This is a genomic window from Photobacterium sp. 1_MG-2023 (assembly GCF_030547945.1).
GTDB lineage: Bacteria > Pseudomonadota > Gammaproteobacteria > Enterobacterales > Vibrionaceae > Photobacterium.
The window spans coordinates 115344-173014 of sequence record NZ_JAUORR010000003.1; the positions used below are offsets into that span (position 1 = coordinate 115344).

At 50.5% G+C, this 57671-nt stretch carries 48 protein-coding genes (2 of these 48 cut by a window edge); 12 read left to right on the forward strand and 36 right to left on the reverse strand.

What is annotated here, in order from left to right:
* Together Q4579_RS04090 and Q4579_RS04095 are read left to right on the forward strand one after the other, a co-directional pair.
* Positions 1 to 86, forward strand: partial view of a vancomycin high temperature exclusion protein gene (locus Q4579_RS04090; RefSeq protein WP_303561829.1) — the end only. It extends 601 nt beyond the left edge of the window; 86 of the gene's 687 nt are visible here — the last part of the coding sequence; its start codon lies beyond the left edge, outside the window; it ends in the stop codon at positions 84 to 86.
* A gap of 269 nt (positions 87 to 355) precedes the next feature.
* Entirely contained in the window at positions 356 to 1726 is a 1371-nt protein-coding gene (locus Q4579_RS04095; RefSeq protein ID WP_303561831.1) for a DASS family sodium-coupled anion symporter, read from the forward strand.
* Positions 1727 to 1860: 134 nt separating this feature from the next.
* Here the strand turns inward: Q4579_RS04095 and Q4579_RS04100 are convergent, their stop codons facing one another.
* The gene (locus tag Q4579_RS04100) at positions 1861 to 2124 is read right to left on the reverse strand and encodes a hypothetical protein (RefSeq protein ID WP_303561833.1); all 264 of its coding nucleotides are present in this window, start codon (positions 2122 to 2124) and stop codon (positions 1861 to 1863) included.
* 41 nt (positions 2125 to 2165) lie between these two features.
* On the opposite strand from Q4579_RS04100, the gene Q4579_RS04105 reads away from it, so the two are divergent.
* Positions 2166 to 3248: a ketoacyl-ACP synthase III gene (locus Q4579_RS04105; protein WP_303562179.1), complete on the forward strand. Its 1083-nt coding sequence runs from the start codon at positions 2166 to 2168 to the stop codon at positions 3246 to 3248.
* 70 nt (positions 3249 to 3318) lie between these two features.
* On the opposite strand, the gene Q4579_RS04110 is transcribed toward Q4579_RS04105, so the two are convergent.
* The 5 genes from Q4579_RS04110 to Q4579_RS04130 all read right to left on the reverse strand — a co-directional run bounded on the left by Q4579_RS04110 (position 3319) and on the right by Q4579_RS04130 (position 9152).
* Positions 3319 to 4584, reverse strand: a complete 1266-nt coding sequence (locus Q4579_RS04110) for a DEAD/DEAH box helicase (RefSeq protein ID WP_303561835.1) — start codon at positions 4582 to 4584, stop codon at positions 3319 to 3321.
* Positions 4585 to 4663: 79 nt separating this feature from the next.
* On the reverse strand, positions 4664 to 5578 hold the full coding sequence (nagK, locus tag Q4579_RS04115; RefSeq protein WP_303561836.1) for an N-acetylglucosamine kinase: 915 nt from the start codon (positions 5576 to 5578) through the stop codon (positions 4664 to 4666).
* A 139-nt stretch (positions 5579 to 5717) separates the two neighbouring features.
* Positions 5718 to 6443 (reverse strand): tRNA-uridine aminocarboxypropyltransferase, encoded by a 726-nt coding sequence (locus tag Q4579_RS04120; RefSeq protein ID WP_303561838.1) that lies wholly within the window; start codon positions 6441 to 6443, stop codon positions 5718 to 5720.
* Positions 6444 to 6528: 85 nt separating this feature from the next.
* Positions 6529 to 8568, reverse strand: coding sequence for a methyl-accepting chemotaxis protein (locus Q4579_RS04125; RefSeq protein ID WP_303561839.1), 2040 nt, complete (start codon positions 8566 to 8568; stop codon positions 6529 to 6531).
* 230 nt (positions 8569 to 8798) lie between these two features.
* Positions 8799 to 9152: a DUF3802 family protein gene (locus Q4579_RS04130; RefSeq protein ID WP_211648476.1), complete on the reverse strand. Its 354-nt coding sequence runs from the start codon at positions 9150 to 9152 to the stop codon at positions 8799 to 8801.
* Between the two features lie 274 nt (positions 9153 to 9426).
* Between Q4579_RS04130 and Q4579_RS04135 the strand changes: the two genes are divergently transcribed.
* Both Q4579_RS04135 and Q4579_RS04140 read left to right on the forward strand, forming a co-directional pair.
* A complete protein-coding gene (locus Q4579_RS04135; RefSeq protein ID WP_303561844.1) occupies positions 9427 to 9786 on the forward strand; it encodes a glutathione S-transferase N-terminal domain-containing protein in 360 nt (119 codons plus the stop codon).
* 153 nt (positions 9787 to 9939) lie between these two features.
* Positions 9940 to 11097, forward strand: a complete 1158-nt coding sequence (locus Q4579_RS04140; RefSeq protein ID WP_303561845.1) for a ParB/Srx family N-terminal domain-containing protein — start codon at positions 9940 to 9942, stop codon at positions 11095 to 11097.
* A 72-nt stretch (positions 11098 to 11169) separates the two neighbouring features.
* Here the strand turns inward: Q4579_RS04140 and Q4579_RS04145 are convergent, their stop codons facing one another.
* From Q4579_RS04145 to Q4579_RS04175, 7 genes are all read right to left on the reverse strand, one after another.
* Positions 11170 to 11946, reverse strand: a complete 777-nt coding sequence (locus tag Q4579_RS04145; protein ID WP_303561847.1) for a GNAT family N-acetyltransferase — start codon at positions 11944 to 11946, stop codon at positions 11170 to 11172.
* Between the two features lie 9 nt (positions 11947 to 11955).
* Positions 11956 to 12612 carry an HAD family hydrolase gene (locus Q4579_RS04150; protein ID WP_303561848.1) on the reverse strand — a complete coding sequence of 219 codons (657 nt, stop codon included), beginning with the start codon at positions 12610 to 12612 and terminating at the stop codon, positions 11956 to 11958.
* 84 nt (positions 12613 to 12696) lie between these two features.
* Entirely contained in the window at positions 12697 to 13062 is a 366-nt protein-coding gene (locus Q4579_RS04155; protein ID WP_303561849.1) for an STAS/SEC14 domain-containing protein, read from the reverse strand.
* A gap of 114 nt (positions 13063 to 13176) precedes the next feature.
* The gene (locus Q4579_RS04160; RefSeq protein ID WP_303561850.1) at positions 13177 to 13761 is read right to left on the reverse strand and encodes a GNAT family N-acetyltransferase; all 585 of its coding nucleotides are present in this window, start codon (positions 13759 to 13761) and stop codon (positions 13177 to 13179) included.
* Positions 13762 to 13967: 206 nt separating this feature from the next.
* Complete coding sequence (locus tag Q4579_RS04165) at positions 13968 to 14561, reverse strand: outer membrane beta-barrel protein (RefSeq protein ID WP_303561851.1); 594 nt, start codon at positions 14559 to 14561, stop codon at positions 13968 to 13970.
* A 242-nt stretch (positions 14562 to 14803) separates the two neighbouring features.
* Positions 14804 to 15250, reverse strand: a complete 447-nt coding sequence (locus Q4579_RS04170; protein ID WP_303561853.1) for a YaiI/YqxD family protein — start codon at positions 15248 to 15250, stop codon at positions 14804 to 14806.
* A gap of 83 nt (positions 15251 to 15333) precedes the next feature.
* A complete protein-coding gene (locus Q4579_RS04175; RefSeq protein WP_303561854.1) occupies positions 15334 to 16929 on the reverse strand; it encodes an ABC-F family ATPase in 1596 nt (531 codons plus the stop codon).
* Between the two features lie 28 nt (positions 16930 to 16957).
* Between Q4579_RS04175 and Q4579_RS04180 the strand changes: the two genes are divergently transcribed.
* Together Q4579_RS04180 and Q4579_RS04185 are read left to right on the forward strand one after the other, a co-directional pair.
* Complete coding sequence (locus Q4579_RS04180; protein ID WP_303561855.1) at positions 16958 to 17212, forward strand: hypothetical protein; 255 nt, start codon at positions 16958 to 16960, stop codon at positions 17210 to 17212.
* 335 nt (positions 17213 to 17547) lie between these two features.
* A complete protein-coding gene (locus Q4579_RS04185; RefSeq protein WP_303561856.1) occupies positions 17548 to 18987 on the forward strand; it encodes a glyceraldehyde-3-phosphate dehydrogenase in 1440 nt (479 codons plus the stop codon).
* An 87-nt stretch (positions 18988 to 19074) separates the two neighbouring features.
* Here the strand turns inward: Q4579_RS04185 and Q4579_RS04190 are convergent, their stop codons facing one another.
* The 9 genes from Q4579_RS04190 to Q4579_RS04230 all read right to left on the reverse strand — a co-directional run bounded on the left by Q4579_RS04190 (position 19075) and on the right by Q4579_RS04230 (position 32141).
* Positions 19075 to 19848 (reverse strand): hypothetical protein, encoded by a 774-nt coding sequence (locus tag Q4579_RS04190; RefSeq protein ID WP_303561859.1) that lies wholly within the window; start codon positions 19846 to 19848, stop codon positions 19075 to 19077.
* A gap of 230 nt (positions 19849 to 20078) precedes the next feature.
* Positions 20079 to 22307 carry a TonB-dependent receptor gene (locus Q4579_RS04195; protein ID WP_303561861.1) on the reverse strand — a complete coding sequence of 743 codons (2229 nt, stop codon included), beginning with the start codon at positions 22305 to 22307 and terminating at the stop codon, positions 20079 to 20081.
* Between the two features lie 168 nt (positions 22308 to 22475).
* Complete coding sequence (locus Q4579_RS04200; protein WP_303561863.1) at positions 22476 to 23792, reverse strand: lysine N(6)-hydroxylase/L-ornithine N(5)-oxygenase family protein; 1317 nt, start codon at positions 23790 to 23792, stop codon at positions 22476 to 22478.
* Between the two features lie 10 nt (positions 23793 to 23802).
* Positions 23803 to 25557: an IucA/IucC family siderophore biosynthesis protein gene (locus Q4579_RS04205; RefSeq protein ID WP_303561865.1), complete on the reverse strand. Its 1755-nt coding sequence runs from the start codon at positions 25555 to 25557 to the stop codon at positions 23803 to 23805.
* Positions 25557 to 26480, reverse strand: a complete 924-nt coding sequence (locus Q4579_RS04210; RefSeq protein ID WP_303561867.1) for a GNAT family N-acetyltransferase — start codon at positions 26478 to 26480, stop codon at positions 25557 to 25559. The genes Q4579_RS04205 and Q4579_RS04210 overlap by 1 nt, the downstream gene beginning before the upstream one ends.
* Positions 26467 to 28251: an IucA/IucC family siderophore biosynthesis protein gene (locus tag Q4579_RS04215; RefSeq protein WP_303561869.1), complete on the reverse strand. Its 1785-nt coding sequence runs from the start codon at positions 28249 to 28251 to the stop codon at positions 26467 to 26469. Before Q4579_RS04215 ends, Q4579_RS04210 begins: the two co-directional genes overlap by 14 nt.
* Before the next feature lie 204 nt (positions 28252 to 28455).
* Positions 28456 to 30432, reverse strand: coding sequence for a Fe(3+)-hydroxamate ABC transporter permease FhuB (gene fhuB, locus Q4579_RS04220; RefSeq protein WP_303562181.1), 1977 nt, complete (start codon positions 30430 to 30432; stop codon positions 28456 to 28458).
* A 26-nt stretch (positions 30433 to 30458) separates the two neighbouring features.
* Positions 30459 to 31298 carry an iron-siderophore ABC transporter substrate-binding protein gene (locus tag Q4579_RS04225; protein ID WP_303562182.1) on the reverse strand — a complete coding sequence of 280 codons (840 nt, stop codon included), beginning with the start codon at positions 31296 to 31298 and terminating at the stop codon, positions 30459 to 30461.
* A gap of 75 nt (positions 31299 to 31373) precedes the next feature.
* Complete coding sequence (locus Q4579_RS04230) at positions 31374 to 32141, reverse strand: ABC transporter ATP-binding protein (protein ID WP_303561872.1); 768 nt, start codon at positions 32139 to 32141, stop codon at positions 31374 to 31376.
* Between the two features lie 193 nt (positions 32142 to 32334).
* Between Q4579_RS04230 and Q4579_RS04235 the strand changes: the two genes are divergently transcribed.
* Entirely contained in the window at positions 32335 to 33555 is a 1221-nt protein-coding gene (locus Q4579_RS04235; RefSeq protein WP_303561875.1) for an MFS transporter, read from the forward strand.
* A gap of 89 nt (positions 33556 to 33644) precedes the next feature.
* Here Q4579_RS04235 and Q4579_RS04240 read toward each other — a convergent pair whose 3' ends face one another.
* The 3 genes from Q4579_RS04240 to ppsA all read right to left on the reverse strand — a co-directional run bounded on the left by Q4579_RS04240 (position 33645) and on the right by ppsA (position 38291).
* Entirely contained in the window at positions 33645 to 34388 is a 744-nt protein-coding gene (locus Q4579_RS04240) for a hypothetical protein (protein ID WP_303561878.1), read from the reverse strand.
* Between the two features lie 460 nt (positions 34389 to 34848).
* Positions 34849 to 35571, reverse strand: a complete 723-nt coding sequence (locus tag Q4579_RS04245) for a hypothetical protein (protein WP_303561880.1) — start codon at positions 35569 to 35571, stop codon at positions 34849 to 34851.
* Positions 35572 to 35927: 356 nt separating this feature from the next.
* Positions 35928 to 38291, reverse strand: coding sequence for a phosphoenolpyruvate synthase (ppsA, locus tag Q4579_RS04250; protein ID WP_303561882.1), 2364 nt, complete (start codon positions 38289 to 38291; stop codon positions 35928 to 35930).
* A gap of 220 nt (positions 38292 to 38511) precedes the next feature.
* On the opposite strand from ppsA, the gene Q4579_RS04255 reads away from it, so the two are divergent.
* Positions 38512 to 39345, forward strand: a complete 834-nt coding sequence (locus Q4579_RS04255; protein ID WP_303561883.1) for a pyruvate, water dikinase regulatory protein — start codon at positions 38512 to 38514, stop codon at positions 39343 to 39345.
* A 279-nt stretch (positions 39346 to 39624) separates the two neighbouring features.
* Entirely contained in the window at positions 39625 to 40383 is a 759-nt protein-coding gene (locus Q4579_RS04260; protein WP_303561885.1) for a hypothetical protein, read from the forward strand.
* 300 nt (positions 40384 to 40683) lie between these two features.
* Here Q4579_RS04260 and fruA read toward each other — a convergent pair whose 3' ends face one another.
* The 3 genes from fruA to fruB are packed head-to-tail and all read right to left on the reverse strand — an operon-like array spanning position 40684 to position 44569.
* On the reverse strand, positions 40684 to 42429 hold the full coding sequence (gene fruA / locus Q4579_RS04265) for a PTS fructose transporter subunit IIBC (RefSeq protein ID WP_303561887.1): 1746 nt from the start codon (positions 42427 to 42429) through the stop codon (positions 40684 to 40686).
* Between the two features lie 10 nt (positions 42430 to 42439).
* The gene (gene pfkB, locus Q4579_RS04270) at positions 42440 to 43435 is read right to left on the reverse strand and encodes a 1-phosphofructokinase (RefSeq protein WP_303561889.1); all 996 of its coding nucleotides are present in this window, start codon (positions 43433 to 43435) and stop codon (positions 42440 to 42442) included.
* On the reverse strand, positions 43436 to 44569 hold the full coding sequence (gene fruB / locus Q4579_RS04275) for a fused PTS fructose transporter subunit IIA/HPr protein (protein ID WP_303561891.1): 1134 nt from the start codon (positions 44567 to 44569) through the stop codon (positions 43436 to 43438). It lies immediately after the preceding gene.
* 300 nt (positions 44570 to 44869) lie between these two features.
* Here fruB and cra point away from each other — a divergent pair, with 300 nt between their 5' ends.
* Complete coding sequence (gene cra, locus Q4579_RS04280; RefSeq protein WP_303561893.1) at positions 44870 to 45856, forward strand: catabolite repressor/activator; 987 nt, start codon at positions 44870 to 44872, stop codon at positions 45854 to 45856.
* 4 nt (positions 45857 to 45860) lie between these two features.
* On the opposite strand, the gene Q4579_RS04285 is transcribed toward cra, so the two are convergent.
* The 8 genes from Q4579_RS04285 to rsuA all read right to left on the reverse strand — a co-directional run bounded on the left by Q4579_RS04285 (position 45861) and on the right by rsuA (position 57013).
* The gene (locus tag Q4579_RS04285; RefSeq protein ID WP_303561894.1) at positions 45861 to 46988 is read right to left on the reverse strand and encodes a lipocalin-like domain-containing protein; all 1128 of its coding nucleotides are present in this window, start codon (positions 46986 to 46988) and stop codon (positions 45861 to 45863) included.
* On the reverse strand, positions 46988 to 49450 hold the full coding sequence (locus Q4579_RS04290; protein ID WP_303561895.1) for an ABC transporter permease: 2463 nt from the start codon (positions 49448 to 49450) through the stop codon (positions 46988 to 46990). Before Q4579_RS04290 ends, Q4579_RS04285 begins: the two co-directional genes overlap by 1 nt.
* On the reverse strand, positions 49431 to 50102 hold the full coding sequence (locus tag Q4579_RS04295) for an ABC transporter ATP-binding protein (protein ID WP_303561897.1): 672 nt from the start codon (positions 50100 to 50102) through the stop codon (positions 49431 to 49433). The genes Q4579_RS04290 and Q4579_RS04295 overlap by 20 nt, the downstream gene beginning before the upstream one ends.
* A 212-nt stretch (positions 50103 to 50314) precedes the next feature.
* A complete protein-coding gene (locus tag Q4579_RS04300) occupies positions 50315 to 52060 on the reverse strand; it encodes a GMC oxidoreductase (RefSeq protein ID WP_303561899.1) in 1746 nt (581 codons plus the stop codon).
* Between the two features lie 289 nt (positions 52061 to 52349).
* Positions 52350 to 53753, reverse strand: coding sequence for an MATE family efflux transporter (locus Q4579_RS04305; protein WP_303561900.1), 1404 nt, complete (start codon positions 53751 to 53753; stop codon positions 52350 to 52352).
* A 398-nt stretch (positions 53754 to 54151) separates the two neighbouring features.
* Complete coding sequence (locus Q4579_RS04310) at positions 54152 to 54805, reverse strand: DUF2913 family protein (protein WP_303561902.1); 654 nt, start codon at positions 54803 to 54805, stop codon at positions 54152 to 54154.
* A gap of 33 nt (positions 54806 to 54838) precedes the next feature.
* Positions 54839 to 56029 (reverse strand): Bcr/CflA family multidrug efflux MFS transporter, encoded by a 1191-nt coding sequence (locus Q4579_RS04315; protein WP_303561904.1) that lies wholly within the window; start codon positions 56027 to 56029, stop codon positions 54839 to 54841.
* 294 nt (positions 56030 to 56323) lie between these two features.
* Positions 56324 to 57013: a 16S rRNA pseudouridine(516) synthase RsuA gene (rsuA, locus tag Q4579_RS04320; RefSeq protein ID WP_303561906.1), complete on the reverse strand. Its 690-nt coding sequence runs from the start codon at positions 57011 to 57013 to the stop codon at positions 56324 to 56326.
* A 330-nt stretch (positions 57014 to 57343) separates the two neighbouring features.
* Here rsuA and Q4579_RS04325 point away from each other — a divergent pair, with 330 nt between their 5' ends.
* Positions 57344 to 57671 carry the 5' portion of an N-acetyltransferase gene (locus Q4579_RS04325; RefSeq protein WP_303561908.1) on the forward strand. It continues 167 nt past the right edge of the window, so the window shows 328 of its 495 coding nt (coding positions 1-328); its start codon is at positions 57344 to 57346; its stop codon lies beyond the right edge, outside the window.

Consider the following 57671-nt stretch of genomic DNA (forward strand, 5'->3'; position numbering starts at 1 on the left):
AACCGCGATTCCCCGGCCCCAAAGAGCCAATATTCTCACCCCCGCCTCAGCCAGAATCAGTGCCAGCCAGCCCGTTGAATTCCTGATGTTTACATTCTCAACGGGCATGCCTGAGCTCAACCGACTCAGCACAGGATGACCCGTTTCAACGTTGATCCGGTTCAGCAATGGGTGGATTCCCACACATTCAAAAAACACCACCTCACAAAAGCAATCACTTCTTGCCGTGCAGGCCACAAACGCGTTAACAACCGTTAAAAAAAATGCAACATTTCAACCTGACAACACTGTGAAGGGTTTCCGAACACAGTGCCTACACACCCAAAATTACAACAGTCAATCTGAAGGAACCTCTATGACAGCCTTAGCACTCACACTGAAACAGTGGCTGTTTGACCGGAACAGCCTGATACTGCTTGCAGATATCGCACTCTTCTTCGTTCTGCTCAACACGCTGCCCGTTGAGAAGGAAGTTGCCACCGGTCTCAGTATTCTTGCTTTCGTTGCCGTTCTCTGGCTGACCGAAGCCGTTCACGTCAGCATCACGGCCCTGCTGGTCCCGCTCTTAGCCGTTGGGTTTGGTGTATTCAAAACCAATGTTGCGCTGGGCAATTTCGCAAACCCGATTATTTTCCTGTTTTTAGGCGGTTTTGCCCTGGCTGCTGCACTCCGCACCCAAGCGCTGGATAAAGCCATCGCTGACAAAGTCTTAGTGATGGCGAAAGGGAAAATGTCCGTCGCCGTCTTTATGCTGTTCGGCGTCACGGCTGGGCTGTCAATGTGGATCAGTAATACCGCGACTGCTGCCATGATGCTGCCGCTGGTGCTGGGTGTTCTGGCCAAAGTCGATGCCAAAGATCAGCGTAACACCTACGTCTTTGTTCTGCTGGGCGTTGCCTACAGCGCTAGCATTGGTGGGATCGCGACGCTGGTCGGCAGCCCGCCAAACGCCATCGCTGCTGCAGAGGCTGGCATCAGTTTTACCGGCTGGATGAAGTTTGGTCTGCCCATTACGATTGTCATGTTGCCACTGGCTGCAGCCGTGCTGTACTTCCTGCTGAAGCCGAACCTGAACCATACCTTCGAGCTGGATCATCAGCCGGTTGAGTGGACGAACGGCAGAAAAATCACGCTGGTCATCTTTGCCATTACCGTGTGTCTGTGGATTTTCAGCAAGCCGATCAACGCGATGCTGGGCGGTCTGAGTAGCTTTGACACACTGGTGGCCTTGTTTGCCATTGCGATGCTGGGTGCATCCCGCGTGGTTGAATGGAAACAAATCGAGAAAACAACCGACTGGGGCGTTCTGCTGCTGTTTGGTGGTGGTATCTGTCTGAGCAACGTTCTGAAAGACACAGGCACCAGCGTTTTCCTGGCGAACAGTTTGAGTGGCTTCCTGGATCAGGCCGGACTGCTGTTCACCATTCTGGTGATTGCTGCCTTCGTTGTCTTCCTGACTGAGTTTGCAAGTAACACAGCCAGTGCAGCACTGCTGGTGCCGGTCTTCGCATCCGTTGCAGAAGCACTGGGCGTCTCCCCTGTGATTCTGTCGGTTCTGATCGGTGTGGCGGCATCCTGTGCCTTCATGTTACCGGTTGCGACACCACCGAATGCCATCATGTTTGGTTCAGGGCATATCAAGCAGAGAGAAATGATGCGCGCCGGCATCTACCTGAATCTGGTTGCGATTGTGCTGCTGACCATCATTGCATATCTGTTCTGGTAACGATTCCGGTTCCGGTTCCGGTAACGGTAACGGTTCAGAAACAATCAAGGACATTATTCCCTGATAATAATAACAATATACCGAAGACCCTGTGGCTCGGCGGCCAATCGATTCTGCATCATGGCTTCAGTGTCTCAGGTATAGCAACACCCATCTCTTTTATTTCCGGCGGTCACCTCGACCGCCTTTTTTATGCCGTTCTCGTCCACGCCAAATCTCCTGCACCCTGCCTGCTGACGCCCATTTTCAAACGCATGTCTGAATTCTTCAATCACACTGACAATCTCCGCCGCCTCGTCGTTGCATGGCCTTGAGCGCTTGGAGTAAGATGACGGACTGAATAGAAACTTTTTCAACGATTTTCCTGCATTTTTCTGCAGAGAAGACAACGGATTCACGAAAGGCGAATCCTTCAGCCTGCCACAAACTATAATAGAGAATCGCTATGTACCACGCTGAAATTACTGGCTGGGGTAAATGCCTTCCGCCTGCAATTCTGACCAATGATGAACTCAGTCAGTTTGTCGAAACTACCGATGAATGGATCCAAACCCGCACCGGCATTCAGGAGCGCCGGATCAGCCATGTCAACACATCCCAGATGGCTGAAGTCGCCGGTGCCCACGCGCTGACCGCCGCCGGACTCACCGGTCAAGATATGGATCTGGTGATTATCGCTTCCTGCTCACCCGACACCCTGCTGCCGAATATTGCATCGAAAGTTGCACTTGAACTGGGTGCAACCGGCGCGGCAGCCTTCGATATCAACGCTGCCTGTACTGGTTTCTTGTATAGTCTTGAAACAGCCACCCGTCTGATTCAGGTCGGTAACTACCGCCATGCGCTGGTCATTGGCGCCGAGCGCCTGTCCTGGCTGATTGACTGGAGCAAACGGGATACGGCTGTGTTGTTTGGGGACGGCGCAGGTGCAGTCGTCATCAGCCGGACCGAAGAGAATACCGGCCTTCAGGAATCTCAGCTAGGTTGTGATGCCGAAGGCCGGGATGTGCTGGCGATTCCTGATTTTGGGACGTCGATGGATCGGTTTGATCCCGACCCAGGCCATTTCACCTTCAATTTCGTTGGCCGTGAAATCTTCCGCCGCGCCGTTCGCGGCATGGGCTCAGCCGCCAGCACGGTTCTGGACCGTGCCGGACTGAGCAAAGATGAGATTGATGTCGTGATTCCCCATCAAGCCAACAAGCGTATTATTGAAGCACTCTGCGATCACACCGGCATTCCGCTGGAGAAGGCCTTTATCAATATCCAGCACTACGGTAACACGTCGGCTGCAACCGTGCCGATTGCGCTGTGCGAAGCGGTCGAACAGGGTTTCATCAAACCGGGCAATACCATTCTCTCGGCGGCATTCGGTGCCGGTTTGACCTGGGGAGCCAGCATTATCAAATGGGGACAGCGAGTCACGCCAATGGGGACTTCTGATGCCTGCTTACCGCCATGCGATCAATCCGCGCGCGAGATCATGCAGAATGCGATTGATCACTGTACCGGCGTGAAATAGTTTTTCGCCGCCATGGATCCAAAAAGCCACTGATGACAGTGGCTTTTTTTTCATTCTTCTCAAACCCGATTTACCGGCGCTGCGTGCGTTTGCCGCGACCCTGATGGATCTTCATTTGCTTTTTCATCCGCCGCTTATCCGCAGAGCGCCCTTTCGGGGCATGTTCAGGCAGTGCGATGGTCGGATCCGGTTCATAACCCGCCAGCCATTCCTGAGGCAATCGTGTATCAAGCAAGGTCTCAATCGCTTTTAATGCCCATTCTTCATCCAGACTCATCAGCGAGACTGCCAGCCCTTCACTGCCGGCACGACCTGTCCGGCCAATCCGGTGGACATAATCTTCTGCCTGATAAGGCAGGTCAAAATTAACCACCTGAGACAGTTGCTCAATATCGAGTCCCCTGGCGGCGACATCTGTCGCAATCAAGGCCCGGACTTTGCCGGCTTTAAAGTCATCCAGCGCCCGCTGACGCGCGCCCTGACTTTTATCGCCATGAATCGACACAGCCTGAATGCCATCGAGCTTGAGCTCTTTCACCAGGGCATCAGAGCCCTGCTTAGTTTTGGTAAACACCAGCACTTGCTGCCAGTTCCGGGAGCCGATCAGATAAGCCAGCAGTTCAGCTTTCCGGTGCTTGTCCACCGGATGAACGATTTGTTTCACCGTCTCTGCTGTGGTATTGGCTGGCGTCACCTCAATGACTTCAGGTTCATGCATCATTTTATAGGCCAGCACTTTCACGGCCTGTGAAAACGTTGCCGAGAACAGCAAGGTCTGACGAGGTGCCTTCAAGCGTCTGAGAATCCGCTGAATTTCAACCTGAAACCCCATATCCAGCATGCGGTCGGCTTCATCAAACACCAGATACTCTACTTGGCTGAGATCGACATTCCCCATGTGGGCATGATCCAGTAAGCGGCCTGGTGTCGCGACGACAATCTCAGGGAATGCACGAAGCGCTTTGGTTTGCAGATTGATGCTGGTGCCGCCATAAACGGCAACGGAAGTCACCGGCAGTGACGCACAATAAATTGTCAGATTGTCCTGCACCTGCTGCGCCAGTTCTCGGGTCGGTGTCAGTATCAGTGCCCGGATGGGCGCGCCTTGACGACTCTCCTGCGACCGCTCCGGCACAGGTTTGGTCAGCAGGTGCTGAATCAATGGCAAACCGAATGCAGCGGTTTTTCCTGTTCCCGTTTGCGCAGCGGCCAGAACATCCTGCCCCTTCAAAGCAACGGGAATCGCCAGTTGCTGGACAGGCGTTGGTTCTGAAAAACCCAGTCTGTCGACAACAGAAAGAATGTCTGCCTGTAGCCCTAACCCGGAAAATGCCATGTTGTTGTTACCTGAATACGAAAAGGCAGGGATTTTAGCCCCTGCTGCTTCATGTTGCCAATGAAATGGCGACGGATACTTAAACTTTTTCGATATTCAGAAACGCCGCGCCGCGAACGCCTCCCGCATCGCCGTGTTTGGCTTTGATGATCTTCGGCGCACGGGCTACAGAGAGTAAGTGCTTTGGCAAGCGTTTCGGCAGTTCTTCATACAAGAGCTCGAAGTTCGAGAGTCCGCCGCCCAGCACAATGACATGCGGATCCAGCCCGGTCAGCAGGTTTCCAAGGCAAATAGCGAGCAGTTCAACAAAGCGATCCACATGCGCCACGGCTTTGGCTTCGCCCTGCTGATAGCGCTGGATAATATCAATCGCTGGCACTTTCTCGCCGTAGTAATGCGCATAAAGCTGCTCGAAGCCACGACCAGACAGATAATTATCGATACAGCCCCGATTGTCACAGCCACACTGGAACAACGGCGCTTTTTCACCTAGGTGGAACCAGGCATCAATCGGCAAGCGAGTATGGCCCAGCTCCCCTGCCACATGGTTTTTGCCAGAAAAAACTTTGCCTCCGAAAACCAGACCACCACCGAAACCTGTCCCCAGAATCAATCCAAGTACGGAAGGCTCATCACGCAGGGCTTCATCCCAGGCTTCAGACAGTGCAAAACAGTTGGCATCGTTATCAATGCTCACGGCGCGTCCAAGGCGGTTTTCCAGATCCCGGCGTAAAAAACGGCCTTTCGCAGCCGGGATGTTTGAAGTCAGCACACTGCCATCTTCCGCATCTTCCATGCCGGGAATCCCGATACCGATTTTGCCTTCGCAGCCGAAAGTCTGATCCGCTTTCTGAATCAGCCCCACCAGAGTTTCGATTAACGCGTCATAATCATCACCCGGTGTCGGGACACGTTCGGTCGCCACACGTTCCAGTTGTTCGTCAAAAGCACCAAATTCAATTTTGGTTCCACCGACATCGAAGCCGTAATACATCGTTCTCTCCATTATTTTACGCTGCGAAAATTATCCATCGTTCAGGATATACAGACTGTGACCTGAGCCTTATTTAGCAAGTCATCAGTCAGCGTCAGTGCACATTTAAAACAAGTAATTCATGAAATTTCTGGATTGCTCAAACCGCTTCAGCGCTGACCGTCTGACGCAGCCGACTGACGGCAGAATCTTCCGGTAGGGAGCGATTCAATTTGCCCGCCAGATAGCTTTCCCGGAACACATCAAACCACAGGTCCAATGCCTCGGCATTTTGCGATTCGCCATAAGCGTCCACGATCCGTGCGGCAACTTCCGCCGTCCCGAGCTGATTCTCTTTTGCGGCCTCCCGCACCCGATAACGGGAACGTGAATCCGGCGTAATCGACAGCATCGGAAATCCATCCAGATACGGACTTTTACGAAACATTTTCTTCGCTTCGGACCAGCTGCCATCCAGTAGAATAAACAGCGGACGCTTACCGGGTCCCACGGAAATCTGTGCGGCAACACGCTCAGGCGTCCCGTATTCAGCCGGGAAAATCACGTAAGGCTGCCATTGCGGATCCGCAAGGATGTCAAGCATGGCCGGATCAGGCTCCGTTCTGGACCAGATAAAGGCAAAGGTATCCCGGAACAGATCGGCAATAAGCCGACCGGTATTACTGGGCTTGAGCACTTCATCATCATACATCACCAGCATAAACGCGGCGTCTGACTCGACTTCAGACTTCAAAGCACAAATACACAGGTGTGCCCGAAGCATACAAAACCGACACCGCTCAACTTTTCCGCCACGGGCAAGAAAAGGACGGGTTGATCGGGCCAATCGGGCATCATACAGGTGATGAACGGCGTGAATACGCATAGAAACATTCCGGAATTAAAAAACGCCAGCATTCTACTGGCGTTAGTTATCCGGTGACAAGACGGTCAGCGGTTTTCGGCGTGTTTTACGCGCGTATTTTATAGCGCGTCAGCAACTGTTCCTGCTCGCGGGCAATGTCAGCGACTTTCGCGGCTTCTTCCACTAAGGTTGCAAGCTGCTGATTGTTGAGGTTAGCCTGACCGGCCACTTCTTCCACATTTCGGCCAACTTCAACGGAAGCATTCTCCTGTTGCTGGGTGGCTGCAGCAATGGTGATCACTTTCTCTGAGATCCGGGCAATGGCTCCCTGAATCCTGTGAATTGCGGATTCAACGTCACTACTGAGTGAAATCGAGGCCGTCATCTCACTCCGGCTTTCCTGCATGGCAGTATTTGCGTCCAATGCAGCCCGGTGCAATTCCTCTATCGTCTGACGAATCGACTCTGTTTGCTGATTTGTCTGGCGGGCTAATTGGCGGACTTCATCGGCAACCACCGCGAAACCGCGCCCTTGCTCACCTGCGCGGGCAGCTTCAATCGCGGCGTTGAGCGCCAGCAGGTTGGTATTGTTGGCGATCGAGCTGATGAGCTCCACAACCTCTGTAATTCTGATCACATGGGTATCCAGCGCTTTCATACAGGCTTCATTGCGGGCAAATTGTGCATCCAGCGATTGCAGGCGTTCAGTACTGCGACTGATAATACGCACCCCCTCCTGCGCCAGTTGATTGGCGGCTTCTGCCTCGGATTCAGAGTCTGTGGTACTGAGTGCGATCTCTTTAATGGACGCTTCCAGCTCAGTAATTGCAGCAGCGATCGCACTGAGCTGATCACTTTGCTGGTTCATTGCGTGCCGTGACTGTGTTGACGCGGACTGGCTTCGCTCGGCGGCCAGAGTCAGGTGCTGGCTGTTGCGGTTCAGTTGGGCCATGGCCTGACTGTTCGCTTGGTTGGACAGATTCAGCAGCACGGCGAGTTCTGCAAATTCACGCGGTGCTTTTTCGTCCGCCATCACCGTCAGATCGCCCTGACTGTTTGCTTTCACCACATCGTCTAATCGCTGCAAAGATTGCCGGACCGTTTTGCTGACCCAGATTCCACTTACAATCGCGAGCAAGAGCCCTGCGGCACTCAGCCCCACAAAAATCAGCCTGGCACTCTCGCTGGCCGTCACCACCCCTTGCTCACTCTGATGCATCATCTGACTTGCATCGGCTTCTAAAGCAGTCAGTTGCTGCATGATCTGACTGACTTGCGCCTTCGCCTGAGCAGCCTGCTGTGCCTGCGCCTGAATCAATCGCAATGTCTCGAGCTTGAGTGCCACCATCCCTTGCTCACCAAACAGCGCCTGCACCATCTCAAATGGCACGGTCAGACTGGTGAACTCGGCCAGTTCCGGATTGATGCGATTGAGCTCTTTCCAGCCGTACTGCATCCCGGAAAGGTTGGTTCGTTTCAGATCTTTCGCGATCGCTTCAGCTTTCGCCAAATCACTCTCAAACAACAGGGCCATCATGTTGGTCCCCATTTCCTGAGAATGATTAATCAAATTCGTCACATGCCCCATCGCCCCCGTATCCCCGGCATAGAGCCCAATGCTGATTCGGCTCATCTCTGAACGGACGGAAGTGATGGCGTAGTTCATCGTCGCTTTCTCAGACGCTAATTTGGCCTGATGGGTCAGAATCTGCTGTTGGGTTTGAAAAATGGATTGGACGAGCTGATTGAATACAGCAAGATCGGTTCTGAAGTTTGCCACTTTATCCGAGAGCCAGCCAAGCTGGTTCTGGGTCGCTAACGTTTCCAGGCTGCTGACCGCATCTTCCACCCGCTGTTCATTGGCCTTCAGAGACGCCAGAGAAGACTTCAGATGATCAATCGACCGACTGTTCATCAGTTCAGACAGGCTTTGCGCTGAAGCCAGCGAACCTTTCACCATCTCTGCATTGAGAGATGCGACCGGCAATGCCTGCTGGCTGAGTAAGCTGAACTGAGCGGCAACCCGATTCAGGCCCTGATTTCCAAACAATGACAGCAATCCCCCGATCACCACCAGAAGCAAAAATACAGACTGTATCAGGTATACAACAGACAGCCGTGTCTGATGTGTATGCTTTTTTGTCATGATAAACCTTTGTCACAATCAGAATTGCTGGCTGCGCTCTTCCGTGAGTCAGAATCATGAGCCATCAATTGTGATCTTTATCTAAATGATTTCCGCCGTAAAATACGGAAACAATGTGACAAAAACATGTCAATTGACAAAAAAGCGTAACAAAAACGAATGGTTACCAGAGCCGTTTTGACACAAAAAGAGCAGCATCTGCTGCTCTTTTTGTCGAAAGGTATCCAGAATCAGGCAAATGAGGTTTGCTCACTGATGACGCTATCAAATAAGTTCTTCACCAGACTGATATAGTCTTCCAGAAAAGAAATTTGCTCGACACCCGGGTGCTTTAACCAGAGTCCGCCCAGGATTTCGGATAAGTCTTCCAGTACAGCATCTGCTTCCTGCATGAGCTTAAATCTGAAATCTGGTTTCAGGTCAGGGTTCTGATTGAAAACCGCCATCAGGTTAGTCGCAATCAGATCCGTGACCACATTTTCGACGGTTTCTTCACTCGCGTCTGTTCCTGATTCCTCAAACACATGTAAGTTTTCGGAAAAATACTCTATCAGCGCGTGATAACCTTCAGATTCAACAACCATATGATTTGCTTAATTCATCCTACACTACCCCGGATCATAGTGTGTCAGCGACGATTTTCAAGCATGCTGATGGCATCTGTGCACAAGTTAACTATTTTATTTATCAATAAGAAATGGCTAATTTAGCAGTGAACATTAGAGTCGAATGTTGGGTGGCTCCGATATCAGCCGAACAATGCAATCCACTGCTGATAAAAGTAATCCAGATGACGACCTGACCCTAAATGGTATACAATTTCGCGTCTCAACACGGAACAATAGAGAATCATAGGTCATGAAAATAATTCGCTGGATCCTGGGCAAGATTATCCTGCTGCTCAATGCTGTCTTCTCCCCAAAAGCAATGAAACGCTCCACGCAAGATCAACAGAGTGTCGATCAGGCAGTGCAAGCTATGCAGCTTTATCAATTTGATGCCTGCCCTTTTTGTGTCAAAGTCCGTCGCAGTGCAAAACGACTGGCGCTGCCTCTGACAACCAAGGATGCAAAACATCCTGAATTTGAACAGGAACTGATTCAGGGTGGCGGTCGCCGCAAAGTCCCTTGCCTTCGGATTGAAAAAGACGACGGTCAGGTTGAATGGATGTATGAATCAAAAGATATCATCCTGTATTTAGAAACACGTTTCGCCTGAATGACGCTCCCGGCTGTCTCAGCCGGGATCATCGCCAATCTTTTGACAAGCATCTGATACTCGCCCGGCTTCTTTTCAGTATTATTTCTTATACAATCAACGGTTAGCGTTTTGCTAAACTCAACTTGCCACGACGATTTATGAGGATCCCCCATGCGATTACATCGTATCGCCTGTTTTTTAGCTCTCGTTGTGAGTGCTGCTTTATCGGGCACAGTTTCAGCTCAGGCAGATGAAAAGGAAAAATCGGCGGCGGCCGTTCCGGCGGAAAGCGATCACGACTCTGCAACGACGCAATCTGACATTCAGGTTGGCGATGTATTGACTGTCAAACTGGACGAGATTTTACCGACACAGCCTGTATTAGCGTACGACAGAATTTTCGCCAGCCTGGGGCGATATGAAGCCCGACCGGCTCAACTGTTCGATGATCTGTGCCTGACCAACGGCGGCGGTGGCATTCAAACCTGGCATGAAGATTCCAAACCGACCGATCTGGAAAGCTATACCTGTAAACAAAAACCAGGCAGCCAGCAAGATGCGCTGCCAACCGTGCTCGTGGCACCGGACGGAAAAACACTGTATCTGCTCTCTGGTCATCACATTCTTTCAACCTTCTGGGATATGCCAAACGGGGGGACCAGTGTCCCTGTGCTGGTGAAAGTCACCCACAGCCTTGCTGAGGGCGATATTGATGAAAAATGGGATGCCATGAAAAAAGCCGGTCAAATCTGGCTCTATAATACGCGCGGAGAGAAAATCAAACCTTCAGACCTGCCGCAGTATCTGGGTATGAAGCAACTCAAACATGATAAATACCTCTCGCTGGTCTTTTTCCTGCGGAACGTTGCTTACAGTGATCCGGATACAGATTTTCCCATGGCCAATCCACTGATCCGGCCGATGTCTGTGCCCTACCTGCAGTACCACTGGGCCCAGTTTCTACGCAAAAAAATGAAAGTTTCACAATATGATCTGGATGACCCGGAGCAATATACGGCTGCGTTAAAAGAAGCCGCTTCGATGATCGTCAACGCGCCTGATGATGAAGAAATCCCCGGCAGTGGCAAAACCGCGAAAGCACTGGGTAAATTTGAGGAAATGAATACCAAAGTGCTCGATTCACTGTTGTCTCGACAAACCTCCAGCTGGCATTACGCGATGGCTTACCGGATTCGTGAACAAGAAGAATCAACCCCGAAACGGGTGCTGGAAGCCAGAAAAGCCAAAGAAGCGGAAGAAAAAGCGAAGCAAGAGAAAGCGGCTTCCGGTGAATCTCAAGAAGGGACGAAAGCGGGCGAAAGCCAATAACCAACGCCCCTCTTTCCTTTTCGTATCAGTCAATCAGGCGAAGCTCAGCTTCGCCTTTTTCATGGCCTGACTTCAGCTCATTTTCGGAGCACGATAAATATAAGGTACGGTTTCAGCAACCCACTGAAAACCGTGCCGTGCAACGATCGGCCGGCTCATTTCTGAGGCATCGATGGTTAAATAACGTTTTCCACGTCGGCAAGCATCGTCAATCCGTTGCTGCAATAACGCCGTGTAATACCCTTTTCCCCGACATTGTGCGATCGTGCTTCCCCCCCACACACCCGCAAAGGGACTTTGGCCGTTGAAAATGATCCAGGCTGAACTCACTGGTTCCTCCTGTTCATAAATCACATAAACAGAGACGGTATCCGGCTGCGTTTGTTTCAGATAGAGCAAATTGTCCAGATGGTCACTTTGATCTGTTTGCCACACCGCTTCCTGAACCTTCATGGCATCCTGAATGCCCTTGAAATCGTGAACCTCAGTGATGAGTCCTGGAGAAGACCGCACGGGTGTGACTTCAGCCAGATCTAAAACCATAAAGGACTCGGGCGCGCCTTGCTGAAAACCATGCGACGTTAAATATTGCCCGATACTGGCAGGTTGATCGGTGCTGTAAGTTTTCCACTCGAAAAATGGCGCACTCTCCGAAAAGTACGCAATCTGACGGTGAATCACTGAACTGAGATTGTTTTCATCCAGCTCAAAAAATGAAATAAAACCACCCTGCCCCTGGGCTGAACGGAAACGCACCAGACCATCGGACAGGCTTTTTTCAAAACCCGGTATTTCTATCGTCATCCGCTCATAATGATTATAGGCAGCCATGACTTCCTGTTGATTCATCTTGTTTCCTTACCCATTGTATTCACGACTCCCGGAGATAAAGCGCAGCAATTGATCAACGTCCAGGAAATCACGGACTTGCTGATGGTGGCTGACTTTATCACCGACAATCACCAGATTCACCCCCAGATCCTGACAGGCTTGGCGATCCCACGCTGCATCACCAAAGTAGGTCAGTGGTAAATCGTTCACATCCCCGGCCATTTCTCGTGCCTTCATCATGATCTGAGTCCGGACATAATGATCGTTTGAAGAAGCCATCGATAACTGGTCGGTCTGAAAACCCGCGGCCTGCAATTTCAGCAGAGCCGTTTCCCCCCAACCACCTGTTGCAACAGAAACCACAAATCGTTCATCCGCCAGCAAGCGATATAAGAAAGCTTTTGCGCCCCTGACTTCCTGAACCGGATGCTGCTTGAGATACAGCCGGATATTTTGAATAAATACAGATTTGACCCGCGCTTCCAGGCAGTCCAGCTGTTCATCTGGTGCCTGGTGCTGGATAAAAGTCCGTAAAATTCCCCGATCCGTTGCATGAGGGTATTCATCCAGCCCCCGATTTAAGTCCAGCCCGGTCACGCGCTTCACCGCATCCATAAAACAGTGCGCATCAAACCCGCTGGAACGAATGAGTGTATCGTCTACATCGAACATCACATGGTACATGCCTGCAACTATCCTTCGTGATTATGTTTAGGTTACTGAATGTTTTTCGCCCGGCCATTTCAGCCAGAAAAATGACACTGCCATTCAACCTTCCAGCCAGGCTTCAGCAGCTTCCCTGTCTTCCCGATTGAATGCTTTGATGGTGAGGCCTGGAATCAACGCGCCTTCAAGTTCGCTGATTTTCTTCACCCATTGTTGATCCGACAACACGGCAGCACGCTGGAATTTTCGGATAAACCCGATCATTCCGGGAATTTGGGACAACTCGACACCGATGGCAGCAAAGGAGGGTAAGTGATAATCCACCACATCGAACAACATTTTCCCTGCTTCAATCCGGACCGATTTTGTGCGAAGTTCATCCAGCGCAAGCCGCATTTCTGCGGCGTCCAGCTTGCCACTGATGGTGATATGCAGGCGGTCGTCTCCGACATTTTCAACACGAAACATCAGCACACCCTTTATTGATTACAATGTGATTAAGTATTGCCTATGCCAGCCAGTCCGGCTAGGGCGAGACTGAATGACCCGCCTGAATCTTAAAATCTTTCTTCAGATACATCGTTATCTTTCACTCATTGCCAATACGATTGAAGATGACTCCTGGTGTTCCTGCCACTGTTTCGCAAGTAAACCATAAAGGGCAGAATCAGACAGATAACCATCAACAATCCATCGCTCGGGGAGATAGCCTTCTTCCACAAAACCAAGCTTTTGCAGCACTTTGGCAGAACCTAGGTTCATCGGATCAATTTCTGCTTCAAGCCGGTTCAAATTCATCTCTTCAAATGCAAAACGAATCAGTGCAGATGCGGCTTCAAATACGACGCCCTTGCCCCAATATGCCTTCGCAATACCAAAGCCGATTTCAGCTCTTCGGGAAGTCGGATGAATATTAAAGAGCATACATTTTCCAATAAATGTCTGGCTTTCGCGATCACAGATACCCAAGACCAGTTTCTCTGGCTCATCAAGCGAAGCCTTTGAGGATTGGATGTCCTCATACGCCTGTGACAGGGTGTGCCATGGCGAACCGTCCCAGTATTGCATCACCTCCGGGTCTGAAAAAATATCAAATAATGCTTCAGCATCGCTGAATGTCAGCGGCCGTAACACCAGTCTGTCCGTGTCTAACTGAATCATTTCCATATCCCTGATTATTTGAGTCATCATAAGGCCAACACCCACAAATGAAACGTGTTGTATATCATAATTTTATTCAAATCAACAAGAAAGAGTCAGCGGAAAGGGTAAAAAATGAGAATTCAGAAAGGGAATTGAAAAAATACACAATCAATAGATAAAAAAAGAGAGCTTTTTATCAAGCTCTCTTGAATACACTATCTGGAACAAGGTTAGAAAGTGAAGCCCAGATTCACCCCGAATCCACTGCCATCAAATTCCACATCGAAATCTTTCACTTCATAATCAATATGTGTATATCGTGCGCCAATCACAAAAGCATTATTGTTTTCCAGTGGAACACGATATTCGTAGTGAACCAGAAAGCCAAAGCTGTCTTTAAAGTCAACGGTGCCATCACAACCACCATAATAACCGCTAACATCACATTCAAATTCCACACCTGTATGGTAAGTTGCACCGGCACCAATCTGATGTCGCTGGTAACCACGAAGTAACAACAGGTCAACCGGAATACGGCTGAAGGTCATTTCACCGTTCGATGCACTGGCCGATGAGAATTTATATCCGATCGTTCCCCGAAGTTTTAGTGAATCTTGCAAAAAGTAATCAATGCCACCGAATAATGACAAACCTTCCGCAGATTTTACTTTGGTTGAACTCCCATCGGTGTAGTAGGCTGTGGTCATGGTATCACCACCAATGTCATAGCCGGCTCCGATAATAAAATCGACTTCCGCAAATGATTGGGCAGAAAAACTCAATGCAGACAATCCCATTGCTGCATACATTACATTCTTTTTCAACATTTTATTTCTCGAATAATATCAATCTAAATATAACCTGCTCGATGAAATCGATTCAGTCCGATTGTAATCAATACAAAATTGAATCCCTTCAAAGAGGCGGCTTATATTAACAGTTGCGTGAAAGAACAAAATATTGAAATTGAAGAGATGAATAAAACTGTGGAAAGGTTCAACTTCCGAGTGAATTGAATATGTATTCAGACATACACCATTCTCAGACTGAATACATATTGAACCGGTTATTTCGCTTTGACCAGAAACCGATCAAGCTGATTGGCAAATTGCTGTCGGTCGGCCTGGCTGAGTGGTGCTGGCCCACCGGTTTGAATGCCGCTGCTGCGCATGGTTTCCATAAAGTCACGCATTTGCAGACGCTGTTTGATGGTATCTTTTGAATACATCTCACCGCGGGGATTTAATGCATGCGCCCCTTTGGTAATGACTTCGTCTGCTAACGGAATATCCGCTGTAATGACCAGATCACCCGGCTCTGTCTGCTGGACAATATGATTATCCGCCACATCAAACCCAGACATCACCTGAACAGCTCGGATATGAGGTGATGCCGGAACCCGAATCGCATGGTTGGCGACCAGCGTCGTTTGCACACCAACACGGTTGGCGGCCCGGAAAATGATTTCTTTGATTACATTCGGACAAGCATCTGCATCCACCCAAATCTTCATCCAACCATACCTTTATCGTCTGTTATCAATAGAAAACACAGAGAAAAAAGCCGCCAATCAAGGCGGCTGATTCACGATTCAACTCAGCATTCAATGCCTTGTTTACGCAGATATTCATCGTAAGTGCCGTGGAAGTCGTTCACGCCTTCTTTGGTAATTTCAATGATGCGCGTTGCAATCGACGAAACAAACTGTCGGTCATGAGAAACGAACATCAGGGTTCCCCTGTAGTTTTCAAGGGCCAGGTTCAGTGACTCAATCGATTCCATATCCATGTGGTTGGTCGGTTCATCCATCAGCAGAATATTCGGTCGTTGCATGATGAGTTTACCAAACAGCATCCGGCCTTGCTCACCACCCGAAATCACGCGTACAGATTTCTTAATGTCGTGCTGAGAGAACAGCATCCGGCCCAGAATACCGCGAACGGTTTGTTCATCATCGCCTTCTTTCTTCCACTGGCTCATCCAGTCCAGCAGATTCATGTCTGTCTCAAAATCATCAGAATGATCCTGAGCATAGAAGCCGATGTTGGCGTTTTCAGACCATTTCACCAGACCAGACATCGGTGCCATTGCACCGGCCAGCGTGTTCAGGAAAGTGGATTTACCAATCCCGTTTTCACCGATAATGGCAATGCGCTCACCCACTTCCACCATCAGATTCACGCCATTGATCAGGATATTGTCGCCATAGCCCTGTTTCAGTCCTTCCACTTCCAGTGCATTACGGAACAGTTCTTTTTCCTGCTCGAAACGGATGAACGGGTTCTGACGGCTGGAGGCTTTTACTTCTTCCAGCTGAATCTTATCGATTTGTTTCTGACGAGAAGTCGCCTGCTTCGCTTTCGAGGCATTCGCAGAGAAACGGCTCACAAAGGAGTTCAGTTCTGCAATCTGGGCTTTCTTCTTCGCGTTATCAGCCAGCAGACGATCCCGCGCCTGAGTCGCTGCGGTCATGTACTCATCGTAGTTCCCTGGGAACATCCGCAGCTCACCGTAATCCAGATCAGCCATATGCGTACACACCATGTTCAGGAAGTGACGGTCGTGCGAAATGATGATCATGGTGCAGTTGCGCTGCATCAGCACCTGCTCCAACCAACGAATGGTGTTAATGTCCAGGTTGTTCGTTGGTTCGTCGAGCAGCATAATCTCTGGCTCAGCAAACAGAACCTGCGCCAGCAGAACACGAACTTTCAGACCCGGCGCAACTTCGCTCATCAAGCCAAAGTGCAGATGCTCAGGAATCCCAAGACCCAGCAGCAGTTCACCGGCGCGTGCTTCTGCAGAATAGCCGTCCATCTCGGCAAATTCTGTTTCCAAATCCGCAACGCGCATGCCGTCGTCTTCCGACATTTCAGGCAGAGCATAAATCCGATCGCGCTCGGCTTTGATTTCCCACAGCTCTTTGTGGCCCATGATCACCGTATCAACCACGGTAAACTCTTCAAACGCGAACTGATCCTGACCCAGTTTAGCCATACGCTCATTGGGATCTTTATTGACCACACCAGCAGAAGGCTCCAGCTCTCCACTCAGGATTTTCATGAAAGTCGACTTACCGCAACCGTTGGCACCGATCAGGCCATAACGGTTTCCTTCGCCGAACTTAACGGAGATGTTTTCAAACAGTGGCTTATCGCCAAACTGCATGGTGATGTTGGCTGTTGTGATCAAAATAAGTTCCTACAACATTGAAACAGACATGAAAAAAGCTGCCGATGACTGCTGGCAGCTTTTTGTTGAATTTGGCAGCATTCTACCAGACGACGTGAGTTTTATCACGCTTTGTCTCGGTCAGCCTTCGCCAAGCATTATCTGGGACAGAAAGATAATTTTCGTGAAACTCGGAAAAATCACGCTACCGGCGACTTTCGCCGGAACTTTGGAACTGAATGACGAAAAAACAGGCAGGCAAACGTTTCAATTTCAAGCTGACCACACTCCCGGCCCCTCTTGACCTGCATTTGGCACAGTTGCCCTCAATTTTTTTGTAAAAATACCAACGAATGACAGGAATTGAAGTCAAACCTGAAAATTATCTTGTTTTATTACAAACAACCTAATAATCCGCATGAAATAAGTAATTTTTGGGATCACAGTTTTATCAGTATATTTATCTGCGTTAATGATAGAGATCACAAGTTACAAAAGATCAAGATCACAAATACAAGTGATTAATTTTACTAGGATAAAAACAACCTGACCGTTACAATCCCTGCCCATAAAAACGATAACAGTTCACAGGATAAATGCCTGTTTTTCTTCCCTATATGTGAAAGGTCCTAAGTAAAGATGAGTCCGGAAAAATACCTCCTCGACTGGCAAACCAGTCAAACCAATGCTGAATCCATCTCACCAATTCTTGGCCAGCTATATCGACAAAAAGGCGTCGAAGTGCTGTTGTTCGGTCGTCAGGTTGTCAATGCGTCTGTCATTGAACTGATTAAAGCCCACCGCATCGGCAAACGTTACACTGAAACAGAAATCTCTCCTTCTCTCACCCTGCCGATTATCGAAAAGCTGAACCAGCTGGACCTGTCCCCCTGCCGGATTGATGTAGGCCAACTGGCAAGCACTTACTGGAAAGATCATCAGGATGACAGTGCGCTGGATGATTTCCTGCAAACCGCACTGGCTGACTCACTGAGCAGCACCGATTCTCTGCAGACCCGCGATGTTGTCCTGTACGGTTTTGGCCGGATCGGCCGCCTGCTGGCACGTCTGCTGATTGAAAAAAGCGGTGCCGGTTATCCGCTGCGTCTGCGTGCCATTGTGGTTCGTGGCGGAAAACACGGCGATTTAGAAAAACGTGCCAGCCTGCTGCGCCGCGACTCTGTGCACGGTCAGTTCAACGGCAGCATCATCGTTGATGAAGAGCGCAAGGCGATCATTGTCAACGGAAACTACATTCAAGTGATCTACGCGAACAGCCCGGCTGAAGTGGATTACACCACTCACGGTATTCACAATGCGCTGATTGTTGATAACACAGGGATCTGGCGTGACACCGATGGCCTGAGCCAGCACCTGAAATGTCCGGGCGCTGCAAAAGTGCTGCTGACCGCACCAGGCAAAGGCGACATCAAAAACGTGGTCTTCGGTGTGAATGAAACCGATATCCTGAGCGAAGATACAATTATCTCTGCAGCCAGCTGTACCACCAATGCGATTACGCCCGTCCTGAAAGCTGTGAATGATCAATACGGGGTTCTGAACGGCCATATCGAAACCGTTCACTCTTACACCAACGACCAGAACCTGATCGACAATTTCCATTCAGGCGAACGTCGTGGCCGCTCTGCCTCACTGAACATGGTTCTGACTTCAACCGGTGCAGCAAAAGCTGTGGCGAAAGCTTTGCCAGAACTGGCGGGTAAACTGACGGGCAATGCCATTCGTGTTCCGACACCGAATGTGTCGATGGCTGTGGCGAACCTGAACCTGAATACGGATGTGTCTGCAGAAGAACTGAACACTTACCTGCGCAACATTGCGCTGAATTCAGCGCTGTCTGGCCAGATTGATTACACGCAATCGACTGAAATTGTCTCCAGTGACATCGTTGGCTCTCGTCATGCGGGTGTTGTCGATGGTGCCGCGACCATTGCTCAGGACAAACGTTGCGTACTGTATATCTGGTACGACAATGAATTCGGCTACAGCTGCCAGGTTGTTCACTGTATGGAACAAATGATGGGTGTGCGTTATCAGACCTTCCCGGCATTGAAGTAATTCCGACTCCACAACAATAATAACTATTTCTCTTGCTGAACTTTCGCCGCCCGAGTTAACTCAGGCGGCTTTTTTATTGACCGGACATTAAAAGCTAATCGACAGCTTTTCAATATCCGCTTCGCCGCTCACGCCTGAGTAATCTGTCGTATTGTCATCAATACTTGAATTACTGCCCTGGAAGTAAGTTCCACCATCAGGCACTTCATCGTAACTGACCGTTGATGCCGGAGAAGTACTCTGATCAGCAAGGCCAACAATGGCATTGACCGGTGTTGTCTGATTAATTTGCCCTAACGCTTGCTCGAAGGCTGTATACACAGCATCAGAGCCATTCAGATCACCATTCACTGAGCGCTGTGGGTTCAGTACCAGATCAAACGTTAAGGTTGTTTTGCTCATTGCATCGGTTTGCGCAATGGTCCCCACCTGAGTGACACCTAAATGTGTAATGCGCCCGCCTTCAGATTTAAAAGAAGTCGCTTCATCAAATACCACGGTATTTCCACCGTCCTGAACAAAAATATAGTAAAGGTTTGAGGTTGCATTGGTCCACCCGGAACCCATACGTTTCAGTCTGACTTGGATATCACCTTCATCGACCGATCCTGAATTATTCACATCAAAATTCACAGCAACTTCAAAAAGCTGATCAACCGGAAAATCCGCTGGCAGTTGCTCTGCGAAGTTCACCTGAATCTGCATTGGGACAGCGGTATATTCCTTCGTGGTGCCGCCGCCAGAGACCGTTGAAACCTGAGTGCTCTCTGTCGTTGTCTGACTTGAACTTGAAGAACCACCCCCGCAGGCCGATAACCCCAGCACCGAAAACATTAAGACAGCCAGTGTTGTTTTACGCATTTGTACTCCTCGTGTTACGTTTTTTATTTTATTGAAACATTTTTGTATCACTTGGGGGGGGCGGCCATTTTCAAGCGGTCACTAAAAGCATGATTTTGCAATTTGATCGATGCCACATCACTGCACACATTCACTTTGAATATCTGTCAATTTCGGGAAAAAAAGAATATGAAAAAAAACCGCCCGAATCTTTCGGGCGGTTTTTGACAGTGATCAATCGAAATGGAACTTTAGAACTTCACCTGATAGTTCAGTGTGAAGGTACGGCCCCGGCCTTTATAATCAAAGACTTCAGCAGGACCATAGCTTGAGTACCAACCTGTGGCACGTTGTCCCCAAACAGTACTGTATTCACGATCCAACAGATTCTGAATACCAAAACCCAGGCTGCCAACAGGCAACTGATAATGACCCACCAGATCCAGGACGGTATAGCCGTGAATTTCTTGGCCTTTATCATCCTTCAAATTAAACGTCGTCTGGCTTTGCAGTTTCAATGCATAGCTATCTTCAAACCATGCCAGCCACGCACCTGCTTTCGAAGAACTTGCATAGTTAATGGATTGTTTGACCCAATCATCATTCGCATTCTGCACTTCAGATTTCACCAGGTGGCCATTTACACCCGTCTGCCAGGCATCATTCAACCAGTAAGCAGCCTGACCTTCCCAACCATAGACACGCGTCTTATCATCAGAAATTTCAATATTCAGCGTTTTCTTATTGGCACCCACTTTCTTATCGGATTGTGAGTAATAAACGGCTGTCTGGATGTTCAGGTCACCGCTGTCATGACGATAACCGACTTCATAGCTGTTGGTTTTAATCCCGGACAGTCTGGAATCATCCACATTGATGCTGCCAGTCAGATTGTAATGACCATTGGCATCCGGACCTGAATAGGTGCCGACACCGTAATATTTCGCCGGGTCTGACAGGTCAAAGCCTTGCGCGAAGTTGGCCCAAATCTGATCCGTATCGGTCAGGTGGTAGATGGTGCCTAAGTTAAACAGACCGATATCATAATCTGTTTCGCCGCCAGGCACCGGATCAGCAGAAGTACCCGTACCCTGTGCAATCGCAACCTGTGTACCGCCAGCAACAAAGTCATCGACTTTATTCTGCATGTACTGGAAGCGATACCCCCCTTCCACACGCCAGTTCTCGGTGATTGCATAATCCGCCTGAATGAAGCCAGCAATGGAAGATACTTCGGTGCCCGGATAACGGCCAATCATTGATGCCTGACGATTCACCAAGCCGCCCGAGTTGTAGCTGGTTTGACGGTCAAACAGCATCTGATTGCTGTCTAGTTTGTCAACGTAACCATCCACACCATAAGTCAGCGTCAGGTTTTCCAGCGACTTGACCATCGCCGCACGCAGACTGAGCACATCCGTTTCCTGCTCAGATGCTGCTAAATAAGTGCCATAGATGAAAGGAATGAAACTCAGGGTTTCATGACGGTAAGATGCCTGAACCAGTAACTCGTGGCCCAGAAAATCCGAATGAATGTAGTCCGCATTCAGCATCCAACGTTCTGTTGAACCTTGACGATCGGACTCAAATCCGTCCCGAACTTCGATCAGGCTCTTGTCAGCAGGATTTCCGGTAATATTGTTCTTAACACCGGCCAGATCCTGGCCAAAGTAAATCCCGTACGGGCTGTCCTGCTCGCTGCTGTAGTATTGCGCCAGCAGATTGATGGTTTGCGTGTCTGTCGGCGTGATAGACAATGTACCCAATACATCAATAACTTCATTGAACTGAACAGAACCCTGTGTAATGTCCGGCACAACGATATCGCCATTCGCATCGTAATAGCCTTGGGTTTCACCATAAACGACAGAGGCACGACCTTTCACCAGCTCATTGCCACCGCTGACGGACTGAGCCAGTTTGTAATCGAAATCATCACTGCTGTTCAAGCCAGATGTGGTACTGACATAACTTTCAAACTGCAATTCAGTGCTGTCTGCTTTCTTCGTGACGATGTTAATCACACCACCCGTTGCGCCCGCACCATAAATGGACGTTGCACCGGAAAGGATTTCAACACGATCAATATTGAACGGATCGATAGAATCTAACTGACGGCTGATCAAACGGGAAGAGTTCAGAGACACGCCGTCGATCATGACCAGCATCGGACGACCACGCAGGTTTTGTCCGTAGTTAGTCCGGCCCTGACTGCTGACATCCATGGACGGTACGGCTGCGGCCAGAATCTCACCCAGACTTTTACCACCACGGTACTCTTGCTCAATCTGAGCGCTGTCGACATACCAGACTGTCCCTGGAATATCACTGATTGCTTTGGGTGCGCGGCTGGAAACCACGACCATTTTGTCTTCAGTTGTTTTGTATTCTTGAGCAAATGCTGAAGTAGAAACCAAGGTGGTTGCAGCAACGGCTGCCGCCACTGTCGTCAATTGAAACATCCCTTTTTTCACTGCCATTGTTACCACTTATTGTTTTAAGTTAACCATTAATAGAGTTTGATAATAATACTCATTTGCCACTTTATTTCCAGCATTCGTCCAAAAAAAGATCAAATTTATTGAACTTTTTTAAGGCCTTACAACCTTCATGGAGATTATAAGGCCCAGATCGACACGCTGGGTTAATCACGAAGCTTTGGCGTATTCCGTCACCAGGCTTTCTGTCACCCACTCAATCATGCCTTTATCACTTTCAAGATCAAACACAGGCTTTTGACATAACTGGTTGATAATTGTTGCACTTCGCCAAGCCATCAAGCTCAGTTGCGGTTCAGCAATCCCGTGACTGTGCATACCTGCATTCACAGCAAAGATTTTATTTTTCGCACTGCCTTTCCACTTCAGTTCAAAGTTTCCTGTCATGCCGTAACGGCCTTTCTCATCCAAGTCCAGCAAAGGCAAAATCGATTTGAGACATTGCGGATAAGGCGCACTGAAACCCGTGGCAAGAATGATGATATCGGCTTCATGCATTTCCGCTTGCTGACTCAGTGCATTTAATGCCTGAACAGCATAACTGCCAGCCCGATCTTCCAGCGAACTCATGCTCCGGTGAGGTAACAACCGCACCCACTTCTCTTCTTTCAGCACATCAAATCTGTGGTAAAGCTCGCGATAAATGCTCAGCAGAGCGGCCTGAGTGATCCCATCTGATGTCAATTTCTGAGCATCAATTTCTGCTTGTTTGACCGTGGGTTCCAGCCCCAGGAAGGTTTCCACATATTCAGGCGTGAAAAACTCATTGGTGAAGGCCGCTTCATCCAATGGCTGGAAATTGGCACGGCGAGACAACCAGTCCAGACTTTTCACCTTGCCCCATTTCCCGTTCAGCAAATTCAGGAAAATATCTGCACCACTTTGTCCACCGCCGACAACCATGACGCGCTTCCCAGTGAAGTCACGGTCGCGCAGCCCCATTTCGGCCGCGTGGAATACTTTGTCACTGATATGGGGTTTCGCACATTCAGGAATTGAAGGCACCTTGCCAGTTCCGATACACAGGTTTTTCGCCAGATACGAACCCTGGTTGGTCTGAATTTCAAAGGCATCACCTGTATATTCAATCTGCTCAACACGCGTGGCAAACTGCACATTAGAGAGCTGGTGTGCCGTCCAGGCTAAGTAATCGGAGAACTCATGGCGGCTGATACAGCCAAGCTCTGCAGATAAGAATCGATAAAACTTCTTCTGATCAACCAGATATGAAAGGAAAGAATACGGGTTTTGCGGATCAACGGCCGTCACCAGATCTTTCAGAAACATGGTTTGCATGTTGGTGTTATCTAACAATAACCCCGGATGCCAGGAGAAAGATTCCCGGCCTTCAAAGAAGCAACTATTCAGTTCGGTTTTCGTGTCCAGAAGGGCCGCAACACTCAAATTAAACGGGCCAACGCCAACACCAGCCAAATCCAGACATTCTTTGTGGTTGTTCTTTTCCATGATGATTTCCTTATTTTTCTTGAGCCAAAACGAGCGGGTTGTCGAGCATGTCATCCATATCCGGTAACATTCGGGATGCACTGCTGTCTGTACTGTGGCGGAATTTCGCCAGATTTAAGCCAAGGCGCAAAATTCGCGGCTTAAACAAATCCAAACGCTCAAACCTGTCAGCAAGTTCAGGATGTTGTTCCATGTGATGCTGAATCCGGTTGCCCAGCAATCGATAAAAGTGGTGTTCCGGATACCCTAGCTTTTCCAGAAGTGGAGAGATGAAGCGCAGCACCGTCACAAAATGTCCGGTCTGCAAATCATGAATGATCAGTTCTTCCGGCAGACGAACTGTGGCTGCTTTCACCGCTGGATGCAGCGAAGCTTGCTCCGGCAATTCACGCTCAACCAAACGCATATCACCCTGAAAGTCTTTCAGTAAAATACGTTTCGGCGCGTGATTCTCCATCACGATGGTGATGTTCTGACCATGCGCAATGAGGGACACACCGTACTTGGTCAGTAAGTGGTAAAACGGTATCACCACAGCATCAAATAACCGGGTCAGCCATGCATCCGTCGTGAGTCCAGACGCGGCAATGTACTCGCCAATCAGGGGATGTCCCTGGCCGTCAGATTCCATCAGCGCTGCCATCAGGATGGCGGTTTCATTGTCTTTCAGTTTCGATGCCAGCGATTCCCGCCAGATCACACCTAACAGCTCATGATAACGATACGGCGCTTTTTCCAGACGCTGATAATCCGCTTGTGCTGCATAAGCCGCAGCTGGCTCCTGCAAGACTTCAGCACCTTTTCCGCTCAGCAGCGGATCCGTTTGAAAAATCTGATCAATCCAATCTGATGCCATCGGACCGGCCAGAATGTAACGCCCTGGAATTCCCCGATAACAGGAGGTGTTCATAATGGTCAGCGGCAGCTTGATGTCGTAGCCCTGCGGCCGCGACACATTGCTCAGCGTTCGGATCGAGAGCTGTGGCAGGAAATAGTCGCCGTATTCACCTAAATAAAGCAGGCTTTTCTCCGCCATTTCCCGCATAAACAGCAACGACAGCTTTTGAGACCACTGCCAGGGATGGACTGGAATGATGGTGTAATCCTGCGGTTCGATGTCAAATGCATCCAATGCACGAGCCAGCTTGCTCAGCTCAACGTCTGTCATTGCAGATTCAAGCAGCTGTTCCCAACGCGTGGTTTCATTGGTCGACTGCTGCAAAATGTCATGATGAACTGCCACCCAGCCCAGTTGAAATGCCCGCTGAGATTCCGGTGCATATAAATCTAAATCGTCCGTCCCCCAACCTCTGCGTCCTTTGTTAAACGCAAATTTTGGATGACCATCAAAATAGGTTTGCTGCAGTTCGCAGCTCAGATGCGTCAGATCCTTCGCGGTCAGGCTCTGCTTTTTCGCAGCCAGTTTACAGTCACCCAGCAAGGTCGCATTGAGATCTTCGAAATGTTCTGCCATGGCTTCATCCGGCATATTCAGTAAGAATTGAATATCCATCATGAACTGCGTGGCCAGGACGGGCTCAATGGCTGGCGTTCGGGTCACGGATTCAGGTTCAATCACCACTTGCCCCCAAATGTTTTCCTTCCCCCGAAACTGATAATGAACGTCGTTCTCCAGCTTCAGCACATAACCCGATTCAGTGACCTCAAAACGAAATGCCTGCTCATAAGCAAACTCGCTGATCATTTTGGCGACGATGGCGCGGTTCGCCTTAGGCCAGTATTGTTGAATTGCCTGTTGCATCATTACCACTGCTCCCCAAAGAATGCGTTTCGCTCAAGCATCAGCAAGGCTGAACGTTTGTGCGGGAAGTTGAACTCGTATTGCTTCTGGTAGCCCACCTCTTTGATCCGGTTAAACAAACGCTGATTATCCGCACGGGGCTCCAGCACAATCCGGGTAGTACGAATGTCATCAATAAAGAGGTAATGACTGATGGCACGCATCCAGCAGTTAAAGTACCGAGGCCCCCGGAACTGGTCTTCACCCACCAACAAGTGAATCCCGCGATCGTAAGGCTGCACATCATAATAAGGCGCAAGACGATCTTCACTCACCCAGTACGCTTCCACATAGCCAAAGGCCTCACCGTTGAACTCCCCAATTAACGGCAGAATATGGGCATCGTCCAGACGGGACTGAGCAAACTCCTGCAGCTTTTCCCGGCTCCAGGCCTGCTCCCAGAAATGAGCAACACGGGGATCGTTCATCCAGCGAACAAAGCGGTCTAAGTCTCGTTCCATCTCAAACACACGAAATGAAATGTTCACCTCAGCCTGATGGTCATCGCGCTGATAGACGGTGCCCGTCGGTTTTGCAGGACGCAACGGATGGTGCCGGTATTGAGGGTTGGACTGAACGTCAATCCGTGGAAACTGACTGGACGGCTTATGTAAATGCCAGTGCAGCGGCAACTGATAAAACATGGATTTATACAGCAGGTTGCCTTCACTCAAAGGCAACAGCGCGGCAACATGTGCGAACAGATTCTGAGGCGCGTCAATGAAGAAGCGATCACATTCCAGTTGCTGACTGAATTCATGATCCAGATCCTCAAAGAGCTGTCCGATGGCTGCCGGGTTTTGAACATCCGCCTCAGATAACGTCAGCTGAATCCGAACCCCTTCACCCTGCGCTTCCGTGATTTGAAAAGTCTTAGCATGATGCATGGAACGCCTCCTTGGCTGGGATGAATGGGTTGGCTAAATCAAAGTAAATGACGGCAGGATCCGGAATGGAGTTTTCATTGAAGTTCTGCAGGTAGCAGTAGAAGTTTCCTTTGCAGCAAAGCCCTTCGTCACTCAGCACGTAGTCCAGACAGGCTGAATCACGAACACCACTGGCTTTCAGCGCTTCCAATTGGTCACGCAGAATCGCAACCAGTGCCATTTCATCAACACCCGTGCCCGCACCGATTGCACCAATCACATTGAACGTTGAGTTAATGATCAAGTAATAAGCGAAATACCGGCGGACTTTGTCCTGATTCCAGTAATTCTCGATGTCTTGCTTGGTATCGCTCAGCGCCTCAGGGAACCGCTCAAACGCAAGATCTGTATAGCCGGTGCCCTGACAGTCCCGGTAATACATTCCGATTGGAAAGCCATCTTTCAGCTGCATGACAATGTTTTGCTGATGTGCGAGGAAAACGACGCCATGATTGGCCTGCAGATTGAACAGTGGCAGCACACAATGCTGGCAATACGCAGCAAACCAAGCTTTGGCTGCTTGCTCCAGACCAATCCGCTGACCAGCAGCATAAGCCGCAACCCGGTTTGCCAGCAGGCTGTGCCCGCCAAACGGGTTTTGTTGTGCCAGCGTCGCCAGAACAACCGCCTCTTCATCCACTTTGTCTGCCAGTGGGTTGTCACGGAACGCCACCAGCGACTCATCAATGGCTTGACCATTTTTATCGATAAGGCCCAGATAAGCCGGTTCCTGCATCAGCTGGAATCCTTCGCCCTGGCCCAGCACATCCTGAATGCCAGTGTCGGCAAACAGTTGATTCAGTCGGGTGCCACGAATCACTTCTTTCACGGAAAGGTTCCGGATTGAGTTCGTCAGTTTGACACTCAGCGAGAACTTCAGCATGTAAGGCAACGCTGGTGCATACAGCGAACGGGTTGAAGACGTCGGATACCAGTCCGACCCCGCTTCGCCCAGATCCCGAATTAATCCGGCTTCACAATAAGCGATCACATCCGGATGCTGACTGAACACCTGCCACTGCCAGGGATGCGCTGGCAGCAGTACCTGATTGTCGCTCAGTTGGGCGCGCATCTCCGCCGGAAAGGCCGTATCCGCATCAAGCAGACTGTTCATTCGTGCGGCAACCGATTGATTCGCTGAACTGCCTGAGATCACGATGGATGCATCGACAGCGAGCCAGCGCAGCGGAAAATGACCGCCGAATTCAGGGGAGAACTTTTTTGCATCTTCCAAGCTGAATTGTTCGCGGCTTTTCGGTGCCGGATGGAACGAATGGCCAATCAGCAACCCCTGTTCTGCCTGCTGAAAATTCAGAGCTTGCGTAAATAGTGTTTCACCATAAGGATTCTGACTGGCAGCAGTATAAGTATTGCGGTGACTTTCCAGAACGCGTGTTGTAAAAATGTGCTTCTGCTCATCCGTCACCAGGCCGACTAAAGCCTGCTCCGCTAGAATCAGTGTCATCACATCCTGGAACGAAATAGCTTCCGATGTCTGACCTTCCAGACACGCCGGAAAACGATACTCATGAACGCCTAACTCAGAATAATACTTGAGTGGAATGCGGATACGGCGTTCAGCCGACAGCGGAATGATGTAACTGGTTTCACCTGAAATTGTTTCAAACTGGATCGCCCGGCACTCGCGGGCAAGGGCATTAAGGAAACATGCAGCAGCCACATCATGCTGACCAGCCACTGACATCTCATTCGAATCGTTATGTATTTTCATCATTTACTCATTACATTTAACAACGATGTCAAATGCTAATGATTCTCAAAAACATAATCAATAACTTTTATGTGAATTCTCCTTTAAATTTTCAGCGTTGCTTTACACCGATGAATTCATCGCTGAGTGTGGCGCTTCAGGCATAAAAAAAGCCAGCAATTCACGCTGGCTTATCATGACAAAATGTATGGAAAAGGGATCAGATCATTTCCGCATGAGGTACAAGAAATATCCTCCCCCAATCACGGATGCCAGCAATCCCGCCGGAAATTGCCAGGGAAACCATAAATTACGTCCGATCCAATCTGCGATCACCATCAGGCAGCCCCCCAGCAGACAGGCAATGGTTAGCTGACGAAACGCAGAGTACTGGTTGAGTGAACGCGCCATATGCGGCGCCAGCAAGCCCACGAAACTCAGCGGACCAATGACAATGGTGCAGAGTGTTGTCAGCGCGGCAACCAGCAGCAATAAACACTGACGCACCCGTTTGCAGTCAATCCCGACACTGGTTGCACTCACCTCACCCAGCCCGATTAAATCAATCCACCTGCTGAGTGACAGCGTCACAACAAACAAAAGACCAACACCGACAGCCAGCAAAAGTACATCCTGCGTTGAAACCAGGTAGGTTGAACCCGACAACCAGGTCAGCAATGCTCTGACATTGTCTTGCCCGGATGTCATCGCAATCCGGAGAAAAGCATCCAGTCCGGCGCTGAGTGCAATCCCGGTTAACAAAGTTTGCGTGGGTGCGAACTTGTGTCGTTTCCCCATGAACCAAATCACACCGGTCGCAAGTAAAGCACCCGCAGTGCCCAGCAAGACTTGTTCATGCCGCTGGACAGAAATGCCCATCATTGCCCCGATCACCAGCGCGAGAGCGGCACCAGAGCTGATGCCCAAAACTTCCGGACTCGCCATGGGATTGGTTGTCACACGCTGGATGATGGTGCCAGCCAGTGCCAGTCCCACCCCTGCAAGCAAAGCAACCATGACTCTGGGGGCACGATATTCCCAGGCAGCGTCAGACAAGGTTAACGCCCAGCCCTGCTGCCCTTTGCCAAGCGTTATCGCTGCGATCACACAAAACACGGCAAACGCGGTTAAACACCAGGCTGTCTGATGAAAATCTCTTTGATGGTAAATCGGGACGGCTTCTTCCCTTGCCCGCAATTCGGACTGCATGGTTTTACGACGGAGTAACCACAATAGAAACGGTGCGCCGATCAGCGCCGTCATGGCTCCGGTGGGCAGCATTTCTCCGCCAACCCCTGAAAATGGCTGAATGAGCAGATCTGCCAGCAAAAGCATCAGGGATCCCAACACGCCGCTCACCAGAATCTGCAGATAAAGCTTTCTCATGCCCATCATTCTTGCAAGGGCTGGTGCAACGATCCCCACAAATCCAATCAAACCGACTTCACTGACCACGGCAGCCGTCATGAAGATGGCCAGGCCTAAGCACAACACTTTGATTTGTTTAACATTCACGCCCAGAGATTTCGCAACGCCTTCTCCCAACTGAAGCGATGCCAGTGGCCGCTGTAACAACATCAGCACCCCCAAAGGCAGCACCGTCATGGGCAGTAACGTCTGAACCGATGTCCAGCCATTTTGATTGAGCGATCCGGCTCCCCACACAAAAACAGAGGCCAGTTTTTGCTCATGCAGTAACAGCAGCATGGTGTTCACGGAACCAAAGAACAGACTGATCACCATCCCGGCCAGAACCATGTGCACGGGGGCAAACCCCCGCTTCGCCGACAGCAGGAAGACCAGAGCCGTCGCCAGGCAGCCGCCCAGAAATGCAGGAATAAAAGCAGAAACGTGCAAAGAAGCCGGTAACAGCAGAATGCCCAGCACCATGCCAAGTTCTGCCCCGGACGCCACGCCCAGTGTGGTCGGTGATGCAATCGGGTTACGCAGAACAAACTGCATCACGGCACCGGCAACGGCGAGAGAAAAACCACATAAAACGGCCACGCTCAATCGTGGCAGATAAGTGAGATGAACAATCAGGTGCTGATAATTGGCCGGATCATAATGAAACAGCGTTTGCCAGAGTAAAGGAAGCCCCTGTGCATAAGGCACAGTCAGATTGAGCAGATAACCCAGGACGGTCAGTAAAAGGCCACACACAAAAAACGACCGGGCAATTCCGCCCGATCGGATGAACATTCGGATAGATGAAACTTGTGACTGCATCAGTGATTCGTGAGTTGTTGAGTGATGTGATCGCTGAAACGCTGTACAGAAACCAGTCCGCCAAAAGTCCAGATTGCCGGCAATTCATACACAGCATTGTCACGGGTAAATGCCATGGCCTGCCACAAAGGCGATGCAGTCAGTTTCTGTCGCTCTTCGGCTTTCAGAGGGCCGAAAATCATGACATTACTTGACTGATGTTCCGCCATTTTTTCAATACCAGCCGTTGTAAAGCCCCAGAGATTGGTGGGTTCCTGCCAGTCATTCTTCAGCCCCATGGCCGAAATTGTATCCTGTGCCAGGGATCCCTCACTGTGAATCCGAAGGGTTTTATCATTAATAAAACGGATGAACATCAGAGGTTTATGACCCGAATCCGTAGCTTTCACAGTATCACCGTTGGTTTTTAATACGGCCATGGTGTGTTCAATCACCTGATTCGCCTGCGTTTCTTTGCCAAGTACCCGACCTAACTGACGCGTGATGCTCACGGCATTGTTCAACGGTGTTTTAGCCTTGTTGTACACCGAATAGACCAGCGTTGGCGCAATCGCACTGAGTTGCTGGTACACCGGGCTCATGTGTTCGCTGATTAAAATGACATCCGGCTTCATCTCGGCCAGCAGTTCCAGATTCGGTTCGCGACGCGAGCCCACATTCTTTGCAGCTTCTGGTAATTGTGGCTCTCCGACCCAAGCCCGGTAGCCTGCTTCATCAGCGACACCGACGGGGGTCACGCCCAGACTCAATACGGTTTCTGTCAGTGCCCAGTCCAAAGTCACGACTTTTTGGGGAATCTGAGCAATCTCAACGTCACCCAGTTCATGCTGAACGGTCATGGCCTGCGCCTGAATCGCAAAGACTGCGACAAACAATGCAATGAATTTTTTCACTGTCTTTCCCTGTTCTTGTTGTTATGGAATGTAGCTGATGGGCTGCCCCGTTTGCGGATGCTGGAAGAGAGCCAATTCCATACCGTAGATTTCTCTGAGGGTCTCCGGGGTCATTATGGCTTCAGGTGTCCCCTGCGCAATCACTTCACCGGAGTGTAAGGCAATCAGATGATCGCTGAACTTCGCCGCCATGTTGACATCATGCAACACCATGATCACGGTCAGCCCTAACGTTTGGTTCAATTCCCGGATCAAATGCAGCAATTCGTACTGATGTGCCACATCCAGTGCAGAAGTCGGCTCATCCAGCAAAATACATTTACTCTGTTGTGCCAGCAGCATCGCCACCCAAGCCCGCTGCCGCTCGCCACCAGATAACGTGGCAACAAAACGTTCTGAAAACGGCGTCAGTCCGACCCGTTCAATCGCTTCATCCACGAGGTTGTAATCTTCCTGACTGTAACGACCAAATGCCCCTTTCCAGGGATAACGACCAAAGCACACCAGTTCCCGAACTGTAACGCCATCGGTGATGGGCGGGTGTTGAGGCAAATAAGCAACATTCAGTGCAAACTTTTTACTGTCTAACTGACAGACCGGATCGCCATTCAACAACACTTGTCCGAATGAGGGCGTGTTTTGCCGGCTGAGCAGTTTCATCAGGGTTGATTTACCGCAACCGTTATGGCCCAGCAAGGTGGTCACTTTTCCGGGTTGAAATGAGAGTGAGGTCGGATGAAGAATCCGCTTTCCCTCGACGTCGAAGGCAGCGTCAATGAGTTGGTACATGAATGAGATAAACGGGTTGCACAACAGATTTGACGCACTCTACCATAGCAGGCTGTGAATGATAATAGTTTTCAGATTCAATATTTATATGTAGGATACCCGTCACCTAATTGAGTGAGAACACGAATAGTTCTCTTTTGTTTTTATGCAGGCTCGCTGCACTTTCTCTATACATTCCAATCAGGAAGGAACCATGACCCACGATGCCAGCCGTCCCTCTCATCGACTTCATCTGACACTGATCGGCCTGATCGCCGCCTTAATGGGCATCGGGCAAAACGGTTTGCTGGTCTCGCTCCCCTTTCTGGTGGAACATTCAGCGTTTGGCTTGCCCACCTGGTCGGTGGTGATTGCAATCGGCAGTTTCCTGTTCCTGCCCGCTGCGCCTTTCTGGGGCAGCTACAGTGACCGAAATGGTCCCAAAGGTGTTGTGCTGCAAGCCTTGGCAGGGATGGCGATCAGCTTCCTCCTGCTGCTGATCTTCACCGCCCTGAGTGATACATTCAGCGAACAAACCTACCTGTGGTTGACCGGATTGGTTGTCGCCCGGATTATTTACGGCTGTACCGTGGCTGGCATGGTGCCCGCCAGCCAGCATTGGGCGATTTTACTTTGTGGCAGTCAGCATCGACTGCAGGCCATTACTTCGGTCAGTATCGGGTTAAGTACAGGTCGTTTGGTTGGTCCCTTACTGGCGATGGGCGCGCTCAAACTTCACATTTACGCACCGCTGATACTGATGGTCGCATTTCCGGTCGTTGCTTTCCTTGGCGCCTGCTGGCTGCCGAAACCTGTGTTCACGCTAACAGCGCCACCAACAACACAGCAGCAACGCAAATTGCCTGATGTCTCCCTGCTGCCGTTTCTCCTGACGGGATTGCTGCTCTGTGCCGTTGTGGCTTTACTGCAATACAGTCTGTCACCTCTGATCGGTTCAATCACCACCTGGACCACAGATGAGATCAGTCAGGCCATTGGTTTACTGCTGACACTGAGCGCCGCCTTTACTTTGCTAACGCAAGTGCTGGTGATCAAAAAGAAAAAGCTTGGCATCGAATCCATGTACCGCATGGGCGGCATTGCCCTGTTGATTGGTTTTGTGCTTTTCCTCAACACGGCATTCTGGATCTTTACCCTCGCCATGGTTGCCGCTGCGATTGGCGCAGCCTTGCTGGTGCCCGCCTATACGTCCATGGCCACCCAAACCAACCCGGATCAATCGGGTAAAATCGCCGGTTTGATTTCGATGTCACACACCCTGGGTTATGGTCTGGCCTCTCTGCTGGCGAGCACCGTGGTGATTTCTCCACAACTTCCGGTGTGGGTCTGTCTCGGGTTTTCAGTTCTGGTCACCGGGATTGCCTTCACCCGGCGGAAGGAAAAAGCCGTGGTGCGTGTGGTTGAGGAGCAGTGATATCAAACAGTGAATGACGGTAGTTTTTATTTTCAGAAACACATAAGCCCGCAAATGCGGGCTTATTTATGAAAAATTATGAATTACTATTAGTCGAAGCTGATTGTTACTCGCTCGATATCAGAATAATTAAAGCCACCTTTATAATCATCTTTTGAATCGGAGATATCATTCGATGATAATTGTATAAAACCTGTTCCACCACTATCACTCAAATAGTCTTCATTTTTCTCTCCCAGCTTGTCACTGTTATATCCAACCCCAAGATTAAATAACGATGAAGCTTTAGCTTTCTCAATTTTATCCAAATAACCACTTAGCACTGGATCAGGTCGACCGCTTTCCATTCCGATACTAACTTCAGTGTCAGACTCAGATTTTTTTGCAAGCTCTGGCTCAGGAAGAACATTAACATTTATTACTGTTTTACCATTTAATCTTTCAATTCTAGCCGTACCAAAACTGTCTACTTTAAATTTGTAACCTAAAGTAGAATACTTATCTTTTATTGACCCAAATCCTTCTCCAAAGCTAATACTTGGCTCTCCGTTAGTAAATAACACCCGCATCCTAAAGTCTTCACTCTCTTCATATGTTCCTGAGTTATCAATATCAAAAGAAAAAGAAACTTCCAACTTTTGATCATCAGTCAACAATGCCGGGACTTGATTATAGAGCTCCACCTGAATATTCAACCCTTCCGGTTGAACCACTTCCTCAGTCACACTTTCTTTCACGGCCTCTTCAACCGCTTTTTTATCATCGTCGTTCCAGTCACAACCAAATAAGCCCAGCGATGCCAGCATCACAACGGATAGTTTCTTTTTAAACATCTTTCTCTCTCAACATGCAATATGGAATGAAATCAACAGGTTCCTCCCTGTTGATGCACATAGGGTTTCACTGAGCGAATTGCATATCAATATAGTGCTTTTACTCTATGCATAAGGATCACACTGCTTAGACAACAAGTGTGATATTGAGGGAGCGCTAAGATGATAGGTAACTGATAAAAATGAAACAATGATTAATAACCGAACTACTTCAGTGATGTTTTATACAGCAATAACGCGTACTCATTGAGTTTTAAATGCATGACTTATCATTTGGCAACCCATAGAAACACATGACTACACCAGCACCATGATGCGTCATTCCGAACAGACGAGATCCAAATGAAGTGCTCAAACTTCGAAGTAATATACCTAAACTCGCTTTCGCAGTAAGGTCGATAATTTGTATTTCTAGAAACACATAAGCCCGCAAATGCGGGCTTATTTTTATCAATAAATATCAATTAAAACTAAAAGAAACTCGTTTAATGTCAGCATAGTTTTCGATTCCTTCGTAATCATCTTTTGCATCAAATATATCTGAATTATCACCCTGATACATAATGTCTACACTCTCAGTAATGGAGTCAAAACTTTCAACACCAGGTTCTGATGATGTATTATAATCAACAAATGCCGATACTGGAGTTTGATTGTTAACGCTCTTTAACAACTGAGTATACTTTGCAAACATTGGGTCAGTTGATTCCAAAATACCCGGTTCTGAATTTACACTCTCTATCAATTTTGGCTCAGGTAAAATATTTATCGCTACTACAGACTTTCCATCAACTATTTTTAGTTCTGCAGAGCCAACATCAGCAACTACATATCTGGTCCCAGGTACATTAATATCTGAGAGATGCTCTGAGTCACCAACAACTATTCTGGGTTCCTCATTCGAAAATATTGCTTGTACAATTAAATCATTTTCTTCTTCTATTTTTCCTGAATTATCAATATCAAATGCAAAGCCAACCTTAAATTTTTGCTGATCATTCAATGGCAGAGGTAATTCATTGTAAAAATCCACCTGAACATTCAACCCTTCCGGCTTAACCACCTCCTCGGTCACATTGTCTTTCACGGCTTCTTCAACCGCTTTTTTATCGTCGTCGTTCCAGTCGCAACCAAATAAGCCCAGCGATGCCAGCATCACAACGGATAATTTCTTTTTAAACATCTTTCTCTCTCAATATGCAATATGGAATGAAATCAACAGGTTCCTCCCTGTTGATGCACATAGGGTTTCACTGAGCGAATTGCATATCAATATAGTGCTTTTACTCTATGCATAAGGATCACACTGCTTAGACAACAAGTGTGATATTGAGGGAATAAAGATCAAGCAACTCATTGAAACAAAAGGATTAATTGATGAATAAACGAACGCAAATTTCCGCCTGTGCCCTATAACCCCCTCCTAGCCTCCCCCCTTCAAAAGGGGGAGGAACAGAAAGCGTTTGCTGTGGGCACAGATGTAAAAAGCCCGCGACTGGCGCGGGCTTCAACATTATTTTGACTCAATCTGAGAGACTATTATTTCTTACCCAGATGCAGCCAGGTCTCAACCACGGTATCCGGGTTCAGAGAAACAGAGTCAATGCCCTGCTCCATCAGCCAGTCGGCCAGGTCGTCATGGTCGGATGGCCCCTGACCACAGATGCCGACGTACTTCCCGGCTTTACGCGCTGCTTTAATGGCCATCGACAGCATGGCTTTCACCGCTTCGTTGCGCTCATCAAACATATGGGCGATTTCACCGGAGTCACGGTCCAGACCCAGTGTCAGCTGTGTCATGTCGTTTGAGCCAATCGAGAAGCCATCAAAGTACTTCAGGAACTCTTCCGCCAGAATGGCATTCGATGGCAGCTCACACATCATGATAACTTTCAGACCATTCTCGCCGCGACGCAGGTCGAATTTCGCCAGCAGATCAATCACAGATGCCGCTTCACTCACGGTACGCACGAACGGGATCATGATTTCGACGTTGCGCAGACCCATGGTGTTCCGCACCCGTTTAATGGCTTCACATTCCAGTGCAAAACAATCCTGGAACTGAGGCGACACGTAACGGGACGCGCCACGGAAACCAATCATCGGGTTTTCTTCAACCGGTTCGAAGTTCACGCCACCAACCAGATTGCGGTATTCGTTCGATTTGAAATCTGACATCCGGACAATCACACGCTTCGGCCAGAATGCCGCAGCCAGCGTTGAGATCCCTTCAGTCAGCTTCTGAATGTAGAACTCAACCGGATCCGAGTAACCCGCGATGCGACGGTCGATTTCGGCTTTCAGCTCATCCGATTGCGCATCGTAATTCAGCAGTGCTTTCGGGTGAATACCGATCATCTTGTTGATGATGAATTCCAGACGCGCCAGACCAACCCCTTCGTTCGGAATACAAGCGAAGTCGAAGGCACGATCCGGATTGCCCACGTTCATCATCACTTTCAGCGGCAGTTCAGGCAGGTTATCGACTTCTGAACGACGGATTTCGAAATCCAGTTCGCCTTCGTAGATGTAGCCCGTTTCGCCCTGCGCACAGGAAACCGTCACGGTCTGACCATCCTGCAGCAGAGCGGTCGCATTGCCGCAGCCCACAACAGCAGGAATGCCCAGCTCGCGCGCGATAATCGCAGCGTGACAGGTCCGGCCGCCACGGTTAGTGACGATGGCTGCTGCTTTCTTCATCACAGGTTCCCAATCCGGATCTGTCATGTCGGCCACCAGCACATCACCCGCCTGCACCTGATCCATCTCATCCAGATGGTTCACGACACGGACCACACCCGTGCCAATGCGCTGACCAATTGCACGGCCTTCGACCAGAGATTTACCCTGACCGTTCAGATGGAAACGCTCCATCACTTTGGCATCATCACGGGAACGCACCGTTTCCGGGCGTGCCTGAACAATCAGCAGCTCGCCAGTGATGCCATCTTTCGCCCACTCGATGTCCATCGGACGACCGTAGTGTTTTTCGATGATCATGGCTTGCTTCGCCAGCGATTCGATTTCGTCGTCGGTCAGTGAGAAGCTGTTTTGTTCTTCAGGCGTCGTTTCCTGAATGACCACCTGAGTCCCCAGTTCCTTGCCTTCGCCGTAGACCATTTTCTGCATCTTCGAGCCAAGCGTACGACGTACGACAGACGGGTTACCCGCGACCAGCGTTGGTTTGTGAACATAGAATTCATCCGGGTTAACAGCACCCTGAACCACCATTTCGCCCAAGCCAACAGACGAGGTGATGAAAACAACCTGATCAAAACCAGATTCAGTATCCAGCGTGAACATCACACCAGAAGCGGCTTTATCGGAGCGCACCATGCGCTGAATCCCGGCAGACAGCGCCACACCTTTGTGGTCGAAGCCCTGATGCACACGGTAAGAAATCGCACGGTCGTTGAAAAGCGAGGCAAAAACGTGTTTCACCGCTTCGATGACAGCATCGATGCCACGCACGTTCAGGAAAGTTTCCTGCTGACCTGCGAAAGAGGCATCCGGTAAGTCTTCCGCTGTTGCAGAAGAGCGGACCGCGACAGACAACATGTCGTCGCCTTCACCCAGTTCCACATAGCAGCGACGAATCTCCTGCTCCAGATCAGCTGGCAGTGGTGCTTCGTACACCCATTTACGAATGGTGTCACCAGCCTGCTTCAGCGCGTTCACATCCTCTACATCCAGCTTATCCAGCAGATCGTAAATCCGATCATTCAGCTGATTGGCTTCCAGGAATTGGTTGAATGCATAAGATGTTGTTGCGTATCCATTCGGTACTTTCACGCCAGCATTCGCGAGGTTGGCGACCATTTCGCCCAGCGATGCGTTCTTACCACCTACTTTATCGACATCGTTCATTGATAAAGCGTCATACCAAACAACATTCTGTTGCACGGGAAGTCTCCTTGTATTGGATCAGCTGTATTGTGTGGGCAAACTCTCAACGAAAACGATTGCTTTGGCATTCAAAAAAAACTTGCGTCAGAATCGAGTCCGCTCAAGACAAACTGCTGGCAAAACCTTGCTCAGCAGAACACTTACCCTGTAGGGTTATAGTTATAAATTGATTGATGGCCCCAATCGTTACAGGAACATTTAAAGGACTCAACTTATTATGCGGCGCAAATCTGATTTTCGTGATGTATTTTACGTTTCTGACGGTACAGCGATTACTTCTGAAACACTTGGACATGCTGTTCTGGGTCAGTTCGACCTGGAGATCCGTCAGACCACACTGCCTTTTGTTGAGTCTGTCGAACGCGCACAGCAGGTGAAAGACAAAATTGACGCGGCTTATCAGGCATCCGGGATCGAACCGCTGGTTTTTTACTCTATTGTGCTGCCGGAAGTAAAAGCGATCATCAACCAGAGCCAGGCAAAACTTTACGATGTCCTGAATGCATTGGTGCAGCCGCTCAGTGAAGATCTCAACATGACCCCCAATGCGATGCTTGGCCGCTCTCACAGCATCAGCCGCGACGCCGCCAGCTATCAGGACCGCATCGCTGCCATTGAATACACACTGGCCCACGACGATGGAATCTCCCTGAATAATCTGGATAAAGCAGATATTATTCTGCTTGGCGTTTCCCGTTGCGGTAAAACACCCACCAGCCTGTATCTGGCAATGCAATTTGGGATTCGCGCCGTCAACTACCCTTTCATCGCAGATGACATGACCAGCCTGAAGCTGCCCAAAGAAATTGAACCCTACCGCTACAAAACTTACGGCCTGACGATTGATACCGAGCGACTGGTGACGATCAGAAACGAGCGCTATGCCAACAGCCAGTACGCCAGCGAAGGACAATGTGAAAGCGAACTGTCGAAGGTCGAAGCCATGTTCCGGCGTGAAGCGATTCCCTATCTGAACACCACATCCCTGTCGGTCGAAGAAATTTCAACCCGCCTGTTAGATATCAGCGGGCTGAAACGGAAAATGTGTTAATAAAATTATATTGATAATGTTATAAAATTAACCAAGCCATAGTTCGTTGCTATGGCTTTTTCTTTCACGCTTCCCGGCTTGTCACACCACGGGATCCCCGTGTGCACCTCATGACAAACGGCCTGCCATCTCACTGTCTCAATGATGAGAGTCAAAAAAGCTCATAATTTGAACTAATTAATGAAAACTTTTCTGACATGCCCGGATTCATCAAAAAAGCGCCACACCTTGAAATATGCTTACTGAGAAAGGAATAAATTAATCCCATCGAGGTAGCAGATGAACAAGCCTTTTTGGTTTTTGACATTGAGTGTTGGGGTTGCGCTGACACTTCAGGCCTGCGGCGGAGGCTCCGGGGGTTCAGATTCCGGCAACGGAACGGATGGCAGTAATCTTCTGGATCGGCAAGCACGCCTGACCTTCGTGAACACCGCACGTGAGCCCGTGGATGTGTTTGTCACAAATGGTGAAAACGCATCAAATTCCGCCCTGTTCCAGCAAGGCAATCTGAAAAGCGGCAACCTGGCCGACAGTACTCACCGCGAATATACGCACCGCTGGGGGAACAATTCAGCGCTGTCCGTCACCATTGGGATCTGGGACAGTAAATATCAGCTGGAAGAAGAACCCGCACTCACCAATACCCTGCTGAATAACGGGGAAGACTGGTGGACTGTCGTGTGGCTGGATGGTGAAACCACCAACAGTTTCCGGGTCACAACGATTCGCCGCGAAGACGATGACAATGTGCCGGATGATCAATACCGAATCCGAGTCTTTCCGAACAAAGATATCCGCATCGATTACGAGTCGGCCACTGCGAGCGGATCGACTGAAGTCGGTGCTGGCAAGGTGTCCTCCCCGATTCTGATGGCCAGTTGTGGCGATCAGTTTGAAATCTCAGCAACGAAAGGGGAAGCAGGTAATAATCTGGACCCGATTCAACTGGATTTATGCAGCATTCCGGATCTGGAACCCGGCGATTCCTATCTGGTTATCACCAGTGATGACGACATTCTTTACGCTGTAGAAGAATGAATCAAAGGCAACCCATAACAACAACACAAACTGACGACAGCGACGGGTATAACAACATCAATGCATCACAGATGACATTGAGGCTGATAACAATAACTGGGAATATTGCGCATTCGCCAAATGGCGACACTCACTCGCACGGAGCGCCTACGTAAAATAAACCGATGATACCAATTCTGCTTCAGCTTGCGTTTTTGGGGGGAAATGGAGCAGAAAATCAGGGCAGTCATCGACAGATTCAGTAGGCAGCGGTGGCATAGCCCCAGGCGTTCAATGCCTGGGGCTTTTTTCATCTTCAAATCAAGCCGTCGCCAGCTTTGCTTCTTCCGTTCGTTTCAGGAAAGCATAGGTAACACCCGTCAGGATGGTACCTGCCGTAATCGCCACCAGATACATCAGCACCGGGGTAATCGCATTCGGAATCAAGAGAACAAACAGACCGCCATGAGGCGCCATCAGTTTTGCACCAAACAGCATCGACAACGCACCTGTCAGCGCCCCGCCCGCCATACAGCTTGGGATCACACGCATCGGGTCGCGGGCTGCAAAAGGAATGGCCCCTTCAGAGATAAAACACAGCCCCAGTACGAACGACGCTTTTCCGGCTTCCTGCTCTGGCGGGCTGAACTTTCGTTTTGCCAGAAACGTGGCCAGTCCCATGCCTAACGCAGGCACCATACCCGCCGCCATCACCGCGGCCATCGGTCCGTATGTCTGAGAGGCCAGCAAACCAACCCCAAAGGTATAGGCGGCTTTGTTCACCGGACCACCCAGATCGAAACACATCATACAACCCAGGATAATACCCAGCAGCACTGCGTTGGCCGATCCCATATTATTCAGGAATTCAGTCAGGCTGTTCATTGCTGCCGCAACCGGACCGCCGACCACATAAATCATCACCAGACCCGTGAACAGGCTGGCAATCAGGGGAATAATCAGGATGGGTTTTAATGCTTCCATCGAAGACGGTAGCCGCAGAGAATCTGCAATCATTTTTGCGCTGTAACCTGCCAGAAAACCTGCCACGATACCGCCAAGGAATCCGGCGCCGGTCGAACTGGCCAGCATACCGCCAATCAGGCCGGGCGCTAAACCCGGACGGTCAGCAATCGAGTAAGCGATATAGCCTGCCAGCACAGGAATCATCAGCGCAAATGCTGAACCGCCACCTATCTGCATCAAAGCGGCTGCCAGTGTGCCTTCTTCTTTAAATGCCTCAATCCCGAAGATAAACGACAACGCAATCGCCAGACCACCCGCAACAACCAGCGGCAGCATGTGAGACACTCCGGTCATCAGGTGCTGATAAGGTCCGGCCTTTTCTCCTTTGGCTTTGTCTGAAACCGGGGCCGCCTTGCCCTGATACACACTTGCGGTCGCATACGCTGTGCTGATTTCCTGCGCCGTTTTTTTGAGTGCAGCCCCTGTACTGGTTTTATACAGCCGCTTCCCGTGAAAACGGCTGAGATCAACTTCAATATCCGCCGCAATCATCACCAGATCCGCATCGGCAATATCGCGCTCGCTCAGCTGATTTTTTGCCCCGACGGATCCCCGGGTTTCAACCTTGATGTCATACCCCTGACGCTTCGCTTCTTCTTCCAGCGCCTCAGCGGCCATAAAGGTATGCGCCACGCCAGTCGGACAGGCCGTGATCGCCACAATACGTTTTCCAGCGGATGCAGAATCAGCCGTTCCCTGAACAGGTTCCTGTTCAACTACCGGTTCGGTTTCCAGAACCGTTGCACCTGCAACAGCGTTTTGCAGAAACGCTTTGGGATCCGCAAAACAAGTCGCCATCCCGCCCTGATAGACTTTCTTTCCGACAAAGCGGGTCAAGGCAACCGCTTTATCCGCCACAACCACAATGTAATCGGCGGCTTCAATACTTGCCGGAGACAACGGGCTTGCCGGTACAATACTGGACTGGCATTCAATCTCGGCGGTCCAGTTTAGATCTTGTGCCGCCTGCTCCATCAGTCCGGCCGCAATCACGGTGTTTGCGATACCGCTCGGACAAGCGGTCAGAATTGCAATCTTCATGTCGTCACCTTTATCCTTCCAAATTCACGTGTTGACCCACAGGCTGCTCGTTCAGCATCCGAACACTTGCCAGCGTTTGCGAAAGTACCGCCTCATCCGGCACACCGACGCCCACCTGAGTGACCGCCAGCGCCGACAGCGCTGTTGCAAACCTGAGTGTTTCTTGTTTTGACCATTGATTCAGATAGCCCCAGCACAACCCCGCCACCAGCGTATCGCCTGCACCGACAGTACTGACCACGGCCATTTTCGGCGGCTGCGACTGCAACCAGCCCGATTCATCCAGCCACATCACCCCCGCAGCGCCCAGCGAGACCACTACATTCTGAATGTCCTGATGGTGTAAGGCTTCTGCCGCAGCCTGTAGCGCGTCCTGTGTTTCCAGTGTTTTGCCGCACAATGCAGCCAATTCGTCATCATTCGGTTTGACCAGCCAGGGGGCAGCCCCCACGCCCGCTTTCAGCGCTTGATGACTGCTGTCGAACAGAACTTTTTTTCCCTGTGCCTTGAGTTTTGCCATCCAGCCTGCGCAGATTTGCGGACTCAGACCCATGGGCAGGCTGCCCGCAATCACAAACACATCATGGTGTTCCGCTAACGCAAAAAGCTGTTGCTCCATCGCCGTCACATCGTCCGGAGTGACAGCGACGCCGGGAAAATTGATATCGCTCACCCGGCCATCGGCTTCAACCAGTTTGACATTGATCCGGCTGGCACCGGGGACGCGGACAAAGGCATCCTCAATACCGGATTGCGTGAAGAGTTCACAAAACGGGTCCTGATTCTCTGTGCCCAGCAGGCCCGTTACCGTCACCGCCGCCCCCAGTTCAGCCAGCACGCGGGCAACATTCACCCCTTTACCGGCCGGATGCAAAGTGCCCTGTTCGACCAGATTCACAGCGCCGGGCTGAAGTTGCGGCAAGCTGCCGGTCAGATCCAGTGCCGGATTCAGGTTCACAGCCACCACTTTCGGGTGTGTTGTGGCTTTTGTGGCTTCGGTATTCATTTATTTTCCCTCACCCAATCCGGTCGCAATTGCATCACCAATCGCATTCAGTGCCTCACCGGCATCGGTACCCTCTGCGGTAAATTCCAACGCGTGTCCATGCTTCACCCCTAAAGCAATCACCTTCATCAGGCTCTTGGCATTCACCGATTTGCCATCGCCCTGCAGATTTCGCACCTGAATCGTGGACTCGAATTTCTTGGCAACACTCACCAGCATGGCCCCCGGACGCGCATGCAAGCCGTGTGCATTGCGAATCTTGTACACTGCCGTATTGGCATCGGCACTGGTCTGTGGTTCAGACGAGTCAGCAAAGAGAGATGAAATTTTGGCCGCATCGCCTTCAAACAACCGTTGCACTTGTTGCTGATACAACCATTGCGATACCTGCTTCAGCGGCTTTTGATACGAGGCATTGCCTGCCGCAATCATCAGCAAACCTTTCACGGGCTTGTCTTCAACCTGTAGCTCTTGTAACGGCGTCACAAATGACAATGCGCTCCGTTGAACATCCTGACGGCTGCTTGCCAGCCACAGTCCCTGACCCAGATAACTGGCGTCTTTCGCTATCACATCAGCAACAAAGTCCCGCCCCACAGCCTGATGGTTTTTCAGTAAACCACCCGCGACGGCTGTGAGTTGCAGCAAATCTGTCGCCGGAAAATTCAGGGCAATCAAAGCGGCATCGACATCCGCTTCCAGCTGTGTTTCTCCATTGAGTAAAGCGATCAGACTGCTGGCATCGGTGGACTGCTGAATTTGTTCAGCCACTCCTTCGGCGGACAGCACCCGGGTGAGTTGTTTCAGAATCCCGAGATGCTCATCGGATTTCGCAGCAATTCCAATGGCCAGATAGACGGTGTTGCCCTCCCCCCAGTTCACGCCATTCGGATAGTGATGAATTTTGACACCCGTGTGTTTCACCAGATCCCGCGTGTCTGTGGTGCCATGCGGAATGGCGATGCCATTACCCAAAAAGGTTGAGTTTTGCGCCTCCCGGGCGAGCATGCCATCGACATACCCATCGGCAACTAGCCCGTGCTGAGACAGTTCGCTGGCGAGCGCAGAAATTGCAGCGGTTTTATCGGTGGCTGATTGATTCAGCACAATATCTTGTTGCGTCAGTGACAACATGGTTCGGTCCCCTCGTCTTCGCGGCTCTTTGTGGCCGGATTGTCCTGAGTGTCGTGGCTAAAATTGTTTTTTTACCCTGGTTTCACCTTGGTTTTACTTAAGCTGAAACGATTCAGCAAACCTGTAAATAAAAAGTTTCAGCAATGCACCAGAGAGTATAGAATAAGACTGTTGTCTTTGCTGAAACCTTTCAGCACACATGCTGTAACGATTCAGCCTAAATTGCAAACACTCTGGTTCGGATCCTTTTTCAATCTATGATCCAAGCCACAGTTTGCCGCTTTCTGAGTGATCAATAGAATGAAGTTAGATGAAATAGCCCGGCTGGCCGGTGTCTCCCGGACCACAGCCAGTTACGTGATAAACGGCAAAGCCAGCCAATACCGCATCAGTGAAAAAACCCAGCAAAAAGTCATGGCTGTGGTTGAAGCACATAATTTCAAACCGGATCATGCAGCCAGCGCCTTACGTGCCGGCAGCTCACGTTCACTCGGTTTGATCATTCCGGATCTGGAAAACTCCAGTTATGCGAAACTGGCCAAGTTACTGGAACGGGATGCACGCAAAGCGGGCTACCAGCTGATTATCAGCTGCTCTGATGATGACATCGACACGGAAATGAAGGTGGCGCAAACACTGATCAGCAGACGAATCGACGCGCTGATTGTCGCCAGCAGTCTGCCTGCCGACCACGGCTTTTATCGTCAGATCCAAAGCGCGGGAGTGCCCGTGATTGCTATCGACCGTGGCTTAGATGACGAATGTTTTGCCAATGTCATCAGTGAGGATCATGATGGTGCCTACGCGCTGACCCGGCAACTGCTCCAATCGGGCCCCGCATCTGTCGGCCTGATTGGCGCTGTCCCTGAACTCGGGGTTTCCGAACAGCGGGAAATGGGCTTTTTGGCTGCGGTCCGCGATCAGGGAGACGCCACACTGGTGACCCGAACGCTGTATGGCGATCATTTCAGCCCCGAAGAAGGACAGCGGCTGTTGCAGCAGTGGATCGACGACAATCAGATGCCTGAAAGTATTCTGGTCACGTCGTATGCGCTCTTCGAAGGCATGCTGGATTGCCTGTTGTCCCACCCGACCCTGATGAAAACAACGCAACTGGCAACCTTTGGTGATCACCGCTTGCTCGATTTTCTGCCGATCCGGGTCCATTCCCTGCCCCAGCAATTTGAGGCGATCGCCGACAGCGCGCTGGAGCTGGCGTTGAACGCTACGGCAGGCCGTTATCGTCCGGGCGTCGAAGTAATTCCCCGTCAATTGAAAATTCGCTGATGCATCAATAGCCGGTCAGTTCCATGAATCCCTGGCCGGTGTGACTGCCTGATACAGCAACCGGTCCTTCCCAGTAAGGAAAAATAAAAGGCAGCAACTGATCGGTTCTTTTGGCCTGAACTTCCAGCGCCATGTGCTGCGACGGGATCTGAATCCGCCATCGCACCGGAAAATCCCGCCCGGCAATGTCTGCCGTCTGAATGGGGGTCAGGCTAGCCTCTTGGGGAGAGATGATTTCGGTTTGCCCGTCTGGCTGGCTCAGGCTGCCAAACACATGTGCCGGATGTAATTGGCTTCGCAACTGATACAGCATGAGGGCACGCCCGTCATCCAGATGGATTGAAAACCAGTCCCAACCCTGCTGATGCGCGGATAACGGCTGACTGCTCCATTCCCGGTCAAACCAGCCATTGCCGCTGACCTGGTAGCGCTGCCCGGCCAGTACAATGTCTCCGCGCAGCCTGACAAACGGCATACTGTAGTAATAAGAAGCGAGCGCCGGATCGGCCGGATCTTTTTGGCTGTAACCCTGCTGGCCTTGCAGCACAATACTGCCACGATTGTGCATATCAAGACGAACCGCCATGTCCTGATCCTGAAATGAAAGCTGCGCCGGAAAAGGCGCACTCCCCTCCGCCTGCCAGCGCCAGTTATCCAGCCAGAGTGTAAAAGGCTGGCCTTGCACACCGGCCTGGCCGATCCCGCCACGCGCAAAGCGTTCTGCCTGATAGCGCTGATCTGCCTTCGTCACTACCACATGCGCCATGTACCGCTGCGGACTCTGCCAGCCGCTTTCTGGATTCACCAGACTGACCGGACGAGATGCATTGCGGAACAGTGTCCATTGTACGGCCAACCATTCGCCCTGCTCGGTTGCCAGATTCGCCGTCAGATACCACCATTCGGTCCTGAAGTTCGGATGACTGAGATGATCCGCCGGGAAGCGAAATGTTCTGTCCGGAACAACCCTTTCAAATCCGGGATCAGTTCCCTGAGTCAGCAGGTTCATCGCACTGTCAGGCGTCTGTTGTGGTCCGCAACCCGCCAGAAGCACGCCCCAGAACAGCCAAACCCTGCTCAAATCCAGCCCGATTCGGTTGTATTTCAATTGTGTTCGGATTCGGCCATCCATCAGAACGCTTCCCGTAAAGACAACATGGCTGAACGCTTCACCAACTGCCAGACCGGCCAAGCACCAGCCAGCAATAATGCTGCCAGTGCCGTCCCCAGTGTCAGCAGATACTGCAGCGGGAAAATCTGGACAGGCATGGTCCAGCCAAACGAATATTTCAGCACCACATCAATGAGCAGCTGTGCCAGAAATAACCCCATCGGGAGTGCAATCAAAGCAGTCATCAAGCCAATCGCCAGCAGTTGCCCGCCCCCCAGCAACGCCAGTTCTTTGCCCGTCATCCCCATACACCGCAGCAGCGCGAACTGCCGCTGACGGGAGATCTCGCTGGCAACCGTGGCAATAAACAATCCGACCACAGCAACCAGTAATGTCAGTTTTCCCAGCGTAGAAGTCACAATGAATGTCCGATCAAACACAGCCATGGCCTGAGCCATGATCTGCGTATTGTCGCTCACCTGAGTGTCTCTCAGATCGAAGTGATTTTTCAGTCGTGCCTTTAAAGCTGAAACCTCCGCGGGTTGATTCAGGTGAACACCCAGACTGACCTTGCCCTGCCGGTGAAATCGCTGCTGCCACATCGGCTCTGAAATGAACACCTGTCCGTAGGGATTACCGTAGTCATAGTAAATACCACCCAGCAGCCAGCCATTTCCCAATCGTTGGGGCAAATCGACCCTTTGACCCGGTTCCCAGCCCTGACGCAATGCCAGCGATTCACTGGCCAGAAACACCTGTTGCCCAGGCTGATGTAATTGCTGCCAGTAATTCTCCAGCACACTTTTCATCGGCAACGCCTGCTGTTCTCCCAGTGAAGCGCCCAGACTCAGCACCTGTAACTGCTGTTCCTCCGTCTGGCCGGGAATCTCTGTCCGCCATCGCCACCAGACGGTTTTGATCCCTTGCTGGTTCGACAGCCAATCCGCAATCGCCGAGGCCTGCGGCGCAGAAGGCATGACATACAGATCGGCCGCCAAACGTTGCTGAAGCCATTGCTGAGTTGCCTGACGAAAGCTGCCGACCATGGTATCCATGCCAATGGTCGCCGCCAGCGCCAGCATAAATGCCATGGCAGCGACACCCCGATGGCTCAGACTGGCTGCCGCATCGCTGAAAAACCAGCGCATTCGGGGAGAACGCATCCACTTCGACAGCCCTTTAAACACGGCCCAGAGCAGAAACGGCATGAGTAAGCCGGATGCAGCCAGCAGGCAGCCAATCAATAAAAACCCGGAGAGCTGGTTGTGTTCCAGCGCATAGATCACCATGGCCAGCAGGATGAAAATAACTGCCATCCCGGCCTGCCAGCGATACTCTCGCCAGTTCCCCCGAACCATTGTCATCTGTGCTGTTAACCGGGCTGGCGGCGTTCGGATCAGGCGTACCAGTGGCCAGCCGCAAGCCAGCAAGGTGCCCAGAAAAGCAATAGCAAGACTTAAAAGCCCCCACTGCCAGCGCCATTCTGTCGTCAGAGACAGATTCGCCTGATATAAATCGCTGAGGGTGAATGCGACGGACGGCAGCAGTTGCTGTGCCAGAAACAGTCCCAACAGATTGCCGCCGATCACACCCAAACTGAACCAGAGGATGAGTTCAGCCGACAAGGCCCGCGCCAGTTGCGGTGCCGTCACACCACTCTGACGCAGCAATCCGACCAGAAACTGCCGCTGTGTCAGCGATAACGACATTGCCTGATAAAAAATGAATAAGCCCACGACGAAAGCCAGCATGCCCATCGCGAACAAATTGAGATGAAATGCCCGGGTCAGCGGCTCCAGATGCGTGTGATCATTTTCCGTCAGCTGTAGGCCGCCGGGAAGCAAATGGCTGATATTTTGTTGCGCCGCCTGATTCAGCTGACCACACAACACCGCCGTAAACCCGGACCTCGGAAACAGCTGGCGTACTAACCCCATATCAGCCACTAGCCGGGCGCCCTGGACCCGGCTGTCCTCAACGATGTGCAGCACGCCGACGGTTTCTCCGGTGACCAGGGTCAGTCGCTGCCCTTCAGATAAGTTTTTGAGGTGCGCCATCTGACGATTGACCAGCACACGGTTGCTTTGCCGGGTCAGCAAGGCGGTTGGTGTTCGCTGTGAACCGGGTTGCATAAGGGGCAGCATGACGTAAGGGTCAATCCCAACCAATGTCAGATTGCCCGCTTCCTGAATCTCAATCCGGTGTTGTTCATAAGGCACACACTGCGCATAGCCAGAACGTCGCAACTGAATATACAGCCCTTGTGGCACCGTCATGCCGGGTTGCTGATGGCGAATCGCGAACTGAAATGGGGTTGAAAACAGCATTTCTCCCGCTTGATAGCTGGCCCTTGCCTGTTGATTGACAGCCAGCACCCCAACCAGCAATGCAATCCCCATCACCAGCCCGAGCAACAGCAGCACAGCCTGTAACGGATGACGCCGGTAATGTCCCCATAACGCTTTAAAGACCGGATTGTGCATCCAGCACGCCCCCTTTCAGCATCACACAGCCATTCAGGTGGGCTGCCACCTGCGGACTGTGTGTGACCAGCAACAGGGAACAATTCATATGAGCCGTCAGGCTGATTAACAGTCTCATCACTGCCGTGGCATTTCTTTCATCCAGACTGCCCGTTGGCTCATCTGCCAGCAGAATATCCGGCTCCATATAGAGCGCGCGCGCAATCGCCGCCCGTTGTTGCTGACCGCCAGAAATCTCCTCGGGGTAACGGCTCAGTAGCGGTTTGAGATCGAGTGCAGAAATAATGGTGCGCCACAGCTCCGGCTGCGCAGGCAGACCTTTGAGCTGACGGCAGAATTCAATGTTGTCCTGAACCGTTAACGTGGGCAGTAAATTGAATTGCTGAAAGATCAATCCGATATGGTGCCGCCGGAATGCCGTCCGCATCCGTTCAGAGATTCCGTGAATCGGCGTTTCACCCAGCCAGATCTCCCCGTCATCCACCTTATCCAACCCGGCGATCAGATTCAGTAATGTACTTTTTCCTGATCCGCTTTCCCCCATTAAGGCAATTTGCTCACCCCTTGCCAGACAGAACTCAGCCCCCTGAATCACAGCATGGTACTCATGACCATCCTGATATCCCTTGCAGAGCCCGACAAGTCGTAACATTCCTGCCTCCGAAGACCCAACATTCTGAACAATGATGAATGATTCAATGTGTATCCTTCTGAAATTGAAACATTTTCAGAACGACTGTTTCAGGAGTTAAGTGTAGTACAAGGCAATTCAGACGCGGGAAACAAACAAAAAGGGCCATGAAGCAAAAAGCACTTCCCAGAATGAAAAGTGCTTTTTTATCTCAATGGTTCTTCAGAACACGGTTACTTTTGCAACTTATCCGCCAGATCCTGAGCCAGTGCAACCATTGTCAGGGTTGGGTTCCATGAGCCACCCTGCGGCCAGAGGGCACCGCCGGTGACATAGACATTGCTGGCACCTTTGAAGCGGTAATCCAGATCAACCGGCGCATCCGGCTGACTGCCAATATGCAGTGTGGAACTTTCATGGACTGGTGCATCGACCCGGATGGCTTGGGTATCCGGACGGGCTTCTGCCCATTCTCCCTGATCCGGGCTGCCATGCCAGTACTGGACAGCCGATTTTCCTTTGGGCGACAGCACGGTTTCCAGAATGCTGAATGTCGCTTCATCCATCGCCGACCAGGTTTCTTTATCTCTGCCGTTTTCTTCAATCTGAAGCAGAGAATTCGTTGTGATATTCCCGTCATCCGGATTCTGTTTAAACCAACTGCCCGGATTGGTGTAATCCAGTTCGCCCAGCACAGCGCAAACAAAGACGACATATTCTTTTGAAGACAGTAACTGCGCCATAGAAGCCGTGGCCACAACATCTGGCATATAACGTAAAGCGGTTGACGAATTCACGATTGGATTGTCATCCGACAGTGCAGATAACTGAATGTGATATTGCTGTTCGAAACTGTTGTTGGCGACCCCTGCGACATAGCAAGCGCCCAGTTCCAAATTCCCCCACGCACCATTCGGATCGAGATCCGCTTTCGGCACCCGGGCCACAATCGAACTGATAAAGTGCGCAGAGAATCGTTCACCCAAGCCCGGATAATCCGGGAAAGAGTTTCTCAGCAAGGTGGTGGGTGGCAAAGTCCCCATTGCCAGCACCAGCTGAGCGGAACCCAGTGGCAATACACCACGGGACGTTTCCAGTGCCGTCGCACGCGGCGTACCATCCACTGTTTGCTGAATGATTTGTGCCACCACGCAATCGGTCACGATATCCAGCTTCGCCCCTTTGCCTGCCTTATGCAGTGCTGCCTGCCGATCGGCAAGAGCCAGAATGCTGCCCGGTGTTGAAAACTTCTGAAAATCAATCCCGTTGATATTCTCGGAAGCGGATGCCAGCGGTGCAGCTTCTGTCCGGTAGATGCCGTTCACCGTGGTCCCGGATTGCTCCAGCAGATGCTGCACTGTGCGTTGCAGTTCACCATAAACCGGACGGTTTCCGGAAATCAGCGCCTGCTCGGTTTTACTGCGGCCTGCATCAATCTGATCGGCTTTCTGCACTCTGAGCAAGGTCTCTGCAGACTCGAAGTTATTGCGCGCGGCGGCAATCGTTTCGGCTGGCCAGCCAGCAAACTCTTCATCATTCGGGCGCGGGCACCACGCGCTCCAGAGCGTTGACCGTCCACCGAAAAAGGGAACCATACCGTGCTGCCAGTGGATGGTGCCTGCCTGACCCAGATGATTCTTGGCGGACATGGTCCAGGGGAAGGTTTCAGACAAGCCACCTAAAGTATCTTTGAAGGGTAACGGCAGGTTCTGGAAGTGCTCCGGTAAAAAGAACGGTCCGCGTTCGATCATCAGAATCCGGGCAAACGGATTGCGCGCTAGCGTGCGCTCAGCAAAAGCCAGAGCACAGAATCCTGTTCCGACAACCACATAATCGTAATCATTGTCTTCCCGGGCTTTTTTCCATTCGGCATTCGACAGGAAAAATACATGATCCATCACCTTTTGCCCGGTTGGGCTTTGCGGTCCGGGGGTTGGATATCCGTACTGTAATTTATTACTTGCTGCGGCAGTTCCCATGATCTCTATCCTTTTCTGACGTTGTTGTTCTTCCTAGCCATGCCACGCCTTTTCAAGCAGGCATGTCTGACGGTGACTAACGAATAGAAAAGGAAGCCGAGAAAGCACAATTTAATTGCCGGATCACCGCATCATTTTGTTTGAAATGAATCCTGGGCTGAAAACATCACAGATATGCCGTATTGGCATTGCACAGGAGTGTGAAGGAGTTAACAACCGGGAGAGGATTGAAACAGCCCGGCACTTGCTGGGCTGTGATGATGTCTGTCGCAAAGCGTGCTGATTTGGGTCAGGCGGGGTGCTGGCTGGTTTGAGATTCACCTGCCACCAGGTTGTTCATCCATGCTCTGGAGCGAATCCGCAAGGTCGAAGCAGCAATTTTCACAAACTCTTCCAGCATCAGCATGGCGTACACCCATTCCAGCGGGAACTTCAGGATCAGCGCACAAAATGCCGTGAGCGGAATCCCGATCAGCCATTGCGCGCCCAGATCCTGATAAAAACAAAACCGGATATCGCCCCCGGCACGGAGCACGCCCACGATCATTGCCATCGGCAGGCTTTTCACAATCATCGCCATGCAAAAAATCAGAAAGAAATGTTCTGTCAATTCACGGGTTTGTGGTGTCATCGCGGCGAACAGATCCAGAATCGGATCCCGGATCAGCAACATGCCCCCGGCAATCACAATTCCACAAGCCAGATTCAGCACAACGACGGCCCAAGCCTGATGGTAAGCATCGTCCATCCGGTTGCCGCCCAAATGATTCCCGATCAGAACTGCAGACGCATTTGAAATACCAATCAGCAACGCCAGCGCCAGTGATTCAATCGGTGTCATCACCGACAGCGCCACCAGCCCGTCAACACCTGCCTGACCGATAATGGCATGATACATAAAGATGCCGCCCGACCAGGCCAGATGATTCAAAGTGGTGGGTAAAGAGAGTTTCAGAAAACGTTTGATCATCCGCATGTCCATCACCTCTGGAAACACGGACCAGGTCAGCGCAGCCAGGTGACGTTTAAAATGCAGATAGCCAAACAGCAGGACGATTTCGACCAGCCCGCTGATCGCTGTTGCCCAGGCTGCGCCAACAATGCCGTAAGCCGGCATCCCCAGATTGCCGAAAATCAGCACCCAATTCAGGAACAGATTCAGCGCAATCCCGACCGTACTGAAAAAGGTGCTGATGCCCGGTTGATGCATGGCGCGCAAGCCAACCGACACACTGCTCCCCCAGGCGATAGCAAAGAGGCTGATTGCGGTGATCTGCAAATATTCTGCACCTCGGGCAATCACTTCAGGATGATCGGTCGCAAGGCCAATCACCTGCTGCGGCATCAGCACGAAGACCAGTGCCGACAAACAGGCGACCACAGTCGTCATCAGCAAAGTCAGTGCCACGCTTTGCTTCAGGCCGCGGGCATTGCCAGCCCCCCAATACTGTGCGGACAGCATTGCCCCACCGGTTGTGACACCAATCAGCATAATGGTGACGACGAATAAAGCCCGGCCCGCAATGCCGATGGCCGCGACATCCAGCTCATTGAGCTGACCCAGCATGAGGATATCGACCAGACTCCGGCTGGAAAACAATGCGATTTGCAACGCAATGGGCAATGCAATCGCCATCAGGCGACGCACAAAAGCCCATTCAATAAATGGCACAGCAGACTGGGAAGGACTCATGTCATAACGCCCATTGATGAAAGATTGATTAGTGTAAAATGGCCGGGAAGAATCACAAGCGAAAAGGCATTGATTTATATAAATTTTTCAATCTTTTAGCACAACTCACTTTCTGCAGCGTCCCCGTGATGAAATCACACAAAAAAAGATGAAAATACTATCGGTCACGCGCTCATGGATCATGATTATACCAATCAAAGTAAGTAAATGATCAGAAATAGCGTCGGAAAAATGTTTGAGAACAAGGCGGATTTTTTAGATAAGTAGTTACTCTACAATCAAAAAATCTAACGCAGTTATCGAACATTTTAGCAAGCTAGGATGACCAGTTATTTACTGCGATTGGTATTATTGATGACAAAAGAAATGCAGCCTGATGCTGCATTCTTCTGTGTTGCTCAGTCTTTCAAGCGGGTTGGTAATTCCGGCAAATGCTTCCCGGCATTTGCCGGATACAGCCGGTATTCACCATGGTATTTCACCAGAGACTTATAATCGGTCACCTTATACAGCAACAACCCACACTGATAAGCCAAATCGATACATTGCTGGCTGTTACCCCGCACATACACAGACAAAGCTTTGTTCAGTGTGCCCTCTTCAAATGCCGTACCTGCCTGCTTGGCGCACACCACCAATGAAGCCTGCCCGTCTGTGTGATGCGTGACTTTCCGATCCACTTCGTATTCTGTCGTGATCATCCAGCCCGCACCTTCAAGGGCCTGATACCAGTGCTGCACGGCTTCCTGTGTCAGCGGCTTCGTTTGCCCCGCTTCATTCAGGACGCCCGACAAAGTCCAGGTAATGTGCTCAAATTTTTGCTTCAGCTGCGCTTGCTTGCCCATACTCCGGGCTTGTTGCTGCCAGCCAGCCAGCGTTTTCGCCACACAATGGTCATAACGCTGTTGCTTGATCACTTTGGTAATCCAGGCACTCATAAAGTGCGTTTCACTCACCGGATTATTCGGTGTTTTACCTTCGGCAATCGAGGTCTGCAACGCTGACAGACCGTCATTCACCAGTTGATTCAGCTCTTGATAAAACTCAGCCATACAATTGATTTTCTTTCTGCTGTGTTAATGCCATCAGGCGTCTTTCGACATCGTCCAGTAGAACAGTGACGCAAGGATTGCACAAGCTGCCATTGTCCCCGCCAGCGGCCAGGCCGATGTATCTGGCATTAAGGCAACCACACCACCGACAACCGTCCCCGTTCCGAAGCGCATTGTACCAGCCAGAGAAGACGCTGTACCTGCCATATGCGGGTATTTGGCTAATAAACAAGCCATCGAATTACTGGCAACCGTCGAAATGGCACCCACAAACAACATCACAGGAATCACAGTCCCCCAAAGCCCCAGATCCAGAGTCTGTCCGACCACCAGCCCGATCCCGGCAATCAGCTGAATGTTCAGGCCCAGTCGCAGCATATAGTGCGACCCCATTTTCCGGACCAGTTTGCCGTTCAGCGTTGTCATCACGATCAGGCACACAACGTTCAGGCCAAACAGTAAGCCGAAGTTTTCTGTGCTGACGTGGTAAAGATCGATGTAGACAAAAGAACCCACGGTGAGGAACACAAACATGCCAGAGAATGAGAAACCGCTGCTCATCACTAAGCCTAAGGCAGGGCGTGAGGTCAGCATGCGGGCATAGTTTCGCAGCGTTGACCCTAAATGGAATGGCAGGCGTTTTTCTGCCGGTAAGGTTTCCGGGATCATTTTCAGAACCGCCAGAATCACGATGACCGAAAACAACGCAAGGAACCAGAAAATCGAGCGCCATCCCAGCCAGACGGACAAATAGCCCCCGATTAATGGCGCAGCCAGTGGGGCGACTGTCATCACCAGCGTGACAAAAGACATGGTCCGGGCGAACTCTTCGCGCTCAAACATATCGCGCACCAGCGCCTGAATGATGACAGCGGCAGAAGCACCGGCGAAACCCTGTGCGGCACGGATCCAGGTCAGCTCCGTAATATCATGACTCTGCGCACTGACAACCGCAGCGAGCGCAAACAGAATCACACCAATGATCAGGACCGGACGCCGGCCATAACTGTCTGACAGCGGGCCATGAATTAACTGGCCAATTGCAAATCCGGCCGTATAAGCCGTCAGCGTGACCTGAACCGAACTTGGTGTCACCCCAAGGTCTTTCGCGATGGTTGGCATCGCAGGAAGATACATATCAATCGCAAGGGGGGTCAGCGCGGCAATCGCACCAAGGATCAGAATTAATGTGAAACTCAGGCCTGGACTGTCAGATTTACTCATAAACCACTTAATAGAAGATAAAAGGGAAAGAATGTGATTGTACGACAATTTTCGCTACGCGAATCTTTCCTGACAGGAAATGATAACTTTCTTTCGACGGTGTGATAGCAAATAATTGTGAGCTATATAGTCCCTAAGATCAAAAAACATCCCAAAAATTTCACGGTTCTTGCCTGAGAGTGAAGTTTTTCAAATTGTTTATCTGCCTGTACAGACAGCAATCCAAGGCCCTCAACCAAAAATGGCGCTGGACTCTACAGAAATCCAGCGCCATTCAGGCAGACTTCATTCGCGTCAGAAACTGGCGACTTCTTCTTCAGTTAACGGGCGATATTCACCCGGTTCCAGCGTCTCATCCAGTACCACGGCACCCACCTGCTCCCGGTGCAAGGCTTCCACTTTGTTTCCAATGGCTGCAAACATCCGCTTCACCTGATGATATTTTCCTTCAGAAATCGTGATCATGGCTTCGCGTTCGCCCAGAATTTCAAGTTTCGCCGGACGCGTCAGTTCTTTCTCACCCCGAAGCTGGACGCCTTCCGCAAAGGCGGCAATGGCACTTTCCGGAATCGGATCAGCCGTTTCCACGTAATACACTTTTTCACAGACATGACGAGGAGATGTGATGCGGTGAGACCACTGACCGTCATCTGTCAGCAGCACTAAACCCGTTGTATCCGCATCCAGGCGACCTGCAACATGCAGTTTCTCCGGACTGACCTCATCCAGTAAAACGTAAACAGTCGGGTTAAAGTCATCCACATGCGAGCAAACGTATCCCTGTGGCTTGTTCAGCATCAGATATTTCGGGCCAGTCATCTGAAGCGGATGGTCATCAAAGGTCACTTCGCAGTCCGGTGTGACTTTGAGCGCGCCGTTTTTCACGACTGCCTCATTCACTTCAATTCTTTTTTCTTTTAATAGTTTACCGGCTTCTTTACGGGTAATTCCCAAAGCCGTACTTAAAAACTTATCAAGCCGCATGGCTGGCTCCACGTGTTGCAAAAACGCCATTATATACGCAAGTCTGACCAAGATGCTCGGTTCAGCGAGATTGGCTGGTGCTGCCGGGTGAGGATGACGAAATTTTCGCCAATGGCCTTCACCACAGGGTTGGAGGGATATCACGCATTGCAACCCCTGATCACAAATTTTTACATCGGTTTCCCTGAACTGCCACTAAGCTCAAAAAGTAGAACATTTCTCCACTTTCACGGTCTTCACTTATAGACATGTGGTGTGGGTTATTCGTATAACCACTTAGCTAAAGCGAATCACTACAATGCCATAACACCGAACAACTAAGGTTGACTTATGAACATCTCACTTGTAGCGCCAAGCCTGTCTTCTGTGGACATGCTGCTTACACTTGTTGGGGAACTCTTTGAATATGAAGTCCTGCCACAAAAACGCGAGCAAACCGCACAGGCAGTTCATCAGATCCTGAATAACGCTGAGCTGGGGCAAGCCTGGTTTATCGAAGTGAAAGACGGCGATAACACCATGATTGCCGGTCACATCATCCTCAGCTACAGCTTCAGCCTGGAACACGGCGGCCGTATCGCACTGATCGACCAGTTTTATCTCAAACCAGAATGGCGTCAGCAAGGCATCGGGACCGAGCTGATGCCACAAATAGAAG

Excerpts from the sequence above, each read along its gene's own strand:
- Q4579_RS04095 (WP_303561831.1), top strand. The coding sequence starts at position 356 with ATGACAGCCTTAGCACTCACACTGAAACAGTGGCTGTTTGACCGGAAC.
- Q4579_RS04110 (WP_303561835.1), bottom strand. The coding sequence starts at position 4,584 with ATGGCATTTTCCGGGTTAGGGCTACAGGCAGACATTCTTTCTGTTGTC.
- nagK (WP_303561836.1), bottom strand. The coding sequence starts at position 5,578 with ATGTATTACGGCTTCGATGTCGGTGGAACCAAAATTGAATTTGGTGCT.
- Q4579_RS04120 (WP_303561838.1), bottom strand. The coding sequence starts at position 6,443 with ATGCGTATTCACGCCGTTCATCACCTGTATGATGCCCGATTGGCCCGA.
- Q4579_RS04125 (WP_303561839.1), bottom strand. The coding sequence starts at position 8,568 with ATGACAAAAAAGCATACACATCAGACACGGCTGTCTGTTGTATACCTG.
- Q4579_RS04130 (WP_211648476.1), bottom strand. The coding sequence starts at position 9,152 with ATGGTTGTTGAATCTGAAGGTTATCACGCGCTGATAGAGTATTTTTCC.
- Q4579_RS04135 (WP_303561844.1), top strand. The coding sequence starts at position 9,427 with ATGAAAATAATTCGCTGGATCCTGGGCAAGATTATCCTGCTGCTCAAT.
- Q4579_RS04140 (WP_303561845.1), top strand. The coding sequence starts at position 9,940 with ATGCGATTACATCGTATCGCCTGTTTTTTAGCTCTCGTTGTGAGTGCT.
- Q4579_RS04145 (WP_303561847.1), bottom strand. The coding sequence starts at position 11,946 with ATGAATCAACAGGAAGTCATGGCTGCCTATAATCATTATGAGCGGATG.
- Q4579_RS04150 (WP_303561848.1), bottom strand. The coding sequence starts at position 12,612 with ATGTACCATGTGATGTTCGATGTAGACGATACACTCATTCGTTCCAGC.
- Q4579_RS04155 (WP_303561849.1), bottom strand. The coding sequence starts at position 13,062 with ATGTTTCGTGTTGAAAATGTCGGAGACGACCGCCTGCATATCACCATC.
- Q4579_RS04160 (WP_303561850.1), bottom strand. The coding sequence starts at position 13,761 with ATGGAAATGATTCAGTTAGACACGGACAGACTGGTGTTACGGCCGCTG.
- Q4579_RS04170 (WP_303561853.1), bottom strand. The coding sequence starts at position 15,250 with ATGAAGATTTGGGTGGATGCAGATGCTTGTCCGAATGTAATCAAAGAA.
- Q4579_RS04180 (WP_303561855.1), top strand. The coding sequence starts at position 16,958 with ATGAAAAAAGCTGCCGATGACTGCTGGCAGCTTTTTGTTGAATTTGGC.
- Q4579_RS04185 (WP_303561856.1), top strand. The coding sequence starts at position 17,548 with ATGAGTCCGGAAAAATACCTCCTCGACTGGCAAACCAGTCAAACCAAT.
- Q4579_RS04190 (WP_303561859.1), bottom strand. The coding sequence starts at position 19,848 with ATGCGTAAAACAACACTGGCTGTCTTAATGTTTTCGGTGCTGGGGTTA.
- Q4579_RS04195 (WP_303561861.1), bottom strand. The coding sequence starts at position 22,307 with ATGGCAGTGAAAAAAGGGATGTTTCAATTGACGACAGTGGCGGCAGCC.
- Q4579_RS04200 (WP_303561863.1), bottom strand. The coding sequence starts at position 23,792 with ATGGAAAAGAACAACCACAAAGAATGTCTGGATTTGGCTGGTGTTGGC.
- Q4579_RS04205 (WP_303561865.1), bottom strand. The coding sequence starts at position 25,557 with ATGATGCAACAGGCAATTCAACAATACTGGCCTAAGGCGAACCGCGCC.
- Q4579_RS04210 (WP_303561867.1), bottom strand. The coding sequence starts at position 26,480 with ATGCATCATGCTAAGACTTTTCAAATCACGGAAGCGCAGGGTGAAGGG.
- Q4579_RS04215 (WP_303561869.1), bottom strand. The coding sequence starts at position 28,251 with ATGAAAATACATAACGATTCGAATGAGATGTCAGTGGCTGGTCAGCAT.
- fhuB (WP_303562181.1), bottom strand. The coding sequence starts at position 30,432 with ATGTTCATCCGATCGGGCGGAATTGCCCGGTCGTTTTTTGTGTGTGGC.
- Q4579_RS04225 (WP_303562182.1), bottom strand. The coding sequence starts at position 31,298 with ATGACCGTTCAGCATGAACTGGGTGACGTTGAGATTGCTCAGATTCCC.
- Q4579_RS04230 (WP_303561872.1), bottom strand. The coding sequence starts at position 32,141 with ATGTACCAACTCATTGACGCTGCCTTCGACGTCGAGGGAAAGCGGATT.
- Q4579_RS04235 (WP_303561875.1), top strand. The coding sequence starts at position 32,335 with ATGACCCACGATGCCAGCCGTCCCTCTCATCGACTTCATCTGACACTG.
- Q4579_RS04240 (WP_303561878.1), bottom strand. The coding sequence starts at position 34,388 with ATGTTTAAAAAGAAACTATCCGTTGTGATGCTGGCATCGCTGGGCTTA.
- Q4579_RS04245 (WP_303561880.1), bottom strand. The coding sequence starts at position 35,571 with ATGTTTAAAAAGAAATTATCCGTTGTGATGCTGGCATCGCTGGGCTTA.
- Q4579_RS04255 (WP_303561883.1), top strand. The coding sequence starts at position 38,512 with ATGCGGCGCAAATCTGATTTTCGTGATGTATTTTACGTTTCTGACGGT.
- Q4579_RS04260 (WP_303561885.1), top strand. The coding sequence starts at position 39,625 with ATGAACAAGCCTTTTTGGTTTTTGACATTGAGTGTTGGGGTTGCGCTG.
- fruA (WP_303561887.1), bottom strand. The coding sequence starts at position 42,429 with ATGAAGATTGCAATTCTGACCGCTTGTCCGAGCGGTATCGCAAACACC.
- pfkB (WP_303561889.1), bottom strand. The coding sequence starts at position 43,435 with ATGAATACCGAAGCCACAAAAGCCACAACACACCCGAAAGTGGTGGCT.
- fruB (WP_303561891.1), bottom strand. The coding sequence starts at position 44,569 with ATGTTGTCACTGACGCAACAAGATATTGTGCTGAATCAATCAGCCACC.
- cra (WP_303561893.1), top strand. The coding sequence starts at position 44,870 with ATGAAGTTAGATGAAATAGCCCGGCTGGCCGGTGTCTCCCGGACCACA.
- Q4579_RS04285 (WP_303561894.1), bottom strand. The coding sequence starts at position 46,988 with ATGGATGGCCGAATCCGAACACAATTGAAATACAACCGAATCGGGCTG.
- Q4579_RS04290 (WP_303561895.1), bottom strand. The coding sequence starts at position 49,450 with ATGCACAATCCGGTCTTTAAAGCGTTATGGGGACATTACCGGCGTCAT.
- Q4579_RS04295 (WP_303561897.1), bottom strand. The coding sequence starts at position 50,102 with ATGTTACGACTTGTCGGGCTCTGCAAGGGATATCAGGATGGTCATGAG.
- Q4579_RS04300 (WP_303561899.1), bottom strand. The coding sequence starts at position 52,060 with ATGGGAACTGCCGCAGCAAGTAATAAATTACAGTACGGATATCCAACC.
- Q4579_RS04305 (WP_303561900.1), bottom strand. The coding sequence starts at position 53,753 with ATGAGTCCTTCCCAGTCTGCTGTGCCATTTATTGAATGGGCTTTTGTG.
- Q4579_RS04310 (WP_303561902.1), bottom strand. The coding sequence starts at position 54,805 with ATGGCTGAGTTTTATCAAGAGCTGAATCAACTGGTGAATGACGGTCTG.
- Q4579_RS04315 (WP_303561904.1), bottom strand. The coding sequence starts at position 56,029 with ATGAGTAAATCTGACAGTCCAGGCCTGAGTTTCACATTAATTCTGATC.
- rsuA (WP_303561906.1), bottom strand. The coding sequence starts at position 57,013 with ATGCGGCTTGATAAGTTTTTAAGTACGGCTTTGGGAATTACCCGTAAA.